Below are 55,906 nucleotides of genomic sequence, written 5' to 3'. Positions count from 1 at the left end.
CTGTCGCTGCTGCTCGGCAGGTTCGTGCACGCGGGGGCGGCGGTGGAGGCGCTCCCGGAGGACGTGCGCGCCGCACTGGCCGAGGAGCTCGCGGGAGTCGACCCGGTGCAGCTGCTGCTGCGGGAGCTGCCGGGGGGTGCGGAGCGGGCCGAGGTCGAAGGGCGTCTCGCGGCCGGGGAGCCCACATCGACGTACCGGGTCGCGGGGATGCCGGTGACGGACGCGCTCCTGGTGCAGGAGACGGTGAACTGCCGGGTGGGCCTGGCACAGCTGATCGCCCGGTTGGGGAAGGGGGACGACGCGGCCCCGGAAGAGACCGTGGCGAAGGACGTCCCGCTGCCCGAGCGGGGGGTGGGGAAGCTGTGCGTCGACCTGGTCGCCTGGTCGCGGGCGCAGGAAGTCCCGCTGTGGGACGGGGACGTGATGGAGCCCGGCGTGCGGTCGCCGGTCACGACGGTCGCCCTCGGGAACCTGTTCTCCCTGCACGCCTACGCCTCCCGGCACGTGCTGATGCACGGGTCGCGGTGGTGGCGGCAGGACAACACGCGACCGGAGGAGTTCGCCGGGTACGCGAGGTTGCCCTTCCTCACCGGGGCCTCCGCGACGGCCGGGGGCGGTGCTCCGGGGGAGTGGCGGACCGTACGGACGGACTGGGCGGGGCAGCGGGGTGCGGCTCCCGGCTGGGTGTACCGGACGCGGACCTCCGTCGCGGTCGTCCTGGACGCGTCGCCGACGCACCGACTGCTCCTGGAGTACGCGCCGGAGGGGAAGTTCGCGGAGGGCGGGCCGCTGGCCGCCGCCGGGGTGGCGGTGGTCGAAACGCGCGAAGCGACTCCGCAGCGGCCGCCCGCGTGGTACGCCCGGTACGCCCGGCTGCTGGAGGAGCGCGGCAGCCGTCCCGCCCGGCCCGGCCTCGCCACCGCGTTCGGCGAGGCGACGGGGCTCTCGGCGGCCGCCGCGACGGCGCTGCTCGTCGGGCAGTTGGAGTGTGCGCCGCAGCCTGGGTTCGGCGCGCCGAATCCGCCGACCGCGAAGCTTGCCCTGCCGGACGGGTGGGAGGTGCGGGAGGAGGACGTGGCGGCGGAGGCCGGGGTGTGGGGCGCCCTGGTGGACGCGGAGGACATCGCGACGCTGTACGACCTGCTGCTCCCGGACGACCCCGAACTCCTGTGGACCGAGGGCCCGGACGTGGCCCGGGCGGCGCGCTGGTGGCGGGAGCGCTTCGGGGAGCCGATCCCCGTACCCGCCCCACTCCTCCCGCTGGCGCGCAAGGAGTGGGTGCGGCCCACCGGCGAGGGCGTGTTCTGGCGGGCCCGGCCGAGCGGGCGGCAGAACTGGTGGCCGGTGTTCCGGTTCGACGCGGTGGCGGCGCGGGTCGCGACCGGGGCGGGGGTGCTGGACGAGGGGCTGCCGTTGCACGCGGGGCCGCCGGATCTGCTGGGCGCGGTGCGGGTGGCGGCGTGGCTCGCGTACCGCACACCGCTCGGGGACCCGCTGCGGCCCGCGATCGGGGCGGCGATAGGCCGGCTGCGGGCGGAGGTGGAGGGGAGGGCGCCGGGCCGTCCGCTCACGGTGTTCGCCACCCAGTCCAACTACCTGATGGGGGCACCCGATCCGCTGGAGACACGGGGGCCGACACGGCATCCGGCGGTGACGGTCGAGAACGACGCCACGTACGTCATGGACACCGTACGGATCGATCCGGCGCTGCTCAGCGGCCCGCAGGACCCGGTGCTGGAGGAGCTGGACGCCTACCTGGACGGGGTCCTGCCCTCCCAGTGGGTTCCGGCGGCGAACGGGCTGCCCGGGCTGGCGGACCTGAAGGTGCTGCTGTCACCTGAATTCGGCGAGCTGGGGCGGGCGTTGGAGGCGGAGGCGGAGGCGGCATCGGTGGCGGGCTCGGCGTCGGGGTGGGCGCAGTACCCGGCGCGGTCGGCGCCGCACGTGGTGGAGGCGTGCGCGCAGGGGTACGGGCTGGGCGCCGACGCGGCGGCGTACTTCCTGATGCTGGCCGTGCTGCCCGATCCGACGGACCGGATGGTCAGGCAGTGGACGGCCTGGAAGCCCGCCCGCTTCAAGGCCGCCAAGGAGGAACTGGCCGCCTCCGGGCGGGTGGTGGAGGCATCCAGGACACGGGCGGGACGCTCGCTGTTCGTGCCGGGGCCGTGGGCGGGCCGCAAGAGGCCGAGGCTGCCGCTGGAGGCGGGGAAGGTGCGCCTGCTGGGGCCGCTGGCCGCCGACCACCGGTCCACGGCACACGTGGTGGCGGTGCCGAGTGGGCCGGTGGCGGGCCTGTTCGAGAAGTGGGCGGCAGAGAGAGGGCTGCCGTTGGGGGCCTGAGACCGGGCCGGGCCGGGGAACCCGGAACCCGGGGTGGATGTGGGCGGACGGCTGGGGAGCCCAGGGGGATTAAGGGGCGCAGCTGCGGGCGGTCTCGCTGAGGCGCTGTCCGGCCTCACGCAGTTCCTCCAGGCGCGCGGCCAGGGTTGCTTCCGTCGCCTGGGCGGCGCAGGGCAGGGCGTGCAGGTCGTCGCCCGCCAGGTCGTCGGCGACGGTCGCCGCGAGCATCTGCTCGTACGTCGTGTTGCGGGCGCGCAGCTCTTCGTAGGAGCGGAGGTCCTCGTGGGCGGCGAGGGCGCGGGTCAGGTGGGTCGCGTACTCCTCGATCGCGGCGATGCGACGCTCGGTGGAGTCCGTCACCACGGCGAGGGCCTGCCGCTGGGCCGCAAGGAGTTCCCGCACCTGCGGCCCCGGATCCTTCCCGAACGCCTCGGCCAACTCGGTGCGGCGCGCGGTCTGTTCGGACAGGCTCTTGGCGATCTGCCACCGGTGGTGCGGAAACGCGGTGCCGGCCTGGAGGGTGTCCACGGCGTCCCCGAGCAGGGCGGTGGACCGGACGACGGTCTCCTGCGCGTCGTCCACACGGGACAGTTGGCCGGTCGCGATGTCGTCCAGTTCGCAGGCGATTACGTAGCTGCCGTGGTGCGTGGCGAGCGTACGGTTCAGGGCGAGGCGGCGACGCAGCCACACCAGCCAGCCCGCGCCCCCGAGGGCGGCGGCCGTCGCGAGGAAACCGCGCATGGCGGTGGAGCCGATCGCCTCCGCCACCCCGTGGCAGAGCATGCCGGTGAAGATTCCGCCGCCCAGTGCCGCGAGAGGTCCGTACTCCCAGTCCCGCATGAGAGTGCAGAGGCCGGCCAGAGCGCCGAGCCCGGCCAGTACGCACAGCAGGACGATCAGGGCCGGCGCCAGCAGTGCCACCAGCGCGGTGCCTGCGACGACCGCCGCGACCGCCCCGATCAGGCGGCTTTTGACGCCGTCCGCATCGAGCAGTCGGGGAGCGGGCCGGGTGGAGGCGATGAGCCGGTCGGGCCGCGCGAGCAGTGCGGCACGGTCGGCCTCTGGTATCTCGGGATCGAGGACAGGGGCGGAGCCTGGGGAGTGCTTCTTCATGGTGAGTTCCGGTAGAGCGACGAGGGTCAGTGCCAGCGGAGGCGGTCGCCGGGGGCGGCGTAGCAGGAGATGCGGGTGCCGCTGTCGTCCACCGTGCTCACGCCCCTCAGGCGCTTCGGGCAGAACTGGCCCGCCCGGTAGTGCTTGCCGCTCGGGGAGAGGATCGCCCCGCCCGCCGGGGCCTGGGTGCGCTGAGGCGGCTTCGGGGCGTGGGTCTTGGGGGCGCTCGTCTTGGGGGCGGACTGGCGGGGGGTGTGCGTCCGCTGGGGGGCGGTCGTGCGCGGGGGCGCGGCAGGCTTCGGGGTCGTGGCCGACGGGGTCGGGGTCGTGGGGGTCGGCACTGCTGTGGGGGTGCTCGTGGCGGTCGGGGTGGGCGTCGGCGAGGGGGTGGCCGATGCGGTGGCCGTCGCGGACGGGGACGCGGAGATCGAGGGCGCTGCCGCCTTCGTGGTGTCCTGACAGCCGCTCACCAGCAGCGTGGCGAGGATCGCCGTGCCGGGCAGGGCGAGGCGGCGGACGAGGGCGGAGGTGCGCGGAGACATGCGGGGGCCGATCCTGGGCGGGGAGGGGGGTGTGCTCAGGTTCGTATGGGGGAGGTAGGGAAACACGTGCCGTTCGGCCCGGTTTGGGCTGCCGAAGGCCCCGGATCGACGGGGCTTTCGGTGAGGTGGGGCGGGACGTTCGGGTCTGGGGCGGGGCGGGGGTGGCGGGTCAGAGGCTGGTGACGTCGTCCAGGGAGGACTGCCAGTAGGAGACCCGGATGTCGGCGTCGATGTAGACGCCCTTGGCGGGGAGGCGGACCGGGGCGAAGCGGTCGAGGTTGTGGTGCTGGGCGTCGTAGAAACCGAGCGAGAGGGTCTTCGCGGTGTAGCCGGGGTCGGGGGTGTCCGTGGGGGAGGAGAGCTTCACTGCGGCGTAACCGCTCTCGCCGGGGTTCAGGCTGACGACCGCCTGCGGCTGGGTGTCCTCCATGGTCGGGGGGACGGACTGCGCGCCCTCGAAGCGGACGACCGGGGAGTAGAAGAGGTCGCAGAGCTTCGGGCCCGTGTTGGTGGCGGTGAGGATCATCGTGTTGAGGGGGCGGTTGACGACCTGCGCGGTGACCTTGATGCGGGAGGCGTCGCAGACGGGGCGCTTGGCGGGGGCGTTCGGGGTGGTGTGCCGGGGGGGCGTGCGGGGCTTGGTGCCGGACCCGGACCCGGTGCCGGTGCCGGTGCCGGTGTGTGTGCCGGAGGTGGCCTTGTTGTCCGTGCCGGTCTGGGTGTCCGGGTGGGGGGTGGTGACGGGGGCGGAGGTGCGGGCGGGGCCCGCGTCCTTGGTGCCCGAGCCGTTGTCGCAGGCGGTCAGCGAGAGGGCGGCCAGGGCGGCGGCGGAGGTGGCGACGAAGAGGCGGGTACGGGCGCTGCGGGACATGAGGAACCTCGTTCCGGTGGTGGGTGGTGCGTGACGGGCCGCGAGTGCGGGGGCCGCTCGACCGGGGGCCGGGAGCGGCGTGTTTTGATGCCAGAACCTTGCAGGAACATCCGTCCCAGCCGCCATGATTGACGGGCAATCAGGGACGCTGGAACGCTGACACCGGCTGTGACCTGTGAATACGTCGTTGCCCTGGAATGCCGGGGTGGAACGGAGGACCGGTGGGCAGGGACGGGGACATCGCCGCTTTCGCGGAAACGCTGCGGGAGTGGAAGGCCCGTTCGGGACTGAGCTACGGCGTGCTGGCCAAGCGGCTGCACATGAGTACGTCGACGCTCCACCGGTACTGCAACGGGGACGCGGTGCCGACGGAGTTCGCACCGGTGGAGCGGCTGGCACGGGTGTGCGGGGCGGCACCGGCGGAGAAGGTGGAGGCCCACCGGCTGTGGATCGTGGCCGACGCGGCGCGCAGGCGGAGGGGTGGGGGCGGGGACACTTCGGCGGCCGACGCGGGGCCGGGGCGTATCGGTGAGGTAGGTGCGGGTGCGGGTGCGGGTGCGGGGGCCGGTGCTGGTGCTGCCACCGCAGGCGTGGACGCTGCTGCCACCGCAGGCGGCGACACAGGTGCGGGCACAGGTGTGAGCGCCCGTACGGGAGGCACGGACGCGAGCACCGGCACGGTGGGCGGGAACGCGACCACCGGTACTGGAGGCGCGGATGCCGGTGCCGGGCGGGCCGCTGTCGGCGCTGGCCGGGCGGGCACCGGCACCGGTGGCGCGGGCATCAGTGCCGGGGACGCGGGCGCGAGTGTCGGGGGCGCAGGCACCAGTGCCGGACGGGCGGGCATCGGTACCGGGAGCACGGGCACCGGCATCGGCACGGGGGCGGCGAGTACCGGCACTGGAGAGGCGGGCCCCACCGAGGACGAGGACGCCCGTCCCGGACGGGCGGGCATCGGCACCGGGAGCACGGGCACGGGCATCGGTACGGGGGCGGCGAGTACCGGCACTGGAGAGGCGGGCACCTCCGAGGACGAGGACGCCCGTCCCGGACGGGCAGGTACCAGCACCGGGGTTGTCGACACCGGGCACGCGGCCACCAGCGCCGGGGACGCGAGCACCAGCGCCGGGGACGCGAGCACCAGCGCCGGGGACGCGAGCACCAGGCACGCGGACACCAGCGCCGGGGCCGCGGCCACCGACACCAGGCACGTGGGCACCGGGCACGCGGCTACCAGGCACGCCGGCACCGGGCACGCGGCCACCAGGCACGCCGGCACCGGTGCCGGAGAGGTGAGTGCCGGGACCGGGCGCCCCCGCCCCGGCGCCCCTGCCGGCGGGGCGGACCCCCTCGTGTCGTTCCGCGGTGGGGAGGTCCGGGGGCGTGCGCGGCGGAGGCGGGGGGTGCTGGTCGGGGGAGGTGTGGTGGTGGCCGTGGCGGTCGCTGCCGCCCTCGCCGTGAATCTGCGGGGCGGTGCGTCCGGCAGCGACGATTCCGCCCGGCGGCCCGGTGCGGACGCCGTCGCCTCCTCCTCGGCGCGGCCGGACGCCGTTCCGGGTGCGGCCACGCCCGGCAGCGGGACGGCGCGCCCGAAGTCTCCCTCCGCCACCGGCACGCCCCGGGAGAAGGAGAAGGAGCGGGAGAGGGAGCGGGATTCCGCATCGACCGGTGGTGGAGCGGCTGCCCGGAACGAGGTTCCCTTCGGCGTCGCGGTACGGCCGTTCGTCTTCGAGACCCCGTGCGGCCCGCACTTCCTCGTCGACAGCCCGCCGGACAAGGTCGCCCCGCCGCCCGGCGAGCAGGACGCCCCCGGCTGGGCCGCCTCCAACGGTGCGGTCCCCGCCGACGAGCAGCTCGTGGCGCTCACGCTCCAGGGCAGGTCGCAGCAGACCGTCGTCCTGGAGGCACTGCACGTACGCGTCGTACGCACCGGCCCCCCGCTCGCCTGGAACCGCTACGACGGCACCTCCGCGTGCGGCGGCGACGTCGAGACGAAGGCCTTCGCGGTGGATCTCGACGCGGTGCGCCCCGACGCCGTTCCGGGCGCCGGGCAGCGCGACTTCCCGTACAAGATCAGTGAGACCGATCCCGAGGTCTTCTACGTCAAGGTGAAGGCCCGCGCGCACGACGTGAGGTGGTACCTGGAGCTGGAGTGGTCCAGCGGCGGGCAGCGCGGCGTCCGGCGCATCGACGACCGGGGCAAGCCGTTCCGTACCAGCGGAGGAGCGGGCCGACCCGCCTACCTGCACATGCTGGGCGGCACCGCGTGGGAGAGGGCGACGGACGAGGGGGACACCCCGTACGCCCCGGACGCCCCGTAGGACTTCGGAGGTCAGGTACGGGTACGGCCCGGCGGAAGGAGAGCTTCCGCCGGGCCGTACGCGTTCGGAGCGCGCAGGGGTCAGAGGCGCTCGGGGGTGCGGATGCCCAGCAGCCCCATCGCCTTGTGGATGGTGCGGGCCGTCAGGTCGCAGAGGAAGAGGCGGTTCTCGGCGACTTCGAGGGCCGGGGCCGGCTTGATGACCGGGCACTCGGAGTAGAACGTGGTGAAGAGGGAGGAGAGGCGGTAGACGTACGCGGCCAGCTTGTGCGGCTCGTACGAGGCGGCCGCCTCGGCGACGACCTCGCCGAACTGGTCCAGGTGCAGGCCCAGCGCCCGCTCCGCGGCGGCGAGTTCCAGCTCCGGGTGGGCCACCGGCTTGCGGTCGCCCGCGTCCCGCAGGATGGACCGGGCCCGGGCGTACGCGTACTGGCTGTACACGCTGGTGTCGCCGTTGAGCGAGACCATCTGGTCGAGGTCGAACTTGTAGTCGCGGGCGGCCGACGTCGACAGGTCGGCGTACTTCACGGCGCCGATGCCGATGTCCGCACCGTTGGCGACGATCTCGGCCTCGGACAGGCTCACCTTCTCGTTGTTCTTCTCCCGCACGACCGTCGTCGCCCGCTCGATCGCCTCGTCGAGGAGGTCCTCCAGGCGCACCGTCTCGCCCGCCCGCGTCTTGAACGGCTTGCCGTCCGCGCCCAGCACCGTGCCGTAGCCCATGTTGTGCGCGGTGACGTCGTCGTTCAGCCAGCCCATCCGGCGGGCCGCCTCGAAGACCATCTTGAAGTGCAGGGACTGCCGCACGTCCACGACGTACAGGAGGGTCGACGCGTTCAGGTCCAGGACCCGGTTGCGGATCGCGGACAGGTCGGAGGCCGCGTAGCCGAAGCCGCCGTCGGCCTTCTGCACGATCAGCGGGACCGGCTGGTCGTCCTTGCCGCGGATCTCGTCGAAGAAGACGACCAGCGCGCCCTCGGAGCGGACGGCCACGCCCGACTCCTCCAGCAGCCGCGCCGTCTCCGGCATCAGGTCGTTGTACGCGGACTCGCCGACGATCTCCTCGTCCCGGACCTGCATGTCCAGCTTCTCGAAGACCGAGTAGAAGTAGACCTTCGACTCGTCCACGAACCGCTGCCACAGGTCGAGCGTCTCCTTGTCGCCGGACTGCAGGGCGACGACCCGCTTGCGGGCCCGCTCCTTGAACTCCTCGTCCGCGTCGAAGACCGCCCGCGACGCCTTGTAGACGCGGTTGAGGCTGCTCATCGCCTGCTGGCCGTCGACCTCGTCGGCCGGGGCCAGCTGGTCGGGGTGCTCGATCAGGTACTGGATGAGCATGCCGAACTGGGTGCCCCAGTCGCCGATGTGGTGGCGGCCGATCGTCTTCTCGCCGGTGAAGTCCAGCATGTTGCGCAGGGCGTCGCCGATCACGGCGGAGCGCAGGTGGCCGACGTGCATCTCCTTGGCCACGTTCGGCTGGGCGTAGTCGATGACGGTCGTGCCGGCGTTCTCGTTGTACGGAACGCCCAGGCGCGCGTCGGCGGCCCGCGCGGCGAGGGTCTCGGTGATGGCGCGGTCGGTGACGGTGACGTTCAGGAAGCCGGGGCCGGAGACCTCGACGTCGGCCAGCACGTCACCGGTGGTGAGGTGCGAGACGACCTGGGTCGCCAGCTCCCTCGGGTTCGCCTTCGCCTTCTTGGCCAGCGCCAGGATGCCGTTGGCCTGGAAGTCGGCCCGGTCGCTTCGGCGCAGCAGCGGGTCCGCGGGGGCGGCGTCCGGCAGGGCAGCCGAGAGCGCGTCCGCGAGGCGCTGGTTGACGGTCGAAGCGAGCGAGGGGACCGAGGCCATGGGGTGCCGTTCCTGTTGGTGATGGGGTTGAGTGGACAACCCCAGTATTTCACGCGGGTGCGCGTCGCCTTCTCGGATATAAAGCAACCCCGGGCGGACTCCTCCCGTCTGGGAGAATGGCCCCTGCCAGCTTTCACACCATCCGGAGAGCTTCCGGGGAATCAAGGACGTGCCGACCGTGTCCCAGAGCAGCACCCCCGAGACCGACTGGGTCTCCCGTTTCGCGGACGATGTCATCGCCGAGTCGGAGCGACGTGCGCCTGGCAAACCGGTCGTCGTCGCGTCCGGCCTCTCCCCCTCCGGCCCGATCCACCTCGGCAACCTCCGCGAGGTCATGACCCCGCACCTGGTCGCCGACGAGATCCGCCGCCGCGGGTACGAGGTCCGCCACCTCATCTCCTGGGACGACTACGACCGCTACCGCAAGGTTCCGAACGGCGTCCCGGGCATCGACGAGTCCTGGGCCGAGCACATCGGCAAGCCGCTGACCTCGGTCCCCGCCCCGGCCGGTTCCTCGTACCCGAACTGGGCCGAGCACTTCAAGGCGCCCATGGTGGCGGCCCTGGCCGAGCTCGGCGTGGAGTTCGACGGCATCAGCCAGACCGAGCAGTACACCGCGGGCACCTACCGCGAGCAGGTCCTGCACGCGATGAAGCACCGCGCGGACATCGACGCCGTACTCGACCGCTACCGCACCAAGAAGGACCCGGCGGCGGGCAAGAAGTCCCAGAAGCCGGTCGACGAGGCCGAGCTGGAGGCCGCCGAGGGCTCCGGCGCGGCGTCCGAGGACGACGGCACGAGCGGCGGCGCGTACTACCCGTACAAGCCCTACTGCGGGCAGTGCGAGCGCGACCTGACGACAGTGACGGCGTACGACGACGAGTCGACCGAGCTGACCTACACCTGCGTGTGCGGCTTCACCGAGACCGTCTTCCTGAACGACTTCAACCGCGGCAAGCTGGTCTGGAAGGTCGACTGGCCGATGCGGTGGGCGTACGAGGGCGTGATCTTCGAGCCCAGCGGCGTCGACCACTCCTCGCCGGGTTCGTCCTTCGTCGTCGGCGGGCAGATCGTGCGCGAGGTCTTCGACGGCGTGCAGCCGATCGGCCCGATGTACGCGTTCGTGGGCATCTCCGGCATGGCCAAGATGTCGTCCTCCAAGGGCGGCGTGCCGACGCCCGGCGACGCGCTGAAGATCATGGAAGCGCCGCTGCTGCGGTGGCTGTACGCGCGCCGCAAGCCCAACCAGTCGTTCAAGATCGCCTTCGACCAGGAGATCCAGCGGCTGTACGACGAGTGGGACAAGCTCTCGCTGAAGGTGGCCGACGGGTCGGTCCTCCCGGCGGACGCGGCCGCCTACTCCCGCGCGGTCGGTACGGCCGCGGGCGAACTCCCGCGCACCCCGCGCCCGCTCTCCTACCGGACGCTGGCCTCGGTCGCGGACATCACGGCCGGTGCCGAGGACCAGACGCTGCGCATCCTGAGCGAACTGGACCCCTCCGACCCGATCGGCTCGCTCGACGAGGTACGGCCGCGGCTGGACCGGGCGGAGTCGTGGATCACGTCGTACGTGCCGGCCGACCAGCGGACGCTGGTGCGGGACGAGCCGGACGCGGCCGCGCTGGCCGCGCTGGGCGACGCGGACCGTGAGTCGCTGCGTCTGCTGGTCGAGGGCCTCGACTCGCACTGGTCGCTGGACGGGCTGACGACGCTCGTCTACGGCGTGCCGAAGATCCAGGCCGGGCTGGCGGCGGACGCCAAGCCGACGCCGGAGCTGAAGGTGGCGCAGCGGACCTTCTTCGCGCTGCTGTACCAGCTGCTGGTGGGCCGGGACACGGGCCCGCGGCTGCCTACGCTGCTGCTGGCGGTGGGGGCGGAGAGGGTGCGGAAGCTGTTGGGCGCGTAGCTTTCGGCGCGGCGGTTTTACGTCGCTGGGGCGGCCACCTTTGTGGGGTGGCCGCCCCTTTGCGTGCGCGGGGGCCCCATGGGACGTGCGTCCGGTGCGGGGCTGGGGCTCCCGGGCGGGGCCGGTAGCGGGAGGGGCCGCCCCCTTGCCCGCCCGTTCCGCCCCCGGGGGGCGGCCCCGCCGCCCAAGGGGGCTGGGGGAGGAGGGGGAGGGCGGCCCCGCCGCCCAAGGGGGCTCGGGGGAGGGTGGGGAAGGGGGCGGCCCCGGCGCCCAAGGGGGGGGCTGGGGGGGGGAAGGGAGGGGGCGGCTTCGCCGCCCGGTGGGGGATGGTGCCCGGAGGGCATCCATCCAGGGGCGCGGGGAACTGCGCGACCAGCCACGACGCACCCGCACGGACCCGTGCAATCGCCGCGCGGCGAGCGCTTTAGGTGAAGGGGCGGGACAGGGGCACCCATCGGGGGTCCGGGGGCGGAGCCCCCGGGGTTGAGCCCCGGGCTGGGGTCCGGGGGTAGAGCCCCCGGGGTGGCGCCCCGAGGGTGGGGGAACCGGGGTGGAGCCCCGAGGGTGGGGGAACCGGTGGAGCGGGGGGCGGACTGCATACTTCGGGGGAGGGCGGGGACGGAGGCTCCACCCCCGGCAGGATGCCCCCGGCATCCCCCACACGCGAGGCTGAACGTATGAAGAACGAACTCCTCGCCGCCCTCGGCTGGATCATCGGCATCCAAGGCGCCCTCGGCTTCATCGGCCGCACCTGGTCCGACGGCGACTGGGGCCTCCTCCACCTCTGGTTCACCCCGCCCACCGCCCTCTACATCGTGATGGCGGTCGCGGGCCTCGCCTTCGGCATCGCCGTCGACGTACGCCGCAAGCAGGAGAAGAGGGCCGCCGGCCGCTAGGGCGTGTGCTCGTCCAGCTCCAGCTGGTACTGCTCCTCGTACCGCTTCGCGTACATCTCCAGGTCCTCGACCGGCAGCTCCTGCCCGTACAGATCGACCAGGTACGAACCGAACTGGAGCGGCGTCGGGAACGACCCGTTCTCGATCGCGCACCGCCGGAACGCCGCGTAGTACGCGTCGTCGTCCAGGACGAAGTCCGCCTCCGCACCGGGCTCGTCCGCCGTGAAGTCCGGGTCGTACCCCCCGAGCGGGCGGCTGCGACCGGGTCCGGCGGGCACCATCACCTGCTGCGCGCCCTCGGGGTCGTAATCGCCCGTGTACTGCTTCTGCTGCGCCGGGAGCGGCGCGTCGAACCACTGGCTCGGGTGCGTCGGGGGCGTCTGCTCGGGCACCGGGGCGACCGGGGCCTCCGGAGCGGGGGCGGGAGCGGGAGCGGCCGCGACGGGCTCGGCCGCCGGGACGTCCTCCCGCACAACGCCGGCCCCCGCCTCGTCCTTCTCCAGCCGTACCCGGCCGCCCTCGGCTATCGCACCCGCCTCGTCCTGCGCCTCCCGCGCGGCCGGCAGCGCCGGAGCCGCACCCGACGGAGACGGCGCAGGCGCGGGCGGCAGCAGCACCGGCTCGATGCCCGCCGCCGCCAGCCCCGCCGGACCCGTGTCCGCGAGTGGGATGCCGTACTTCGCCAGCCGCAGCGGCATCAGCGCCTCCACCGGCGCCTTCCGCTTCCAGGAGCGGCCGAAGCGGGCCTGCAGCCGGGCCTGGTAGATCAGCCGGTCCTGCTCCAGCTTGATGACCTGCTCGTACGAACGCAGCTCCCACAGCTTCATCCGCCGCCACAGCTTGAAGGTCGGCAACGGCGACAGCAGCCAGCGCGTCAGCCGCACGCCCTCCATGTGCTTGTCGGCGGTGATGTCCGCGATCCGGCCCACCGCGTGCCGCGCCGCCTCGACCGACACCACGAACAGAACCGGAATCACCGCGTGCATGCCGACCCCCAGCGGGTCCGGCCACGACGCAGCGCCGTTGAAAGCGATCGTCGCCGCCGTCAGCAGCCACGCGGTCTGCCGCAGCAGCGGAAACGGAATCCGCATCCAGGTCAGCAACAGGTCCAGCGCGAGCAGCACGCAGATGCCCGCGTCGATACCGATCGGGAAGACCAGCGAAAAGTTCCCGAAGCCCTTCTCGACGGCGAGTTCGCGCACCGCCGCGTACGAACCGGCGAAGCCGATCCCCGCGATGATCACCGCACCGGCGACCACCACACCGATCAGTATTCGGTGCGTGCGTGTCAGCTGCATCGCGGCCACCTGCGAACCCCTTCCGTGCGTCCCCGCGCGGTCTGTACCTTCCGTGCCTGGCGGCCACAGCCTGGCACACCGAAACGGGGGCCCGGCCCTCCGGGTGAGGACCGAACCCCCGCAAAAACCTCTAAAGCGGACCGACTTGTACTCAACTCGTTGGCTACGAGCCGATCCGGAGCGCCTACTGCTTGTTCGCCGCCGCGATCGACGCCACGACCTCCTGCGCCGCCTTCTGCGCACCCTTCAACAGGTCCGCCGGGTCCGGCGCCTTCGTGCCCGCGTAGCCCGCGCCGTTGTAGTCCAGCGTCACCACGACGTTGCCGGTACGGGTCACCACCACCGCGTGGTTGAAGTCCGTGCCCGCCTCGCGCGCGCCGTAGCCGACCGTCGAGGCCTGGTCGCCGATGCCCTCGGCCGGATTGGCGCGCACGTCCTTCGCGCCCTCCTTGCCCTGCACCTTGTTGACCTGCTTGGACACGTACTCCGTGGCGCGCTTCTCACCGCTGCCCAGCGCCTGGTTCGACTCGAAGAGCTGGAGCGAGTACGTCAGGTAGTGGTACTGCGAACCCTTCACGCCCTTGTCGTCCAGACCGCCCCAGGAGCAGCCCCGCCGCGTCTGCGGGTTCGACGACTCGTCCGCCGTGCCCTCCGCCTTGTCGGCCTTCGGCACCAGGTCCTCGACCGTGTCCTTCTTCAGCGCCTTGCACGCGTCCGGCAGTGAGGCGAACTTCGCCGGAGCCACGGTCGGCGGCGCCGACGGCTTCTTCTGCTGCTCCTGCGCCGCGCCCGAGTCCTTCTTGCCGCCGTCCGCACCGGAACCAGAACCGGAGTCCGACGAACAGCCGGCCACGACGAGCAGTGCCGGGGCGGCCACCGCGCAGGTCAGTATGCGGGCGATACGGGGAGCTTTTCGGTACATGGTTCGTTGAGTTCCTTAACGTCGGATCACTGTCGCTGCTGTTCGCTGTGACGCGCTGCTGTGCGCCGCTATTCGCTGTTGGAGAACTGCTCGGCGAGCTTACGGGCCAGGACCTGCGCCCGGTCCTGGAGCGCCCGGCCGTCCGGAAGCTGATCGGGTCGGCCCGGCTGCTCGCCGTACGTGACGCTCACGATCACGTTGGACGTCCGGAAGACGACCGAGACCGTCCGGTCCTTGGCCGTCGTCGAGCCGCCCGGCGCGCTCACGTCGTCGAGGAAGGCATCGTCCCCGAGACCGTCGAGGGTACGCGGCTGCAGCGCGACCGCGTCGGGAGTGCCCGGCGAACCGGAGGTCCCGGCGGACTGCCCGGGGGGCGTGCTCGGCGGGGGCGAGGAGGTCGGCGGGGCGCTGGACGCGGGCGGCGGGTTCACCGGCGCGGGCAGGTCCGCGGCCTTCAACTGCTCGTCGTACACGGCCTGGGCGCGGTCGTCGTCGCTCACCGCGTCGTCGTACGAGACCACCCGCTCGAAGTCCACCGTGAGCAGGTGCGTGGCGTCCGGCGACTCCGCCTTCCAGTGGCAGCCGACCCGCCGGTCCGTGTCGTACGTCACCGCGGGCTCGCCCGCGAACAGCTTCTGCTGCTGCTCCTCGGGCAGCTTCTCCGCGCCGGGCAGCATGGCCTTCAGGGTGCCGCGGTCGATGATCCGGCAGGGCTCGGGGAGGGTGCGGTACTTGCCGGGGGGTGCGGCCGGGGCGGCTGACTCGCCGGACTTTGAATCGCTTGCGCCGTCGGGCCCGGCGTCCGTGCCGGAGCAACCGGTGACGCCGGCGGCCAGGGCCGCGAGGAGCGCGATGCCGGGCGCGGAGGCCTTCGCGCGAGCCTTCGCGTAAGCCGTGACGCCCGCCTTGCCGCCCGTGAGTCGTGGCACGGTCCAGGCCCCCTTCGAAGGAAAAGTGTTTGCCGCCCTGCGGTGGCCGATGACCACAATGTGTATCGCACGCACTGGTGTGGATGCCGGTCCGCTGTCCCTTTCGCGGCCATTCCCACCCATTTTTGCGCTCTGCCCGCATTCATTCCTATTTCTTGCCATTCCGGGGGACCGAGAACTCATGTCATACGTAGAAGTGCCGGGGGCGAAGGTCCCGATCCGGATGTGGACCGACCCGACGACGGTCGAGGAGGGCGCGATGCAGCAGCTCCGCAACGTCGCCACGCTCCCCTGGATCAAGGGCCTGGCGGTGATGCCGGACGTCCACTACGGCAAGGGCGCGACGGTGGGCTCGGTCATCGCGATGAAGGGTGCGGTGTGCCCGGCGGCGGTGGGCGTGGACATCGGCTGCGGAATGTCCGCCGTCAAGACCTCCCTCACCGCGAACGACCTCCCGGGCGACCTCTCCCGCCTCCGCTCCAAGATCGAACAGGCCATCCCGGTGGGCCGCGGCATGCACGACGACCCGGTCGACCCGGGCCGCCTGCACGGCTTCCCGACGGCGGGGTGGGACGACTTCTGGGGGAGGTTCGAGGGGGTCGCGGATGCGGTCAAATTCCGTCAAGAACGTGCCACAAAGCAGATGGGAACGCTCGGATCCGGCAACCACTTCATCGAGTTCTGTCTTGATGAAACAGGATCGGTCTGGTTGATGCTGCACTCCGGTTCCCGGAACATCGGCAAGGAACTGGCCGACCACCACATCGGGCAGGCCCAGACGCTCCCGCACAACCAGGGCCTGGTTGACCGTGACCTGGCGGTCTTCATCGCCGACACCCCGCAGATGGCGGCGTACCGCAATGACCTCTTCTGGGCGCAGGAGTACGCGAAGCACAACCGGGCCATCATGATGGGCCTCTTCATGGACGTGGTCCGCCGTGAGTTCAAGAAGGCCAAGGTGACCTTCGAACCGGTCATTTCCGCTCACCACAACTACGTCGCCGAAGAGCGCTACGACGGCATGGACCTCCTGGTCACCCGGAAGGGCGCGATCCGCGCCGGGTCCGGGGAGTTCGGGATCATCCCGGGTTCGATGGGCACGGGCTCGTACATCGTGAAGGGCCTCGGCAATGTGGCCTCCTTCAACTCCGCCTCGCACGGGGCGGGACGTCGGATGAGCCGGACCGCCGCCAAGCGGCGCTTCTCCACCAAGGACCTCGCCGAACAGACGCAGGGCGTGGAGTGCCGCAAGGACTCCGGGGTGGTGGACGAGATCCCGGGCGCGTACAAGCCGATCGAGAAGGTCATCGACCAGCAGCGTGACCTGGTGGAGGTCGTCGCGAAGCTGAAGCAGGTCATCTGCGTGAAGGGCTGAACGGGCCCTGCGCAGGAGCCCCCGGCTAAGGTGCCGGGGGCTCTTTTGTTGTCCCGACTGCCGTGCCCGTACCGCATTCCCGACCGTATTTCCGCAATCGCACCAGTGGAGTTCGACCCATGTCCGAGGCCGAGGCCGTGATGACGTCCGATCTGCGTTCCGATTGTGGGAGTTGCTTCGGGTTGTGCTGTGTGGCGTTGACGTTGACGAAGTCGTCGGACTTCGCCATCGACAAGCCGGCGGGGAAGCCGTGCCCGAATTTGGGGGAGGACTTCGGGTGTGGGATTCACGCGAAGTTGCGGGGGGAGGGGTTTTCCGGGTGCACGGTCTATGACTGTTTCGGGGCGGGGCAGAAGCTGTCGCAGGTCACCTTTGGTGGGGTGGGGTGGCGGGAGGAGCCCGGGAGTGCGGAGTTGATGTTTCCGCTGTTGCCGGTGATGAAGCAGTTGCACGAGCTGCTCTGGTACGTGGGGGATGCGTTGGGGCGGGATGCCGCGCGGCCCGTGTGGGGGGAGCTGCGGGTGCTGCGGGAGGAGACCGAGGAGCTCACGCGGGGGAGTGCGGAGGAACTCGTCGCGCTGGATGTGGAGGGGCATCGGTTGAGGGTGAACGCGGTGCTGGTGAGGGCCGGGGAGCTGGTGCGGGGGGAGTGGGCGGCCCGGGTGCCCGCGCCGAAGAAGAAGGGGAAGAAGCGGAGGGTTGATTTCCGGGGGGCGGACCTGATGGGGGCGCGGCGGGCGGGGGCCGATCTGCGGGGGATGAATTTCCGGGGGGCTTATTTGATTGCCGCGGATTTGAGTGGGGCGGATCTGCGGGGGGCGGAGGTCATCGGGGCGGACTTCCGGGATGCGGATGTGCGGGGGGCGGATTTGAGCGAGGCGTTGTATCTGACGCAGTCGCAGGTGAGTGCGGGGACCGGGGATGCGGGGACGCGGCTTCCGGTGGGGGTGGAGCGGCCCGGGCACTGGAAGTAGGGGGAGGGGCCGGGGTCACGCTGCCGTGCGGGTGATTCGGAGGGGTTGAGAGCGGGCAATCCGGGGCAAAGCGGTGGGTGGCCGATTGGATCAAGGGTTGTCTGCCCGGGTCGGTCGGTGTGCGTGGCCGTCGGGCGCTTCCTGTCCCCCACGCCTCTCCCGGAAGGCGGCCTCGTGACCGTCCTTGATCTGTCGCCCGAACCCCAACAGCGGGAAGGAGGGCAGCCGTCCGGTGCGAGCGCGCTCGGTGCGCGGCTGCCCCGGATTCCCGTGTGGCTGGCCCGTACCGTTTTTGGTGTTTCGCTCGTGGGCCTGGTGGGGCTCATGGGGTGGATGGCGTTCTGGCTGTGCCGGTTCACCGTGGACGACGCCTTCATCACCTGGCGGTACGGGAAGTCGTTCGTGGAGAGCGGGGTGTGGGACTGGAACCCGTTCGTGGCGGGGTCCGGGCTGCCGAGGGTCGAGGCGTACACGAATCCGCTGTACGCGTTCGTGTCGATCGTTCCCGCGGTGGCCGGTTGGCCGGTGGAGGCGTTCTTCAAGGCGCTGGGGCTGTTGCTGCTGGGCGGCGGGGTCGTGGTCGCGGCGTTGCTGCGGGACGTGCCGCGCTACCAGCGGGTCGCGCTCGTCGCGGTGATGGCGGCCAATCCTCTGTTCGTCTCGCACTTCTTCCACGGGCTGGAGAGCGGGAGCTTCGCGCTCTTCATCGCGTTGCTGTACGGGGTGCTGTACCGGCGCGGGAAGCTCGGCGCGCTGGGCTGGGCGGCGGCCGTGCTGGTCGCGCTGTCGCGGCCCGAGGGCATGGGGTACGCGTTCGTGGCCGTCGCCTGGGCCGCGCTGGTCAACCGCAAGGACCGCCGCGAGGTGCGCGGCGCGCTGGCGGTCGCGGGCGGTCTGGTCGGGTACTGGGTGCTGCGGGCCTGGTGGTTCGGGCATCCGATGCCCAACACGTACCTGGTGAAGTCCGGTTCGGTGGACTCGTTCGGCATCATGCAGCAGCTCACCTACCCGGTCGTGCCGGTGGTCGGGATGCTGGTCGGCGGTGCCGTGCTGTGCGAGATCCTCTGGCGGCGGGCGGACGCCCGCAAGGAGCGGAAGAACGGCGAGGGTTCGGGTGCCGCCGCCGTGCGCGTGCCCGGGCAGGGGGAGCGGCCCGCGACGCACACCCCGCTGCCGTTGCAGGACCTCACCCCGACCGTGCTGGCCGCGTTGACCGTCGCCGTCACGCTGGTCTTCTATCCGCTGTCGGTCCTGCACATGGACGTCAACAACCGTTTCTTCTGGCAGCTCACCGCCCCGGTGGCGCTGGTGCTGCTGTGCCGTCCGCTCAAGGGGCGCAGGCTGCCGGGCGGGGCGCGGGCGGCCGACGGGGCCGCACCGAAGTGGGCCGCGCTGGCGCTCGCGCTGACGGGTCTCGCGGCCATGTACTTCAAGGAGTTGCCGGGGATCGACCCGAAGGCCGTCGTCGCGGGCGGTGCCGTCGCGGTGGCGGTGGCCGTGGTGCTGTGGGGGCGGACGGTGACGCCGTTGCTGGTGGTCGGGGCGGCGGGTGTGATGTTCGCGGTGTCGGCGACGCCGCTGGAGACGATGGTGGGCGGGATGACGTACCGCTTCCATCTGCGGGAGGCGCACGAGGAGTTGGGCCGGCTCATGGCCCGGGACAAGAGCATCAAGGGCCTGGTGGGGATGGGGGACGCGGGAGTCTTCCCGTACGCGCTCAACAAGGACCAGCAGGCGATCGACCTCGGAGGGCTCGCGGACCCGTACATGGCGGACCCGAAGGGGATTCCGCGTGAGGTGTTCGCGAGGAACGGGGCGGCGGTGGTGGTGCTGGCGGGGGAGCCGGACTACGGGAAGAACTGGTTCGGGATGGCGTCGTCGTACACGATGGTCGACTACGTCAAGAAGGAGAAGTGGACGTATTCGGCGGGGCTGCCCTTCGGCGGGTCGTACTGGCTGAACGTCTTTGTGAAGCCGGGGACGGGGGAGCAGTTCCTGCGGGAGGTGAAGGCGCGGAGGCCGGTGGCGGAGAGGGCGAACATGTCGCCGGAGCCGATTGGGTGGGCGTATGCGGAGGCGCACACGTGGGACTTTCCGTTCTTGGATGATCCGGTGAGGTGAGGGTCGGGGGTACGGGGGTGGGGTGGGCCTCTTGTGGGGTTCGCCCGGTACGGGGGCGGGGCCAGGGGCGGCACCCGGGTGGGCCGGGAGCGGGAGGGGCCGCCCCCTTGCCCGCCCGTTCCGCCCCCGGGGGGCGGCCCCGCCGCCCAAGGGGGCTGGGGGGAGGAGGGGGGAGGGCGGCCCCGTCGCCCGAGGGGGCTAAGGGGGCTGGGGCTGGGGGAAATTGTGTAACGCGGGGTGGGGGGCGGTGGCATGGTGGGGGCGTGAATGGACCCCGTATAGACATTGCGTTCGCGTCGGAGCTGCATCTCTTCGTCGCGGCTGACCGGCGGGCCGGGCGGACCGAGGCCGAGACCGACGGGGTGTCCACGCTCGGGCACGTCGTCGAGTCGCTCGGTGTGCCGCTCACCGAGGTGGGCGTGCTGAGCGTGGACGGGCGGCCGGTCGGCGTCGGGCACGTGCCCCGGCAGGGGGAGCGGATCGACGTGGCGGCGGTGACGCGGCCGCAGCAGGTGGCGGGTGCGCCGCTGCGGTTCCTGCTCGACGTGCATCTGGGGACCCTGGCGCGCCGGATGCGGCTGCTGGGCATCGACGTCGCGTACTTCAGCGAGGACATCGGTGACCCCGCGCTGGCCACGTACTCCGCCCGCGACCGGCGAGTCCTGCTGTCCAGGGACCGGGGGCTGCTGCGCCGGCGCGAGCTGCACGCGGGGGCGTACGTCTACAGCGACAAGCCGGACGAGCAACTGCGGGACGTGCTGGGCCGGTTCGCGCCGGTCCTTGCGCCCTGGACGCGCTGCACCGCGTGCAACGGGGAGCTGAAGGAGGCGACGAAGGAGTCGGTGGCGGGGCTGCTGGAGGGCGGTACGGAGCGTTCGTACGACGTTTTCGCGCAGTGCACGGCGTGCGAGCGCCCGTACTGGCGCGGGGCGCACCACGCGCGGCTGGCCCAGGTGGTGGACGCGGCGCTGGCCGAGTTCGGCTGAGCGTCCCGCCGGTACCTCCTACCCCCGTACGGTCGTGGTCTCCGACGCGACCACCACCGCGTCCGCGGGCGGCTGCGCGGCATCGGCGGCCGTGTCGGCCCGCACGGCGGCCCGTACCGCCCGCCAGCGGCGCAGGAACTGCACGGTCTCGCCGACCACCGAGATGCCGCCCGCCAGGGCCAGGATCACGCCGAGGGCCCGGACCATGCCGGTGGCCCCCTCCAGGACCTCGCCGTTGGTGACGGCGTACAGGGCCTTGTAGATCAGGGTTCCGGGCAGCAGCGGGGCCGCCGCCGGGATGACCCAGGGGAGGGCAGAGGTGCGGGCGCGGCGGGAGAGGAAGTGGCCGCCGACGGCGACGGCGACGGCGGCGATGCCGGTGGCGGTGATCGGGGAGAAGCCCAGTTCGCGGAGTTCGGCGTAGACGAGGACGCCCGCGAGGCCGAGCAGGCCGACGGCGGCCCATTTGCGCGGGGCGACCTTGTAGCGGGCGGCGATGCCGACGGCGAAGAGGGCGGCGGCGACCAGCCGCCAGTCGAGGTAGGCGCCGGAGGTGGCGCGTACGGACGGCAGGGTCGGTACGTCGAGCCCGAGCCGGGTGGCGAGGCCCAGCACCAGGCCGGTGCCGAGCACCACCGAGGCGAAGATCGTCAAGGTTTCCAGCAGGCGGGCGACGGCGGTGAGGTAGTGCCCGGCGAGGGAGTCCTGGACGGCGCTGGTGGCGGCCATGGTGGGCAGCAGGACGAGGACCCCGGCGATGATGATCGACTGGCTGGCGACGCCGGGCCAGAGCGCGTGCACGACGAGGGCGACGGCGGCGGCCGGTATGGCGGCGAGCGTGAAGCGGTAGAAGGCGGGGACGCCGTACCGGGCCAGCGAGGAGCTGATCCAGTTGCCGGTGACCGCCGCGAGGAGCGCGCAGAGCGCGACGCCGAGTTTGGCGCCGGTCAGGACACTGGCGGCGGCGGCGATGAGGCCGACCAGGGCGTGTCCGGTGTAGCGGCGCTTCCAGGGGCGCAGGGCGCCGGGCCGTTCGGGTTCGGGGATCAGCTCGGCGGCGGCCTTGCGGGCTTCGGCCAGGGAGAGGGTGCCGTCGTGGATGGCCTGGACGAGGAGCTGGGTGTTCTCCAGGGTCGCGAAGTCGGTCGTGTGGTGCTGGATGATGCGTTTGCCCATGAGGGGTACGGCGTCGCCCGCGGCGTGCCCGGTGAGTTCGACGGCGTTGAGGGTGACGTCGGACTCGCAGCCTTCGAGGCCGTAGGCGTCGGCGATGACCAGGATCGCGGCGACGGTCTCCTCGGCGGAGGCCCCGTTGCCCGCGATGAGCTCGCCGATGCACAGGGCGAGGTCGAGGGCGTCGGCGGCGCGCTGCCGGGCGTTGTCCGCCTGGCGTTCCGCGCGCAGTTTCCGTGATCCGTACCGGCTCGTGTCGAGGCCGCGCACGTGCGGGAGCGTGTGGTGGAGCCAGGGGAGGGAGATGCTCGGCATGCGGGGGGAACCTTGCGGGGCCTCGGGGGCGGGGGGACTCACCCCTCCTCCCCCTGACTGCACCTTTTAAACACAAATGTCCGAATGGTCGAACGACTGCCCGCACCCTTGTGCGCGGGGCCGACCCCGACTTGCGCCCGCCCGGTGTACACCCCGCGCCCGGCGGGGAGGGAGCGGACATGCCGACCCCCAAGGACGCCCAGGACAGCACGCCCCACCACACGGCCCCCGACGTGATCGTCGTCGGCGCGGGCCCCGCCGGTCTCCTCCTCGCGGGCGATCTCGCCGCCGCGGGACTGAAGGTCACCGTGGTCGAACGCCGCGCGCACACCGCCGGGAACCTCACCCGTGCGTTCGCCGTGCACGCGCGCACGCTGGAGGTCCTGGACGCGCGGGGCCTCGCCGACGACCTCCTGAAGACCGGCCAGAAGCTCACCCGGCTGAACCTCTTCGGTTCTTTCGCCCTGGACCTCTCCCGGCTCCGGTCGCGCTTCCCCTTTGTGCTGATCACTCCGCAGTACGAGGTGGAACGCGTCCTGGAGCGCCGGGCGCGGGCCGTCGGCGTCGACTTCCGGTACGACACGGAGCTGGTCGGCGTCGAGCCGCGCACCACGGGCGTCACGGCCCGGCTGCGGACCGCCGACGGGGACCCCTTCGAGCTGGGTGCGCCGTACCTGGCGGGGGCGGACGGGGTGCGCAGCCGGGTGCGGGAGTCGCTGGGGCTGCCGTTCCCGGGGGAGTCGGTGATCACCTCGATGGTGCTGTCGGACGTACGCCTGGCCCAGGAGCCGGAGTCGGTCCTGACCGTGGGCGGCAAGGGCGATGCCTTCGCCTTCGTGGTGCCGTTCGGGGACGGGTACTACCGGGTGATGGGCTGGTCGAGGGGCCGGGAGGCGGCGGAGTCGGACCCGGTGGAGCTGTCCGAGATCCAGGAGATCGCCCGGACGGCGCTCGGGGTGGACCACGGGCTGCACGACCCGCGCTTCCTCTCCCGCTTCCACAGCGACGAACGCCAGGTCCCGTCCTACCGGGTCGGCCGGGTCTTCCTCGTCGGCGACGCCGCGCACGTGCACTCGCCGGCCGGCGGCATGGGCATGAACACCGGCATCCAGGACGCCGCGAACCTCTCCTGGAAGCTGGCGGCGGTGCTGCGCGGGCGGGCCGAGGACGAACTCCTCGACACCTACCACGCCGAACGGCACCCGGTCGGGGCGATGGTGCTGCGGGTCAGCGGGGCCATGGTGCGGGGCGCGATGGCGGGCGGCCCGCTGACCCGGGCGGGACGGGCGGTGGCCGCCCGGCTCGCGGGGAGCGTGCGGCCGCTGTCCGGGCGGGCGATGCGGATGATCTCGGGGATCGGGATCTCGTACGGGGCGGAGCGGGGGGAGCATCCGCTGGTGGGGCGGCGGGTCCCGGACCTGGCGCTCGCGGAGGGCCGCCTGTACGAGCTGCTGCGGAAGGGTGAACACGTGCTGGTCGCTTCCGCCGACGGGCCGGTGCCGGTGGCGGTGCCGCCGCATACGGTGCGGGCGCACTGGGCGAGGGGGTCGTCGTTGCTGGTGCGGCCGGACGGGTATGCGGCGTGGGCGGCGTACGAGCCGAGTGGGAGGCAGCGGCGGAGGGCGGGCCGCTGACCGCTGGGGCGCGGGGCGGGCGGGGGTTTACGGGCATCCCGTGCGGGCCGCTGGGGCGCGGGGCGGGGCGGGGTCGGGTCAGCTCCCGGTGCCGGGGTGGGGTGCTGCGCGGGGCCGGGGTCGGGGCGGCACCCGGTGCCGGGGTGGGTTTGCTCCCCTACCCGCCCCTTCCCGTAACCCTGCGGGGCTGTGAAGGGTTCTGTGCGGGTGGGGTGTGGCTGGCGTTTTTGCGCAGTTCCCCGCGCCCCTTGAGGGGCGGGAGTTGTGGTTGGGCGCGCCCGCGCGGCGGAGCCGCAAATTGGCACAGTCCCGCGCCCCTGAAAGGGGCGCGGGGAACTGCGCGAGCAGCCGACCACGAGCCGCGCGGCTGAGCGCTTTAGGTGAAGGGGCGGGGCTGGGGCGGAAAGCTTGGCCCGGTGCCGGGTGGGGGTCAGAAGTAGTAGGGGTCCCCCGTGGACAGGGCCAGGACGTGCTGGTGGTCGTTGGCCGGGTTCAGATCGCGGGTGGCCGTGGGGCGGGCGGTCTGGATGTCGAGCCAGAGTTCGTCCGGGGTGTTCGGGACGCGCAGGGTCAGGTGGAGAGGGGTGGGGGACGGGGTCCCGGCACGCAGGGGGCCCGTCTCGCAGAGGAGGACCGTGGGGGTGCGGCGCGCGCACGCGGTGGGGAGCGGGCCGGTCACCGCGGTGGAGAAGGTGAGCTGGACCGTCCCCGAGGCCAGACTCGCCGGGCCGTGGTTCCAGGTGCGGAGGTGGAGGTCGAGCCGCCCGTCGTCCTCGTACACGACACGTCCGTGGTGGGCGAGGTCCGATTCCACGCCGGAGGAGGCAGAGGCCGGGCCGGTTGCGGAGAGGGTCGCGGCGGTCAGCAGGAGGGCCAGCAGTCTCAGGGGCTTCGTCATGTGCGCCTACGTACCCGCCCGGTTCACGGAGCGCTCCCGCCCCACCCCCATGCCACCCTTATGACCATGATCGTCGCCCGCTCAGCAGCACTCTTCCTCGTCGCCGCCCTCTTCGAGATCGGGGGCGCGTGGCTGGTCTGGCAGGGGGTGCGGGAGCACAAGGGATGGGTGTGGATCGGGGCGGGGGTGATCGCGCTCGGGCTGTACGGGTTCGTCGCGACGCTCCAGGCCGACGGCAATTTCGGGCGGATCCTCGCCGCGTACGGCGGGGTCTTCGTCGCCGGTTCGATCGCCTGGGGGATGGTCGCCGACGGCTACCGCCCCGACCGGTGGGACGTGCTCGGCGCGCTGGTCTGCCTCGCCGGTATGGCGTTGATCATGTACGCCCCAAGAGGGCGCTGAGCCCGCCTATCCTCGTACGCAGGCCATCCGTCGTCACGTCCGAGGAGCACCCCGCATGCCCAGCGCCCCCATCGCCGTCGTCACCGGAGCGAGCAGCGGAATCGGCGCGGCCACGGCCCGGCAGCTGGCCGCGGCCGGTTACCGGGTGGTCCTCACGGCCCGCCGCAAGGACCGTATCGAGGCCGTCGCGGAGGAGCTCGTCGCCGCCGGTCACCAGGCCGTTCCGTACGCCCTGGACGTGACCGACCGGGCCGCCGTCGACGAGTTCGCGACCGCCTTCAAGACGATCGCCGTGCTGGTGAACAACGCGGGCGGCGCCCTCGGCGCGGACTCGATCGCCACCTCGGACCCCGCCGACTGGCGGCAGATGTACGAGACGAACGTGCTGGGGACCCTCAACCTCACCCAGGCGCTGCTGCCCGCCCTCACCGCCTCCGGCGACGGCACCGTCGTGATCCTCTCCTCGACCGCCGGGCACGGCACGTACGAGGGCGGCGGCGGTTACGTGGCCGCCAAGCACGGCGCGCACGTCCTCGCGGAGACCCTCCGGCTGGAGATCGTCGGCACCCCGGTCCGCGTGATCGAGGTCGCGCCCGGCATGGTCAAGACGGACGAGTTCGCGCTGACCCGTTTCGACGGCGACCAGGAGAAGGCCGCCAAGGTCTACGCGGGTGTCGCCGAGCCGCTCACCGCCGACGACGTCGCCGAGACGATCACCTGGGCGGTCTCGCGCCCCAGCCACGTCAACATCGACCTGCTGGTGGTCCGCCCGCGCGCCCAGGCCTCCAACACCAAGGTGCACCGGGAGCTGTAGGAGCCCTACAGCCACCCGTTCCGGCGGAAGGCGCGGTGGACGGTGAAGCACGCCGCGGCCATCACGGACACGGCCAGCGGATAGCCGTACGTCCATTCCAGTTCCGGCATGTGCTCGAAGTTCATGCCCCACAACCCGCAGCCCATGGTGGGTACGGCGACGATCGCCGCCCAGGCGGTGATCTTCCGCATGTCCTCGTTCTGGGCGACGGTCACCTGGGCCAGGTGCGCCTGGAGTATCGAGTCGAGCAGGGCGTCGTACGAGGCGAGCTGTTCGACGGTACGGGCGAGGTGGTCGGCGACGTCCCGGAAGTACGGCTGGAGGTCGGGCCCGACGGGCGGCAGCGGCTTCAGCGGGTCGGCGAGGGCCAGCAGCGGGCGGGCCAGCGGGGCCACCGCCCGTTTCAGCTCCAGGAGTTCGCGCTTGAGCTGGTAGATGTGGCCGGCGTCGACGCGGCCCGAGTCGGGGCTGAAGACCATGGACTCGACGGAGTCGATGTCGTCCTGGACGGCGTCGGTGACCCGCTCGTACTCGTCCACGACGAAGTCCGCGAGGGCGTGCAGGACGGCCGCCGGGCCCATCTTCAGCTGCTCCGGCATGTCTTCGAGGGACTCGCGGATGGGGCCGAGCGAGCCGGAGCCGCCGTGCCGGACGGTGATGACGAAGTCGGGGCCCGCGAAGGCGACCAGCTCACCGGTGTCCACGACCTCGCTGGTGGCGGTGAGTTGCTCGTGCTCGACGTAGCGGACGGTCTTGAAGACCGCGCAGAGCGTGTCGTCGTACCGCATCAGGCGCGGGCGGCGGTGTGGGCCCGAGGCGTCCGCCAGGGCGAGCGGATGCAGGCCGAAGAGGGTGCCCAGCGCGTCGAGTTCGGCCTGTTCGGGTTCGTGCAGGCCGATCCAGACGAAGGCCTTGCCGTCGCCCTTGCGGACCCGCTCCAGCGCCTCGGCGGCCGAGCAGTCGCGCGGGGTGCGCACGCCGTCCTCGAAGACCACGCAGTTCTCGACCGCGCTGCCCAGCGGGGAGCGGGCGGGATGGCTGAGATCCACCGCCGCGCGGACGGCCCGAAGGCGTCGGCGGGCGGCACTGCGGAGGCGGTGCATGAGCGGCATGCGGGGGAGTCTGCCCCGCCCTCGGTCGAACAGGCCAGGTCCTTACCGAGCCTTGACCAGCGGTTAGCGCTGCGCGGTCGCCGTCAGGCGGCTTTCACCAGGGCCTCGCGGACGGCGGCGGCCCACTCCACGAGCAGCTCCTGGTAGCGCGCCTCGTCGGCCGGTGACAACGCGCCGTCCGTGCGCGACCAGAGCGCGCGGATCTCGGCGTTGACGACGGCGGCGGAACGGACGGAACGCGCGGAACCAGGGCTCGAAGAAGTGGAGGACATGTGTACAAGCGTAGGGGCTGCCACTGACAGTCGGCATTCCGGGCGGCTGAGAATGGCCTGAAAACTCGCCGGGCGTGAGCCGGAGTGCGTAACGGCGTACGTACCGGCGTGCAGACCGGCGCGAGTGAGGGTGGGCGAGAGGCTACGGCCAGACCAGGCAGTACGCCTGATGTCCCGCCTCGTGCAGCCGGTGCGAGAAGTCCTGCCACTCGTGGAGGAGTTGGTAGACGTTGAACGCGTCGCTCGGGCCGCCCCGGTCGGGGACCGTCGACCAGATGAAGGCCGCGGCGCCCACCGACTCCTCGCCGATGCCGCGCAGCGGGTCGACCACCGTCATGGGGAGCTTCACCACGGCGTAGTCGGGGTGCAGGACGACCAGTTCCAGCGGGGGGACCTTGTGCAGGGGTATGCCCTGGATGCCGGTGAGGACCATCGCGGCCATCGTCTCCGGCTTGATCTTGGTGAACATGCCGCCCATGCCCAGCTCGTCGCCGCCCAGTTCCTCCGGGCGCATCGAGATCGGCACGCGGGCGGCCGTCGCCCCGTTCGGAGCGCCGAAGTACTTGTAGGTCACCCCCACCCGGCCAGCCCTGCTTCCCGTACCCGACGATTTTGATCCCGTGCTCAATCCTGCCAGGGAATCGTGACCCGTCCGGGGGCCGTGCGCCAAGCCGTCGGCGCTGTGCGCCAGACCGTCTGCGCTGTGTGCCGGACCGTCGACACTGTGTGCCAGGCCGTCGACACTGTGTGCCAGGCCGTCGGCCCTGCGGGCACCGCTGCCCGGGGCATCGGCGACCGAGGCGGCGTCCGGGGCCTCGCTCGCCTCCGTACGCGCCGCACGTTCTCGTCGCCGGTGCCGTCCGCGCCGGGCCCGCTCGGGACCCAGGTCGTCGGTCCCCTCGCCCAGTCCGCCACCGCGATGCATATCTCTCACCCGACTGTGCTGTGTCAGCGCTTGTTGCCGTGTCCCGCCCCCGGGCCCTGCCCCGGCCGCGCGGCCCGATCATCGTCTTGGTTCAGTGACCAGTGACCTCCCCAGCACCCGTGCGGTGAAACACCTGTCCGCAAGACCGGGCGGGCCTCTGACACCATTGCAGTGTGAGCCTCCCCTATGACGCCCCAGTTTCGCAGACGCTTTTCGACCGCGCGTCCCTCGTGACGCCCGGCGGCGTGAACTCCCCGGTCCGGGCCTTCAAGGCCGTGGGCGGTACGCCCCGGTTCATGGTGTCCGGTACGGGTCCGTACCTCACCGACGCCGACGGCCGTGAGTACGTCGACCTCGTGTGCTCGTGGGGCCCGATGATCCTCGGGCACGCGCACCCGGAGGTCGTCGCGGCCGTCCAGGAGGCGGTCGCCCGCGGTACGTCCTTCGGTACGCCCGGCGAGGGCGAGGTCGCGCTCGCCGAGGAGATCGTCGCCCGCATCGCCCCCGTCGAGCAGGTGCGCCTGGTGTCCTCCGGCACCGAGGCGACCATGTCGGCGATCCGGCTGGCCCGTGGATTCACCGGGCGCGCGAAGGTCGTCAAGTTCGCGGGCTGCTACCACGGGCACGTGGACGCGCTGCTCGCGGCGGCCGGTTCGGGCCTCGCCACCTTCGCGCTGCCGGACACCCCGGGTGTCACCGGCGCCCAGGCGGGCGACACGATCGTGCTCCCGTACAACGATCTGGACGCGGTCCGCGCCGCCTTCGCCGCGCACCCCGGCGAGATCGCCTGCGTGATCACCGAGGCCTCGCCCGGCAACATGGGCGTCGTCCCGCCGCACGAGGGCTTCAACGCCGGTCTGAAGGCGGCCTGCGCCGAGAACGGCGCGCTGTACATCTCCGACGAGGTGATGACCGGCTTCCGTACCAGCAAGGCCGGTTGGTACGGCGTCGACGGCGTCGCGCCCGACCTGATGACCTTCGGCAAGGTCATGGGCGGCGGCTTCCCGGCCGCGGCCTTCGGCGGCCGCAAGGACGTCATGGAGCACCTCGCCCCGGTCGGCCCGGTCTACCAGGCGGGCACCCTCTCCGGTAACCCGGTCGCCACGGCCGCCGGTCTCGCGCAGCTGCGGCTGCTCGGCGACGCGGCGTACGCCAAGGTCAACGCGGTGTCGTCGGAGATTCAGGGCCTCTTCACCGAGGCGCTGACCAAGGAGGGCGTCGCCCACCGCCTCCAGACGGCGTCCAACATGTTCTCCGTCTTCTTCACCCCCGACGAGGTGCGCAACTACGAGGAGGCGCGGCGGCAGGAGTCCTTCCGCTTCACCGCGTTCTTCCACTCGATGCTGTCGCAGGGCGTCTACCTGCCGCCCTCGGCCTTCGAGTCGTACTTCGTCTCCACCGCCCACGACGCGCAGGCCGTCGAGCGCATCGCCGCCGCCCTGCCCGCCGCCGCCCGAGCCGCAGCAGAGGCCACCGCATGAGCAACACGAGCGATCTCACCGTCGTCCACCTGATGCGGCACGGCGAGGTCCACAACCCCGAAGGCGTCCTCTACGGCCGCCGCCCGGGCTACCACCTCTCCGACCTCGGCCGGCAGATGGCCGACCGGGTCGCCGAGCACCTCGCGGACCGCGACATCACGCACGTCGTCGCCTCCCCGCTGGAGCGCGCCCAGGAGACCGCCACCCCGATCGCCAAGGCGCACGGCCTGGACCTGGCCACCGACGCCTCGCTGATCGAGGCGGGCAACGTCTTCGAGGGCAAGACCTTCGGCGTCGGCGACGGCGCGCTGCGCCGCCCGGAGAACTGGAAGCACCTCACCAACCCGTTCCGCCCGTCCTGGGGCGAGCCGTACATCGAGCAGGTCGTACGGATGATGGGCGCCCTGAACGCGGCGCGCGACGCCGCGCGCGGGCACGAGGCGGTGTGCGTCAGCCACCAGCTGCCGATCTGGATCGTGCGCAGCTTCGTGGAGCGCCGCCGCCTGTGGCACGACCCGCGCAAGCGGCAGTGCACGCTGGCCTCGCTGACGACGTTCACCTATCAGGGCGACAAGATCGTCTCGGTCGGCTACACGGAGCCCGCGCGGGACCTCGTACCGGCGCATCTGCTGGCGGGTGCCAAGCCGGTGAAGGGCAAGGACAAGGCGTTCGGCGCCTGATCCGTAATGGAACCCCCGTAGAGATGCCATGAAACGGGCATTTCGGCGGGGGTTTCGGCATGTCCGAGACCGGACGTTCCGCGTCCGCCCGGTTCGGGTAGCAGTCGCGGGACCACGCCCATTGCGCATGATCGCTTCGTGTCTTCACGAACACTCAGCGAAATATGCGCAATGTGCCGGAACCTGAACGTTCGTCGGGCCCTCTCAGTACGTGTCCATCTGATGGGCCGAAGGCGCGACGAATGCGGATGGGGAGTTATGCGCGACATCACCCGAAGGGGACTGCTGGGAGCCGGGGCCGGAGCCGCGGCCGCGATAGGCCTGGCCGCCTGCAAGGGCGGCGACGACCCGGCGCCGGCGGGCAAGGGGCAGAGCACGAAGCAGCCCGGGAAGGGCGGCACCCCCTCGCCCACCTCCGAGGCCAGGCCGATCGGCGACGGCTCGACCGCCGACACCGGCAAGCAGCCGAACCAGCCGGACAAGCCCGTCCCGCTCCAGCCGGGCGAGACCCCGCCGCAGTTCGTGATCTTCTCCTGGGACGGCGCGGGCGAGGTCGGCAACGGCCTCTTCCCCCGCTTCCTGAAGCTCGCCAAGGAACACGACGCGGCGATGACCTTCTTCCTCTCCGGGCTCTACCTCCTCCCGGAGACCAAGGCGAAGCTCTACAAGCCCCCGAACAACCGCGTCGGCGCCTCCGACATCGGCTACCTCACCGACGAGCACATCAAGATGACGCTGCAGTACGTGCGTCAGGCCTGGCTGGAAGGCCATGAGATCGGCACCCACTTCAACGGGCACTTCTGCGCCGGTCACGGCTCGGTCGCCAAGTGGACGCCCGCCCAGTGGGAGAGCGAGATCGAGCAGGCCGTGAAGTTCGTCACCGAGTGGAAGACGAACACCGGCTGGTCCGACCTCGACCCGCTGCCCTTCGACTACTCGAAGGAACTGGTCGGCGGCCGCACCCCGTGCCTGCTCGGCCAGGACAACCTGCTGCCGATCGCCAAGAAGCTGGGCTGGCGCTACGACGCCTCCTCGCCCGGCGGCCGTCAGATGTGGCCGGTCAAGCGCAAGGGCGTCTGGGACCTGCCGCTCCAGCAGATCCCCTTCCCCGGGCGCGGCTTCGAGGTCCTCTCGATGGACTACAACATGCTCGCCAACCAGTCCAAGAACTCCACCAAGGGCATGACCTCGCGCTACCCGGAGTGGAAGAAGCAGTCCACCGGCGCCTACATCAAGGGCTTCCAGCGCGCGCACTCCACCAACCGCGCCCCCTTCTACGTCGGCAACCACTTCGAGCAGTGGAACGGCGGCATCTACATGGACGCCGTCGAGGAGGCGATCAAGCACATCGCCGGTACGAAGGAGACCCGCCTGGTCTCCTTCAAGCAGTACGTCGACTGGCTCGACGTGCAGGACCCGCAGGTCCTCGCCAAGCTGCGCACCCTGGAGGTCGGGCAGAAGCCGGCGGGCGGCTGGAAGAGTTTCCTGACCCCGGGCTCGAAGACCGCGCCGCCGACCGGCGCAGCGTCGTAAGACCACCGCAAAGCCCCTTATGTGCCCTTGACAAGGGGCTTTGCAGGCACGTAGGGGGGCGGGCAAGATCGTGGGAACTGCCATGCGAAACTTTTCACATGAGTCCTGCCCGAGCCCCCCGCCGTCGCCCGGCCCGCGCCTCCCGCACCGCCCTCGCGGTGACGGCCGCGGCCGTCGGAGCCCTCGTCCTGTCGGCCTGCGGCGGTGACGGCAGTACGTCGTCGGGCGGGGGCGGCGGCACCAACTTCGTCGCCGGCAAGGACAACCTCGACACGGTCCCCAAGGCGGACCGCGTCGCCGCCCCGAAGCTCGACGGCAAGACCCTCCAGGACGAGGACTTCGACTCCACCTCGCTCAAGGGCAAGGTCGTCGTCGTGAACGTCTGGGGCTCCTGGTGCCCGCCCTGCCGGGCCGAGGCGCCGACCTTCGCGAAGGTCTCCAAGGAGCTCAAGAGCAAGGGCGTGGAGTTCCTGGGCATCGACGCCCGCGACCCGCAGAAGGACCAGGCCCTCGCCTTCGAGAAGGACGCGGGCATCGAGTACCCCAGCCTGTACGACCCGGACGGCAAGCTGATGCTGCGCTTCCCCAAGGGCAGCCTCAACCCGCAGGCCATCCCCTCCACGATCGTCCTCGACAAGGACGGGAAGATCGCGGGCCGCTCGCTGGCGGCACTCAGCGAGAAGAAGCTGCGCAAGCTGATCGACCCCCTGATCAACGAGAAGTGACGGAAGTGAACGTCGTCTCCCTCGCCGACGCCGCAGGGACGGTGCAGTCGGGTGCGCTGATGCTCGCCGTGCCGATCGCCCTCCTGGCGGGCCTCGTCTCCTTCTTCTCTCCGTGCGTGCTCCCGCTGGTCCCCGGCTACCTGAGTTACGTCACGGGCTCCAGCGGCACCGACCTCGCGGAGCAGCGCCGGGGGCGGATGGCACTCGGCGCATCGCTCTTCGTGCTCGGTTTCAGCGCGGTGTTCGTCTCGGGCGGTGCGCTCTTCAGCTACTTCGGGCGGACCCTCCAGGAGTACAAGAGCACCACGAACATCGTCCTCGGCGCCCTCATGGTGCTGATGGGCCTCTTCTTCATGGGCGCCTTCCCCTTCCTCACCCAGCGGGAGTTCCGCCTCCACAAGAAGCCGGTCGCCGGGCTGGTCGGTGCGCCGCTGCTCGGCGCGCTCTTCGGGATCGGCTGGACACCATGTCTGGGCCCCACGCTCGGCGTGATCATGGGGCTCTCGATGCGGGAGGCGGACCCGGCGCGCGGCACGGTACTGATGGCCGTGTACTGCATCGGCCTCGGACTCCCCTTCATCCTGGCGGCCGTCGCCTTCCGCAAGGCGCTCGGCGCGTTCGGCTGGGTGAAGAAGCACTACGTCTGGGTCATGCGCATCGGCGGCATCATGATGATCGCGACCGGTCTGCTGCTCCTCACGGGCCTCTGGGAGACCGCTGTGCTGAACATGCAAAGCTGGACCAACAGCTTCCAGGTGGGGATCTAGTTCCATGAGCAAGACCGAAGAACCGGCCGCGACGACCGGCGGGCCCGGCGTCGATGCCGCCGCCCGAGCCGACGAGCAGACCGCCTCCGACCGTCTCTCCACGGCCCCCAAGGACGACCGCGAGAGCGACCCCCAGGGGAGCGGGCCCGCTCCCGCCGCCTTCGGGATCGTCGGCTGGGCCCGCTGGTTCTGGCGGCAGCTGACCTCGATGCGGGTCGCGCTGATCCTGCTGTTCATGCTGTCGATCGCCTCGATCCCCGGCTCGCTGGTCCCGCAGCGCAGCGTGGACCAGACGAAGGTCGACGACTTCTTCAAGGCGCACGAGACGCTCGCACCGCTCTACGACAAGGTGCAGCTCTTCGACGTCTACAGCTCGGTGTGGTTCTCCGCGATCTACATCCTGCTGTTCGTCTCCCTCATCGGCTGCATCGTGCCCCGCACCTGGCAGTTCGTCGGCCAGCTCCGCAGCCGCCCGCCGGGCGCGCCCGGCCGCCTGACGCGCATGCCCGCGTACACGACCTGGCGTACGGACTCCTCGCCCGACGAGGTCCGCGCCCTCGCGCTCGCGATGCTGAAGAAGAAGCGCTTCCGGTCGCACGTCGACGGCACCGCCGTCGCCGCCGAGAAGGGCTACCTCCGCGAAGCCGGAAACCTGATCTTCCACATCGCCCTGATCGTGCTGCTCCTCGCCTTCGCGACCGGCCAGCTCTTCAAGTCCGAGGGCGGCAAGCTGATCACCGAGGGCAGCGGCTTCTCCAACACGCTCACCCAGTACGACGACTTCAAGTCGGGCTCGCTCTTCGACCGCGACACCGACCTGGAGCCGTTCAGCTTCCACCTCGACAATTTCGTCGGCACGTACGAGCGGACGGGCCCCCAGCGCGGCACCCCCCGCGTCTACGAGGCCCACATCACGTACTCCGAGGGCGCCGACGGCAAGCCGAAGAAGGGCGTCATCGAGGTCAACACCCCGCTGACGGTCGGCGGCTCCAAGGTCCACCTCATCGGCCACGGCTACGCCCCGACGATCACCATCCGCGACGGCAGGGGCAAGGTCGTCTTCAAGGGCCCCGCGCCCCTCCTGCCCACCGACTCCAACGTCACCTCGACCGGTGCGATCAAGGTGATGGACGGCTACCGCGACAAGAACGGCAAGCGCACCCAGCTCGGCTTCACCGCCGTGTTCGTGCCGACCTTCGGCGGCGCGGGCAAGGGCAGCATGTTCTCCAAGTACCCGGGCCTGGACTACCCGGCGCTCGCACTGACCGGCTACCACGGCAGCCTCGGCGTCGATGCGGGCCTGCCGCAGAACGTGTACCAGCTCGACACCCGCAAGATGACCCAGTTCAAGAAGCCCGACGGCAGCCCCTTCGCGAAGATGCTGCTGCCCGGCGAGAAGATGGACCTCCCCGACGGGGCCGGGTCGGTCACCTTCGAGAAGGACATCAAGGAGTGGGCGACCTTCCAGGTCTCCCAGCAGCCCGGAAACATGTGGGCCCTCACGGGCGCCATCGCCGCGATCCTGGGCCTCGCCGCCTCCCTCTTCATCCAGCGCCGCCGCATCTGGGTCCGTGCCGTACGGTCCGACGACGGCACCACCCTCGTCGAGATGGCGGGCCTCGGCCGCAGCGAGTCCAATCGCCTCCCCGAGGAACTGGCCGCCCTGGCCGAAACCCTGCACACCCAGGCGCCGACGACCGCGACGCCCCCTCCCGCCGAAGAATCCCCTGCCGAAGGAGCGCGCGCGTGATCCTCGCAGCCGCCGCAGTCACCGAAACCAACGAGAATCTCGCGCAGATCAGCAACGTCCTGATCTACTCCGCGATGGCCGTCTACACCCTGGCCTTCCTCGCGCACATCGCCGAGTGGACCTTCGGCAGCCGCAGCAAGGTCGGCCGCACGGCCGCCGCGCTGACCCGCCCGGCCGCCCCCGCGGTCACCGTCCGCGCCAAGGGCGGCACCGCCGTCCTCGACAAGCCGAAGGTCGTCACCCGCGCCGCCGCCGGAACGCGCGACGCCGAGGACGGCGCGGGCGCCGCGGGCGGCACCGAGAAGGGCGACCTCTACGGCCGGATCGCCATCTCCCTCACGGTCCTGGCGTTCCTGGTCGCCGCGGGCGGCGTCGCCACCCGAGCGCTCTCCGTGCAGCGTGCCCCCTGGGGCAACATGTACGAGTTCTCCATCACCTTCTCCACGGTCGCGGTCGGCATCTACCTCGCCCTGCTCCCGACGAAGATGAACGTCCGCTGGATCGGCCTGCCCCTGGTCACCACGGTCCTCCTGGACCTCGGCATCGCCACCAAGTGGCTCTACACCGACAGCGACCAGCTGGTCCCCGCCCTGGACTCCTACTGGCTGTGGATCCACGTCTCCACCGCCATCTTCTGCGGCGCCGTCTTCTACGTGGGCGCCGTCGGCACCATCGGCTACCTGCTCCGCGACCGCTACGAGGTCCGCGCCGAGCTGGGCGAGACCGCCGACACCCTCAAGGCCCACCTGGCCACCCTCCCGAAGTCCAACCCCTTCGTGATGGCCGTGCGCGCCGCCCGCGTCCCCTTCCGCCGGGTCATGGACAGCTCGGTCTCCCGCCTCCCCTCGGCGGCGTCGCTCGACAAGTTCTCGTACCGCATCAACGCGGGCGTCTTCCCGCTGTGGACCTTCACGATCGTCGCGGGCGCCATCTGGGCGGGCGACGCGTGGGGCCGTTTCTGGGGCTGGGACCCCAAGGAGGTCTGGTCCTTCGTCACGTGGATCGCGTACGCCTGCTACCTGCACGCCCGCGCCACGGCAGGCTGGAAGGGCCGCAAGGCCGCCTACCTGGCCCTCTTCGCCTTCGCGACCTGGCTCTGGAACTACTACGGCGTCAACATCTTCCTGACCGGCAAGCACTCGTACGCGGGCGTCTGACCCCCGATTGCTCCGTCCAGACCGGCCCGGTCGCGTCCCGTACGCGGCCGGGCCAGGCTGTTTCCCATGACCGCCGCCACGACTTCCGTCCCGTACGGCACGGCCGAACCGCGCCCGGGAAACACCTGCTTCCTCCGCTACGAGCTCCGCCTGCCGCACCCCCTGGACCACGTCTGGGCGGCGGTCGCGACCCCGGCGGGCCTCAGCCAGTGGCTCGCACTGCCGGACCCCTGGGAGCCGAAACTCGGCGCCCCCACGACCCTCCACTGGCAGTACGAGGGCTCCCCCTTCACGGAGGACGGCCGCATCACCGCCTGGGACCCGGGCCGCGTCGCCGAGTACACGACCTCCGTCAACGGCCGCGCCCGCTTCCACCTGGAGCCCAACGGGCCCGACGCGACGATCCTGCGCTTCACCAATGAACTCCGCGACCTGCCCCCGGCGGACCTCCCGGCCCGCCTGGCGGGCTGGCACGTCCACTTCGAGTTCCTCACCCGGGCCCTCGCGGGCACCCCGTACGACTGGTCCGCCTGGTCCCTGACCCGCTTCCACGAACTCCTCGCGGAGTACGAGACCCGCTGACGGCCCGCTGACGGGCCGCCGGTCAGAGCCCGCGCGGGACGAGCCGGGTCCCCGGGGGCATCGGGTACGGGGACTCGACGGGCATGAGCAGGGCCGCCGTCTCCGCGCTGCCGCCCATGGTCCGGGCGAGCGGGGTCACGTCCCGGATGCCCACGATCCACTCGTCGGCGTACCGCCGGGCCGCCTCCCCGCTCAGCCCGAGCTGGAGCGCGCGGTACGGCAGCGGATTGAGCCGCACGTCCCGCTCGGGGTCCCACTGGGCCCGTACCGGCGAGGTCTTCAGCTGCTGCTTCCAGGCGGCCTTGTCGGGGTGCACCTGCCGCTCGTAGTGCGACAGCACCGCGTTGCGAAGCGCCCAGTCGAAGCCCTCGCGCCGGATCTCGACGGCGAGGACGGTCTCCTGGCCCTCCTTCGTCGCCCAGCCGGAGCGGTACATCATCCACAGGAACGACGGCTTGATCCACGTCATCCGGTCCCGGCTCCAGTTCCACGGGAACTTCCCGTCCCGCGCGGCGGGCAGCCCGATCTCGGGCCGGTACGCCTGGTAGACGGTGACGGTCTCGTCGGTGAGCAGGGCCCGTATCTGCCGCTGGGGGACTTCCTCGGATGACATGCGGCTCAGGGTGGCGCACGGCCGGGCCGGGGGCCAGGGGTTTTGCGGGCTACTTGGCCGAGTCCTCCGGGCCTCCGCCCGGCTCGCCGCCCTCGCGGCGCTTCAGCTCTTCCTCGCGGCGGCGGAGGTCGGCCTCCCAGTCCTTGAGGAGGGACTCGTCCTTCTTGTTCTCGTCCTTGATGGACTTCAGGAAGTCGGGGTTGTCGTCGGGGGCGACCCAGGTGCTGCGCTGGTTGCGGTGCCACTCGGAGGGGGTGCGGCCGCCCTGCGGCGGGCGGCGGTCCTTGCCCGCGGCGAGCCAGACGATCGGGCCGACGACCCAGAAGAGCAGGATGATGAAGACCCAGGCGACCTTCGGGAGGTGCTTGGCCTCGTCCTCGGGGGTGTTCAGGCAGTCGATGAACGCGTAGATCGTCAGCGCCAGCGGCAGGATGAACATCAGTGCCCTGAGCATGGAGTGCTTCCCCCTGGGGACGTCAGACGGGCCGTACGACCGGCCCCGGTGAGGGCCCCAGGGTAGTCGGTGTCCGATACTGGACGACATGGCTTACGACGATCTTCGCTCGTTCCTCCGTGCCCTGGACCGCGAGGGCGACCTCAAGCGCATCACGGCCGAAGTCGACCCCCACCTGGAAGTCGGGGAGATCGTCGACCGGGTGAACAAGGCCGGGGGCCCGGCGCTGCTCTTCGAGAACGTCAAGGGCTCGGCGATGCCGCTGGCCATGAACGTCTTCGGGACCGACCGGCGCCTGCTGAAGGCGCTCGGCCTGAAGTCGTACGACGAGATCAGCGAGCAGATCGGCGGGCTGCTGAAGCCCGAGCTGCCGCAGGGTTTCGTGGGCGTACGGGACGCCTTCGGCAAGCTGGGGGCGATGGCCCACGTACCGCCGAAGAAGGTCAAGGACGCGCCCGTGCAGGAGGTCGTGCTGCGGGGCGACGAGGTGGACCTGGAGAAGCTGCCGGCCCTCTTCACCTGGCCGGAGGACGGCGGGTCGTTCTTCAACCTGGGGCTCACCCACACCAAGCACCCCGAGACCGGCATCCGGAATCTGGGGCTCTACCGCCTCCAGCGCCACGACAAGCGCACCATCGGCATGCACTGGCAGATCCACAAGGACAGCCGCAACCACTACCAGGTGGCCGCCAAGCGCGGCGAGAAGCTGCCGATCGCGATCGCCTTCGGCGCGCCGCCCGCCGTGACGTACGCGTCCACCGCCCCGCTGCCGGGGGACATCGACGAGTACCTCTTCGCCGGGTTCCTCCAGGGGAAGCGGGTGGAGATGGTCGACTGCAAGACCGTGCCGCTCCAGGTGCCGGCGCACGCCGAGGTCGTGCTGGAGGGGTGGCTGGAGCCGGGCCGGATGCTGCCGGAGGGTCCCTTCGGCGACCACACCGGGTTCTACACGCCGCAGGAGGACTTCCCGGCGCTGACGATCGACACCATCACGATGCGCAAGCGGCCTCTGTTGCAGTCGATCGTCGTGGGGCGGCCGCCGACCGAGGACGGGCCGCTGGGGCGGGCGACGGAGAGTTTCTTCCTGCCGCTGCTGAAGATCATCGTGCCGGACATCGTGGACTACCACCTCCCCGAGGCGGGCGGCTTCCACAACTGCATCATCGTGTCGATCGACAAGAAGTACCCGAAGCACGCGCAGAAGGTCATGTCGGCGATCTGGGGCGCGCACATGCTGTCCCTGGAGAAGCTGATCGTGGTCGTGGACTCCGACTGCGACGTGCGGAACTACCACGAGGTGGCATGGCGGGCCTTCGGGAACGTCGACTACTCCCGCGACCTGACCGTGGTCGAGGGCCCGGTCGACCACCTCGACCACGCCTCGTACCAGCAGTTCTGGGGCGGCAAGGCGGGCGTCGACGCCACGAAGAAGCTTCCCGAAGAGGGATACGTACGCGACGGTGGCTGGCCGAACATGGTCGAGTCGGACCCGGCGACGGCCTCCAAGGTCGACCGCCGCTGGAAGGAATACGGCCTGTGAGCAGCGCCGCAGCAGCAGTCCCGCAGCCTCAGCAGGGCCCCCGGCCGGGGAAGGTCCGCGCGTTCCTGAACCTGGTGCTCATCGAGCACTCGGTCTTCGCGCTGCCCTTCGCGTACATCGCCGCCCTGACGGCCATGTTCCAGCTGGACAAGAACATCCACTGGGGGCGGCTGCTCCTGGTGACCGTCGCCATGGTCGGTCTGCGCACCTTCGCCATGGCGGCGAACCGCATCATCGACCGCGAGATCGACGCCCGTAACCCGCGCACCGCGAACCGGGAGATCGTCACGGGCGCGGTCAGCGTCACGTCCGCGTGGACGGGGGCCGGGATCGCCCTGGTCTTCTTCCTCGGGGCGGCGGCGCTGCTGAATCCCCTGTGCCTGGCGCTCGCGCCCGTCGCGGTCATCCCGATGGTGGTCTACCCGTACGGCAAGCGCTTCACGAACTTCCCGCACGCGATCCTGGGTCTCGCCCAGGCGATGGGGCCGGTCGGCGCGTGGATCGCGATCACGGGGGAGTGGTCGGGCGACGCGGTCGTCCTCGGCCTCGCGGTCGGCATCTGGATCGGCGGCTTCGACCTGATCTTCGGCTCCCAGGACGTCCAGGCGGACCGCGCCCACGGTGTGAAGTCGGTCCCGGCCCGCTTCGGCATCCCGGCCGCCCTGCACGGCGCCCGGGTCTGCCACGTGATCACCACGGCGCTGCTGGTCTGGTACGGCCTGCGCACCGACGCCGGGATCTTCTTCTGGATCGGCATGGTGATCGTCGCCGTGGCCTTCGTGTACGAGCACACGATCGTTCGCCCGCACGACCTGTCCCGCCTGAACCGGGCCTTCTTCACCGTCAACGGCTTCATCGGCATCGCCCTGTTCGCGTGCGCGCTGCTGGACCTTCTGCTGCGGGGGCTGACGGTCTGACCCAGGTGCGCCGGCACCTCGGTTGCCTGCGGCGCTCGCCCCGGTCCCGCCCCTTCACCTCAACCCGCGGGGCATGGGGTGGCTGGTGTCTTTGCGCAGTTCCCCGCGCCCCTTGAGGGGCGCGGGGAACTGCGCGAGCAACCACAACTCAAGCCGCGCGGCGAGCGCTTTAGGTGAAGGGGCGGGGCCGGGGCGAAAACCGGGGGTCCGGGGACGGAGCCCCCGGCAGGAGCCGCAACCACCCGCTGCCCGCGCCAAGCGCCAAGCGCTACGCCACCCTCCGCCGGAAGGCGAACGCCGCCAGTACCCCACCCACCAGGCCGAAGAGGTGGCCCTGCCAGCTCACCGCCGTGTTGGTCGGCAGGACGCCCCACAGGATCGAGCCGTAGACCACGGCGACGACCAGGCCGATCACCACGTCCCACGGCCGGCGGTCCACGAAGCCCCGTACCACCAGGTAGCCGAAGAGGCCGAAGACCACGCCGGACGCACCGGCGGTGTTGGAGTAGGCCGGGGCCGTCAGCCACACGCCCAGGCCGCCGACCAGCAGGATCGTGAGGACGACGGCCGCGAATCGGCGTATCCCGCTCAGGGCGGCGAGGAAGCCGAGGACCAGCAGGGGCAGCGTGTTCGAGGCGACGTGGGCGAAGCCGTGGTGCAGGAAGGCCATGGGCAGGACGTCCCGCAGCTCCGGCAGGGAGCGGGGGGACAGGCCGAAGGTGTCCAGGGCCCCGGTCGCGGAGTCGACGGCTTCCAGGACCCAGAGCAGGGCGACCCAGGTCAGCATCACCGCGGCGGCGGTCTTCGCGCGAGCGCCCCGGGAAGCCGGTCGTGGCCCGGTCTGCGGCGGACAGGTCATCTCGGTCACCCCCTGTTGTCACTGAAGAACGTCTCGGCACCGTGCCCGGTTCCCGCGAACCGGCCCCCGATAAGCTCCGCCCATGACTGAGCCCGCCGCGCACCACCCCCGTACCCCCTGGGTAGTAGGGGTCTCGGGCGCCTCCGGAACCCCGTACGCCGCCGCCGTCCTGCGCGGGCTGCTCGACGCGGGCGAGGCCGTCGACCTCGTCGTCAGCCGGGCGTCCCGGCTGACGATCCTCGACGAGACGGGGATCTCCTACCGGGACAGCCACTGGCGGGAGGATCTCGCGACCTGGCTGGGGCGGGGTGCGGACGGCAAGCCGGACACGTTCACCGGGCTCGACCTGTCGGACGTACGGCACTGGAGTGCGGGGGATCTCGCGGCGGGGCCGTCGTCCGGGTCGTACGCCGTGAAGGGGATGCTCATCGTCCCGGCCTCGACGGCGAGTGTCGCCGGAGTCGCGCTGGGACTGTCGAAGGACCTGCTGCAGCGGGCCGCGAGCGTCACGCTCAAGGAGCGGCGGAAGCTGGTGGTGGCGGTCAGGGAGACGCCGTTGAACGGGCAGACGCTGAAGCATCTGGTGGCGCTGGACGAGGCGGGCGCCGTGGTGCTGCCCGCCTCCCCCGCGTTCTACGCCGGTGCGACGCACATCCAGGATCTGGTGGACTTCGTCGCGGGGCGGGTGCTCGATGCGGCAGGTGTGCCGCACGGCCTCTACCGCCGGTGGGAAGGAGAGCTCGGGGGAGCGTCCCGCAACCCGTAGGAAGGGGTGTGTCAGCCCTGCTTGGAGCGCTTCAGGCGAGCCTTGAGGCTGCGCACGGAGCCGGTCGCGGAAGCGGGCTTGTGGGCACGCGAGCGGTTGGCCAGTTCCTGAAGCTCGCGCATGCGGACGTAGGCCATCTCGGTCGTGTACACGGTGGGTCACTCTCCATTGAGTATCGGCAGATCAGGACGATCTGAAAGAAAAGCTTGGATCTGGTGAAAGATCCGCAGGGGATTCGGTCCCTGTGCCTTAGATTCTATACGTAAACTCGCGGTATCGCTGAACAATGGAAGGCTTCAGGCATATGGACGCCGTGGACAGGCAGCTCATCCAGGCACTTCGGGAGAACGGCAGGGCCTCGTACGCCGAGCTCGGACGCCTCGTCGGCCTCTCCGGCCCGAGCGTCACCGACCGCATCAACCGCCTCGAATCGGCGGGTGTCATCACCGGCTACCGCGCCACCGTCGACGCCAAGTCGCTCGGCCTCGGCGTCACGGCCCTCATCGGCATCTCGCTGTCCGACGCCGCCGACCACGAGGACGTGGCCCGCCGGCTGAAGGACCTGGAGGAGATCGAGGACTGCTGGTTCATCGCGGGCGACGACTCGTTCATGCTCAAGATCCGCGCCGGGGACGTGGACGGTCTGGAGCGCACGATCCGCCGCCTGAGCGGCACGAAGGGGGTCTCCCGGACCCGTACCACCATCGTGCTCTCCACCAAGTGGGAGAACCGGGTCGGGGAACTGCCGGAAGAGGGTTAGGCGTACGGTTGGGATGAGCTTGGTTGACGTACACACATAGGAGGCGGCCGGGTATGGACGCGGGACTCAAGCGCGAGCTGGAGCAGAAGGTCCGGGCCGGGGAGCGGCTCAGCCGCGAGGACGGCATCGCGCTGTACGCGTCGGACGACCTGGCCTGGCTGGGCGGTCTCGCGCACGAGGTGCGGACGAGGAAGAACGGCGACGTCGTCCACTTCAACGTCAACCGTCACCTCAACATGACGAACGTGTGCACCGCGTCCTGCGCCTACTGCTCGTTCCAGCGCAAGCCGGGCGAGAAGGACGCGTACACGATGCGCATCGAGGAGGCCGTCCGCCTCGCCAAGGCGATGGAGAACGAGAACCTCACCGAGCTGCACATCGTCAACGGTCTGCACCCGACGCTCCCGTGGCGCTACTACCCGCGCTCGCTCTCCGCGCTGAAGGAGGCCCTCCCGCAGGTGTCGCTGAAGGCGTTCACGGCGACCGAGATCCACCACTTCGAGACGATCTCGGGGCTGTCGGCCTCGGAGATCCTCGACGAGCTGATCGAGGCCGGTCTCGAATCCCTCACCGGCGGCGGCGCCGAGATCTTCGACTGGGAGGTGAGGCAGCACATCGTGGACCACAACACCCACTGGGAGGACTGGTCGCGCATCCACCGCCTCGCCCACGAGAAGGGCCTCAAGACCCCGGCCACCATGCTCTACGGCCACATCGAGGAGCCCCGCCACCGCGTCGACCACGTGCTGCGGCTGCGGGAGATGCAGGACGAGACCGGCGGTTTCCAGGTCTTCATCCCGCTGCGCTACCAGCACGACTTCGTGGACATGAAGGACGGCAAGGTCCGCAACAAGCTCCAGGCGCGGACCACGATGGCGACGGGCGCCGAGGCGCTGAAGACCTTTGCGGTCTCCCGGCTGCTCTTCGACAACGTTCCGCACGTCAAGGTCTTCTGGGTCATGCACGGCGTCCAGACCGCCCAGCTCGCGCTCCAGCACGGCGCGGACGACATGGACGGCTCGGTGGTCGAGTACAAGATCACGCACGACGCGGACGACTACGGCACCCCGAACAAGCTCGGCCGTGACGACCTCCTCGAACTGATCCGTGACGCCGGGTTCCGCCCGGTCGAGCGCAACACGCGCTACGAGATCATCAAGGAGTACGACGGCCCGGACGCCTCGCGTCGCGAGAGCCCGCAGGCGATGCGCGTCTGACCTGCGGTTCTGTCGTTACGAGCGGTACTTCTGGCAGTACGAGAGCCCCGGCCACCCACCTGGCCGGGGCTCTTCGCGTCTCGGTTACCGTGCCGCCATGTCTCTCACCTTCGTCCTCGACCCGCCCGTCGACGCCGCCCTCCGCGACGGCCTCATCGCCCTGTGGGCGGACGTCACGGACGCGGGCGGCGCGGTCGGCTTCGTGCCGCCGGCCGATCCGGAGGAGATCCGGCCCGAGCTCGTACGCCACTTCGTCGCCATGGCGGAGGGGCGCACGCGGCTGCTGGTCGGGTACGACGCGGGCGGCGAGGTCGCCGCGACCGCGTACCTGAATCTCAACGAGCACCGGCTGATGACCCACTGGGTCTGGCTGTACACGGTGATGGTCCACCCCAAGCACCAGGGGCGGGGGTACGGGCGCGACCTCATGGCCGCCGCGGCCGACGCGGCGCGCACGCTCCCCGGCATCGAGGCGATCCGGCTGACCTGCCGGGGCGGGACGGGCGCGGACGCGTTCTACACGGCGTGCGGGTACCGGGAGGTCGGGCGGGTGCCGGGGGCGATACGGGTGGGGCCGGGGGACGATCGGGACGACGTCATCATGCTGCTGGAGCTGGGGCGAGCGGGGACTGCCGAGCTGGGCTGACGGGTCCTCAGGACGTACGTCCCGGGCGGTCGGGACCTTTGCGGCTGCTGACGCGTATCCGACAGGCGTAGCTTGTGAATGTATTCACAAGAGCTCGACGCAGAGAAACCAGACGCAGAGACCAGGTGAGCGCAGTGGCCACGATCCACATGCCCCGCACGACCGCCCGTACCGCCCACGCCGCCCCCGGCAGCCAGGACGAGGTGATCGTCCGCAGCCGTGCCGCCCGCGGTGTCCTCGCCGGACTCCGGGTGCTGGTCGCCTGGACCTTCCTGTGGCCTTTCCTGGACAAGATGTTCGGCCTCGGCTTCGCCACCAAGACGGAGGCCGCGGTGATCCACGGCGGCTCGCCGACCGCCGGGTTCCTGCTGCACGGCACCCAGGGCCCCTTCGCCCACGCCTTCGACGGCGTCGCCGGTGCGCCCTGGCTCGACGCGCTCTTCATGCTCGGCCTGCTCGGCATCGGCCTGGCGTTCCTGCTGGGCATCGGCACCCGGATCGCCGCCGTGTCGTGCACCGCGATGATGGCCTTCATGTACCTGGTCACGCTCCAGCCCGCGAGCAACCCGATCACCGACGACCACTGGATGATCGCGCTGGCCGCCATCGCGGTCGCCGTCACCGGGGCGGGCAGCTACGCCGGGCTCGGCCGGTGGTGGCGGGACCTGCCGCTGGTGCGCCGCTTCCGGTGGCTGGTCTGACCAGGGGCTTTGCAGCCCGTACGCACGGAGTGCGGTCCGTGCGTACCGCGAAGCACAGGGGCCCGGCTCCCTCGCCGGGCCCCTGTGCTGTACTGGTAGCGCCCTATTTTTCCGCCGCCACGAAGAAGGTCACGCCGTGAGCACCAAGCACGCCACGCTCCGCTACACCGCCATGCGCCTCGGAGTCTTCGCCGCCTGCTTCGCGGTCGTCTGGGTGCTGGTGAGCCTGCGTGTCCTGCCGTCCAGCCTCGGCGGCATGTCGAACGTGCTGTGGGTGCTGCTGCTCGCGATCGTGGTCTCCGCGCCGCTGAGCTTCGTACTCCTGCGCAAGCAGCGGGACGCGATGTCGGAGCACATCGTGTCCAAGGTCGACCAGACCAAGGCCCGCCTGGAGTCCAACCGCAGCCAGGAGGACCTGGCATAGCACGCGCGGGTCGTCCCACCTGCTGGGACCCGACGTAAGCGCGACGTAAGCTGCGTCACACTCGACGGCGCCCCGGAAGCTGAGCCCACGGCTCAACTCCCGGGGCGCCGCCCGTTTTTCACCACTTCCGCGCCACTTCCGCACCACCCGCACCCCAGGCTTCCCCAAAGAAGACCTTTGATGTTCTCAAAGTGCTGGTGTTAACGTGTTCGACATGACGACATCCGCCGCGCCCCAGAACCCCATGAGCGTTCCGCTCGTGGCGCGCCTGCATGTCGATCTCTGCCGCCGCGTCTCGGCCGCCTGTCGCCGCTCCGTCTGAAGTTCTCAGCGCGACCCTTTTCTCCACCCCCTCCTGCCTTACGCAGCTTCCTTCACCGGAGTGTGTCCGTGTCCGCGTCTCCCGCGCAGAAGGCCGAGCAGGCCGAGCAGCCTGCAGAGCCCAAGAAGAAGAACCCCATATCCAGGATTCCGTTCTGGGTGCAGATCGTCGCCGGTCTCGTGCTCGGTGTCGTGTTCGGCTGGCTGGCCCGTCAGTACGACGTGGACTGGCTGAAGACGACCCTGGAGACCATCGGCACGATCTTCGTCGGGCTGCTGAAGCTGGCCGTCGCGCCGCTGGTGTTCTTCGCCATCCTCGTCTCGATCACCAACCTCCGCCAGGTCAACAACGCGGCCCGCCTCGCGTCCCGCACCCTGCTCTGGTTCATGATCACCTCGCTGATCGCCGTCGCCATCGGCATGGCGCTCGGCCTGCTCACCAACCCGGGCGAGGGCACCGGGCTCTCCCGGGCCGACGGTGCGAAGCCGGAGAGCGCGGGCACCTGGCTCGACTTCCTCAAGGGCATCATCCCGAAGGACATCATCACGCCCTTCCAGGACCTCGAAGTCCTCCAGATCGTCTTCATGGCGGTCGTCGCCGGTATCGCCGCCCTGGCCATCGGCGAGAAGGCCAAGCCGATCCTGACGCTGTCCTCCTCGGTGCTGGAGCTGCTCCAGAAGGCCCTGTGGTGGGTCATCCTGCTCGCCCCGATCGGCACCATCGGTCTCATCGGCAAGGCGGTCTTCAAGTACGGCTGGGACCTGCTGGCCCCGTACGCGACCTTCACGATCGACATCTACGTCGGTTGCGCCCTGGTCCTCTTCGGCGTCTACCCGCTGCTCCTGGCCACGGTCGCCAAGGTCAGCCCGCTGAAGTTCTTCAAGGGCGCCTGGCCGGCCATCCAGCTGGCCTTCGTCTCCCGCTCCTCGGTCGGCACCATGCCGGTCACCCAGCGGGTCACCGAGCGCCTGGGCGTTCCGAAGGAGTACGCGTCCTTCGCGGTTCCCTTCGGCGCCACCACCAAGATGGACGGCTGCGCCGCGATCTACCCGGCGCTTGCCGCGATCTTCATCGCGCAGATCTTCGGCGTCCAGCTCGGCGTCAAGGAGTACCTGCTGATCGCGTTCGTCTCGGTCATCGGCTCCGCGGCCACCGCGGGTCTGACCGGTGCGACGGTCATGCTGACCCTGACCCTCTCCACCCTGGGCCTGCCCCTGGAGGGCGTCGGTCTGCTGATGGCGATCGACCCGATCCTGGACATGATGCGTACGGCGACGAACGTGGCCGGACAGGCGCTGGTTCCGGTGATCGTGGCGGCACGCGAGAAGATCCTCGACCACGACGCGTACAACTCGGCGTCGGCGGACCCGGTCGAGGAGTACGAGGCGACGGCGTCGGAGTCTGCGGCGTCCGAGTCCGAGTCGAAGGAGCGGGTGCCGGTCCCCGCGTGACCGCAGCCTTTCCGTACGTACGGGAGCCCCCCTGCCCCCTTTGGGCCGGGGGGCTCCCGTGCGTGGTGTTCCGGGCCGGGGGCGGGGAGTGCGGCCCCGGCTGGGCGGGGCAAGGGGGCCCCAGCCCCGCCCCTTCACCTAAAGCGCTTGGCCGCGCGGCTTGTGTGTGTGGGGGGGGCTCGCGCAGTTCCCCGCGCCCCTTTCAGGGCGCAGGGGACCTTCGGCCCGGAGGGGCGGGACTTCTGGCCCGTGGGGGGCGGGCGGTGCGCTGCTAGCGTGGAGGAGCCGCGCGGACCGGTTCGACGCTCCGCGCGCAGCATCCGCGTGCACGCCTGACGACCCGGCAGCACGACGTACCGGCCGAGAGGAGGCGACCGTCCCATGGATCACAGTCCGAGTTGCGCTGACCGCACCGCACTCCGCGTCGCCTCCGTCGCTTTCGCGCGCTGAATCCCAGCCGCTTCAGCCCCCGGTAGCGGGCATGCCCGGGCTCTTCGCCCCGGCGTGACCCCGGCGAGTCGAGTGCACTCAACTCCTCGCTGACATCACCGCATCACTGCATCACCACCGCATCCGCGCGCCCGCGCGGCCCCGCCGCGGCGTGCTTCCGCATGCCCCGGTGGCGTCGCCGCGTCCCGTGCGCTCCGGGTGCCCGCACAGAGGGAGCTCTGTCATGCTCACGATCTTCCGACTGGCCGCCCTGCGCCGCCGCCTGGCCAGGGCACCGCTCGACAACGCGGTCTGCCTGGCGCTCTCGCGGCGTACGGGACGGCACTAGCCCCCGAAATCAATCCCCGTTTCACCCATCAGGAGAACCTCATGAACACGAACACCACCCACGCCACCCACACCACCCTTGCCGGGTGCGAGAACCACCCCGAGACCGTCGAGCTGCTGCGCGAAATCCGTGACGAGCTGCGGGACTTCAACAAGGACATGGACCGGCTCAACCAGCTGACGGAGGAGCAGGTCGTGTCCACCGTGCAGAACCGCAAGGTCGCGGCGATCACCCTGATGTTCGTGATCCCGTCGACGTTCGCGGCCATCCCGGGCGCGAACTTCGAGCACCTCAACGAGTACGGCTTCGACAACTTCTTCGCCCTGCCGGTCCTGGTGGGGTCGGTGGTGCTGTCGGCGCTGGCCACCTTCGGCCTCGTGAAGAAGAAGGGGTGGCTGTAGGGCCCTCCGGCTCCGCGGGGGCCGGGCCGACGCCGGGCGGCCCCGTGGTTCACACGGTCAGCATCGCCAGGGGGGCGGAGTGGGTGACCTCCCTGATCCGCCCGGGTGTCAGTCCGGCCTGCCGGAACGCCGTCCGGCTCCAGTCGAGCCAGGGGCCGATGTCCATCTGGGAGGGCTGGCCGAGGTCGGAGCTGTAGACGGTCCTCGGGAGGAGGGACAGGACGTCGTCGAAGTCGGTCCGGTCCTGGTACCCGAGGAGGAGGGTGAGGGCGGTCTGCTCGGTCCACACCTGTTCGGCCGCGGCCACCTCCACCAGGTCCTTGCAGGTCAGCCCGGTCATGGGATTGGCGGGCTGGTTGAGCATGAGGCGCGGCAGGTCCAGGCGTACGGCCTCCTCCACCAGCAGCCGCACCTCGTGGCCGTCGGCGTGGCCGGTGGAGATGACGACCGGCAGGTCCCGGGCGGCGCGCAGGAGTTCGCGCACCTCGGGGCGGAGTGCGCCGCTGTCGTCGGTGACGGTGAGCGGGCGTTGTCCGTCGGCGAGGAGCGGATGGGAGGGGGTGCGGGCCAGACGGCTGCGGTGGGTACGCCCGGTGACGGTGGGGAGGTGGACGATCAGCCGCAGACCGCTGTCGTCGCCGTGCTGGATGACGGCCTGCTCGACGGCGCGCGGGTCCATGCCGCCCGCCAGGTCGTTGAGGACGATCGAGCCGGAGACGGGCAGCCCCTGCTGCCGCGCCTCCCAGGCCTGGGCCGCGGTGGAACCGAGGTGGTTCTTCAGGACGACCCAGCCGGAGTGTGCGGCGTAGACCGACCCCGCACCGGTCGCGGTGTGCCGGCGGACGTAAGCGTCCGGGCCGACATGGTGGTGCACGTCGATGAAGCGGGCGTCCCGCGGGGACGGCGCGGCGGGTTCAGCGGCGGTCATCTTCGCCCCCGTCCTCCCACGGGCGGGCGTAGCCGAAGCGGGCCCGGGCCTCGTCGAGACGGCTGCCGCCGAGCGCGGCCTCCCGGATGCGGGACTCGGTGCGCTCCACCGCTTCGGCGCGGCGCACGACCTCCTCGACCAGAGCGGCCGGGATGCGCAGCGCGCCGTTGTCGTCGGCCAGGATCCAGTCGCCCGGGGCGACCGACGTACCGGCGATGTCGACCTCGACACCGGTGCGGTCGAGCATCACCCGGTTCTTGCCGCTGACCATCGTCACGTTGGTGCTGAACAGCGGGTATCCGGCGCTGCGGCTCTCCCGTACGTCCCGTGCCGAGCCGTGCACGACCGTGCCGGAGACGCCTCGGTCCAGGGCGACGGAGCTCAGCAGGGAGCCCCAGGTGGTGCAGGTGCGGCTTCCCCCGTTGTCCACGACGACGACCGATCCGGCCGGTACGTCGTCGAGGTAGTCGGCGGCGCCGCGGAACACGGTGTCGTCGTCGACGGCCCGGTAGCGGACGGTGAAGGCGGGTCCGCAGGCGACGGCGTCCGGGGTGCGGGCCGCGATGCCCGGCAGCACCCCGGCCGGGATGCGCAGACCGTCCATGGCGTCGGCCACGGCGGCGGTGTCCAGGCGGAGCAGGCGCTCGCGCAGCGCCGCGACCTCGACCTCGCCGAGGGCGGGGGCGGGGGCAGGGGCTTGGGCGGCGGCTTGGGCGGTGGTCATGCGGATTCCTCCGTACGAAGAGTGAGGTGCCGGGCGGCGGACCAGGCCGCGAACTCGGTGAAGTACGTGGTGACTTCGGCGCCCCGGTTGGGGATGCTCAGGGTGTCGGTGCGCCGGCCGGTTTCGTCGCTGACGGTGCAGGTGAGGGCGACCGTTCCGGTGTACGTCGTGCGGTTGCCGCCCTCCCGGACGCCCGACAGGGAGACCTGGAGCGTGCCCGTGCCCGTGCCCGTGCCGTCGCCGGTCGGGCGGTCGCGCTCGCGTGCCAGCTCGCTCGCGAGGGCGCCGTCGGTGAGCCGGTCGTCGAGGTCCAGGGCGAGGCCGTGCCGGTCCAGGAGCAGCGCGAGCTCCTGGACCGCGGTGCGGTCCCGGTCGGTGACGACGTACGGCGCGAGGGCCGTGTCGAGGCGCTCGGCCAGGTCGTCGGCGGCGTCGGGCGGGCAGTCGAGCCGCACGTCGACGTACGGGTAGTGCCAGCGGTACGCGGGCCTGACCGCCACGCCGCTGTCCTTGACGAGGGCGTCGACCAGGGCCGCCGCGTCCGCCTCGACGAGGCCGAGCGTGCGGCGGAAGACGGTGGTCGTCGCGGCCGGTTCGGGCAGGTCGGGCAGGCCGTCGCGCAGGACGGCCGCCAGCATCGGCAGGCACTCCTTCGGCGGGCCGGGCAGCATGATCACCGTGCTGCCCCGGGACACGGCGGAACAGCCCCAGGCGGTGCCGCCCGGGTTCGGCAGCAGGCCGGCGCCCTCGGCGAACAGCGCCTGGCGGCGGTTGTCGTCGTGGACGGCCACCCCGAACCGGGTGAGGCGTTCCACCACCCCCTGCCAGGCCTCCTCGCGGTGCTCCAGCGGGCGGTCGAGGGCGCGGGCCACGGCGCTGCGGGTGACGTCGTCGGAGGTGGGGCCGAGCCCGCCCATGACCACGATCACGTCGTCGCGGCCGAGGGAGGGCCGGACGGCGTCGTCGATGTCGGCCTCGTCGTCGCCGACGGTGTGGCGCACGCGCACCGCGATGCCGCGTTCGGCGAGCATCCGGGCGGCGTCGGCGGCGTTGGTGTCCGCCAGGTCGCCGCGCAGGAGTTCGTCGCCGATCGTGACGACGGCGGCGGTGGGGGTGGCGCGGTGCCCGGCCGGCCGGGCCGCGTCGATGACGGCCCGGGCCATGTCGGTGGTGGTGGCGGTGCCGCCGAGGTCGTAGGTGACCCGGTCGCGGCGGCGGACGACATGGCGGACGGCGTCGTGGACGGTGTCCGCCGCGTCCGGGAAGCCGAGGTGTTCCAGCATCAGGCCGATGGTGAGGAACGCCGCGGCGGGGTTGGCGCGGCCGCGTCCGGCCATCGCCGGTGCGCTGCCGTGCACCGGCTCGAAGTAGTTCCCCCGCGCGCCGATGTTGGCGCTGGGCGCGAGGCCCAGGCCGCCCATCACGCCGCCGCCGAGGTCGGAGAGGATGTCGCCGAACATGTTCTCGGCGACGATCACGCCGAAGCGCTCCGGGCGGCGGGCCATCCACAGGGCGACGGCGTCCACGTTCAGGACCTCGAAGGGAATCTCCGGGTAGTCGGCGGCGATCGCCTCCAGCCGTTCCCGTACGTACGCGCTGCTGTGGCGCAGGACGTTGGGCTTGTCGGCCAGGGTGACCCGGTCGTGGCCGTGCCGACGGGCGGTCTCGAAGGCGAACCGCAGGATGCGGTCCAGTCCGTACGAGGTCTGGAGCCGGACGGCGGCGGTGGCACCGTCGCGCCCGCTGCGGCGTGCGTTGGGGTGCTCGGCGACGAGCGGCCACAGGGCGTCCGGCACGCGGCTGAAGTCCAGGCCCGCGTACAGGCCCTCGGTGTTCTCCCGTACGACGCAGAAACGGTACGGGGTGCCGCCGCCGAGATGGTTCTCCACCGGGCGCAGATTGGCGAACAGGTCGAGCCGCTGGCGGAGTTGGATGATGGGGGAGATGTACTGCGGGGCGCTCTCGCGCAGTTCCGGGGCGAGTTCGGCCAGTGCCTCGCGGCGCGGCTTGCTGGTGGTGGCACCGAGCAGGACGGCGTCGCTGCGGGCGATCAGGTCCCAGGTGCGGTCGGGCACGGGGTTGCCCCCGGTGCGCCAGCAGTCCCAGCCGATCTCGCCGAACTCCAGGTCGACGGGGAGGGCGAGGTCCGCGAGCACCGGCAGTGCGGCGTCCAGGACCTCGGGTCCGATTCCGTCGCCGGGCAGTACCGCGACGGTCTTGCGGTTCATGAGTCTTCAGCTCCGAGGAATCGGGTGACGGCGGCGTCGGTGAGGTCGGGCCGGTCGGCGTGCGGGCGCATTCCGGCCCGTGGGACGCCCACGAGCCGGTGCTGCGGGCCGGGGCCGGTGGCCAGGTGCCTTCGCCGTACGAGCAGGGACTGTTCGCCGTAGAGGTGCAGCAGCGGGCCGGGGAAGTCGTGTACGGGGGCCCGGGCGTCGGCGTCGAGCAGCAGCCGCAGCCCGGCGGCGAGCCGATGTCCTGCCAACTCGTCGTCGGGGGAGGGGGGATGGTCGGGTGCGGGTGCGGGTGCGGTGGCGGCCGGTCGGTCGGGACCGCGGACGGCCTCGTCGAGGAGGCGCAGGGCGGCGGGCAGTCCCTGGTTGGCGACGGCGGACGCGATCCGCTCCAGCGTGGTGTTCAGCTCGTCGTCGGCGACGGTGGGGCCGGAGAGCAGCAGCACCCTGGCCCGACGGGTCCACTCCTGGGCGAGCAGGGCCTGGACGACGGCGCCGCCGAGGGCGTTGCCCGCCAGCAGGTCGGGGGCCGCCGCCGCGAGGTACGGCGCCCAGCGGTTCACGAGGGCCTTGAGGTCGTCGCCGTCGTGCAGCAGCGACAGGGTGTCGTAGACGGTGACCCGGTGCCCCGAGGCGAGCAGCGGCCCGGCCGCCCGCCGTAAGAAGGCGCCGTGGTCCCAGCGGGGCAGTACGGGGGCGAGGACGACCGCGTGGCGCGGTGCGCCGGGATCGCCCAGAACGGTGTGGACCGGTTCCGGGTGAGGGGAACTCACCGGGCACCCGCCGCGGTCAGCTCCCGGGCCGCCGAGAAGGCGTCGCCGATCCGGTCGACGGGGAGCTTGGCGCGCTCCTCGACCGACAGGTCGAAGTGCCCGAGGACCAGGTCGGGCAGCGGCAGGGACGGCGTGGCCTGCTCGATCTCGGACTCCATGCGGTGGGCGAGGCCCAGGATCCGGCCGAGGTCGTACGTGTCGCCGCCGGTGCCCCGGCCGAGGTAGGCCAGCCACTGCTCGGTGACCAGGTTGCCCGGGCCCTTGCCCATGCCGAGGATGGAGGAGTCGATCCAGGTGGCGCCCGCGTCCACGGCCGCGATGGCGTTGGCCAGTGCCAGGCCGAGGTTGTTGTGGGCGTGCAGGCCGACGGCGGTGTGGGTCACCGACCGGACCAGGGTGACCAGTTGGGACACCTCTTCGGGCAGCATGCTGCCGTTGGAGTCGGCGAGGTAGACCACGTCCGCACCGGCGTCGCCGGACATCCCGGCGAGTTCGACCAGTCTGCGGCGGTCGAGTTGGCTGACCCGGGTGATGTTGACGGTGGTGGTGAACCCCAGCTCGGCGGCGCGGGAGAGCAGGGCGAGCCCCGGCTCGGGTGCACCGGAGGGGAGGCAGAACCGTACGAGCCGGACCCCCGCCTCGTACATCCCCGAGAGGTCCTCCTCGGTGATGTTCTTCGGGTGCAGGATCATGCAGAGGCGGTCGGGGGAGACGACTTCGGCGACCGCGCGTATGTAGTCGTCCGCGCCGACGCCGGTGCGGCCGATGCCGGGCTTGGTCATGAACGAGCCGTTGCGGTAGCCGATCTCGACCCACTCCAGGCCCGCCGCGACGCTCTCCCGGGCGTGGTGCAGCGCGTAGTCGAGCGGGAAGTCGAAGTTGTTGCGGTAGCCGCCGTCACGCAGCGTCACATCAAGGTTGACGATCATTACCCCTCCATAGCTGGCGCACTCAGTGGGCGGGGTGGTTCTCGGCGTACGGAATCCGTTAAGAATCGACGCATCGGCCGGAAAATGATCATTAATATCGGCGGGATTTCTCCAGATGAATCCCGCACCACCCCGTTGTCGCGCTTCCGGTTCACTTCAATACTCCTCGGCCGAGAGAAAACGTCGGCGAGTGGAACGCCGGAAGCGCGCTGTCCAAAATCTATCGCATGCAATCCAAAGAATCGTAAGGCCGAGGCAAAGAGTCAGTCATGCGGGGACGTGTGTTTCTCTGCCGCCACCTTTCGGCGAACTTGTGCGCTGGTGGCCTCAAGCAACTCCAATCGCTTGGGAGCGACGTTTTCCGGGAGTGCGAGAAACATACGGATGGTGATGGGCTCCCCCCTGAGCGGAAGCAGCGCAATCCGCCGGGAGGAGACCGTCTCGGCGGCCGCCGGGTACACCAGCGTCCAGCCGGCGCCGCCCGCGCCGATCTCGGCGAGGGTGTTCTGCAGCCCGGCGAAGGGCGGGCCCAGCGACGGCTCGAAACCGGCCCTGCGGCAGGCGGCGGCGACGGTGTCGAAGAGGACCGGGTTCGCGTCCCGGGAGGTGATGCGCAGCGGCAGCCCGGCCAGCTCGGCCAGGTCCAGGCACGCGCGGTCGGCCAGCGGGTGCGCGGCCGGCAGCGCGACCACGAGCGGGTCGTGCCAGAGGGTAAGAAGATGCAGGCCAGGGGCGCTTTCGACACCTCGCACAAAGGCGGCGTCCAACCGTCCGGCACGTACCTGCGCCAAGCGCGTGGGGGCGTCCAGGGTCTGGAACTCGAAGCGGGTGCCCGCGCCGGACGCGGGCAGTGCGTCCAGGAAGTCGTCGAGGCGTCGCCCCAGGGCGGAGCTGATGCCGACCCGGAAGGTGGACTCGTCCTGCGTGGCCAGTCGCTCGGCCTTCACCGTCAGCGCGTCCAGGGCCTTCAGCAGCTCTCGCCCCTCCGGCAGCAGGGCCTCACCGGACGGGGTGAGGGTGACGGCGCGACCGGACCGGTCGAACAGCTCGACGCCCAGCTCCCGCTCCAGCCGGCGCACCTGCTGGCTGACCGCGGGCTGGCCGATGTGCAGCCGCTCCGCCGCCCGGCCGAAATGCAGCTCTTCGGAGACAGCGATGAAGTACTGGATCTGGCGCAGTTCCACGGGATCCCCCAACCCCTCCGGGCGGCCCCGTCGTTGAATGGCGAATCATTTCACCTGCAGGGTCGCTGCGGCCGGAATCATCGCACACCGCGGAGCGGCACCCAACGGGTGGGTGCCGCCTACAAGTAGTTTGTTCCGCTAATTAATGGGGGTTCCTTGCAAGTCCTTTACCCGGACGTCGTTTCCCCGAATTGATTCGGCCCGCTCCTTTACGGTCCGCTCTTTTCGGGCGGCCAGGGAAAGGAACAAAGCAAAGGCGGCGACACCGATTGTCGCCGCGGCCACGACGAACCAGCCGAGGGCGAACAGATCGCCCGAGGGCAACCGGCTGGAAAGGAAAATGCCCAGCGATGCGCCCAGCAATTGGAGCGCTCCCATCAGTCCGGAGGCGGAGCCCGCCGTCGACCGGAAGGTCGTCACCCCCGCGCTCATGGACAGCGGCAGCAGGAATCCGTTGCCGAAGGTCATCACCGGCATGAAGACCAGCACCAGCAGGCCCCAGTCCGCCCCCGCGCCGCTCAGCCCCAGGCCCAGCATCATCAGCGCCCCGAGCAGGAAGAACCCGTGGCCCGCCCAGAGGAGCTGATGGATGTGCCGCGTGCGGACCAGTGCCCGGGAGGTGAG

At 71.2% G+C, this 55,906-nt stretch carries 52 protein-coding genes (2 of these 52 cut by a window edge); 29 read left to right on the top strand and 23 right to left on the bottom strand.

Annotation, left to right across the window (positions count from 1 at the left end):
* Window positions 1-2,340: the 3' portion of a hypothetical protein gene (locus ACIO3O_RS33140; RefSeq protein WP_401752359.1), read on the top strand. Its footprint begins 1,800 nt before the window's first position; the window shows 2,340 of its 4,140 coding nt (coding positions 1,801-4,140); its start codon lies beyond the left edge, outside the window; its stop codon occupies window positions 2,338-2,340.
* 69 nt (window positions 2,341-2,409) lie between these two features.
* Here ACIO3O_RS33140 and ACIO3O_RS33135 read toward each other — a convergent pair whose 3' ends face one another.
* From ACIO3O_RS33135 to ACIO3O_RS33125, 3 genes are all read right to left on the bottom strand, one after another.
* A complete protein-coding gene (locus ACIO3O_RS33135) occupies window positions 2,410-3,453 on the bottom strand; it encodes a hypothetical protein (protein WP_401752357.1) in 1,044 nt (347 codons plus the stop codon).
* 26 nt (window positions 3,454-3,479) lie between these two features.
* Window positions 3,480-3,995, bottom strand: a complete 516-nt coding sequence (locus ACIO3O_RS33130) for a hypothetical protein (RefSeq protein WP_401752356.1) — start codon at window positions 3,993-3,995, stop codon at window positions 3,480-3,482.
* A 169-nt stretch (window positions 3,996-4,164) separates the two neighbouring features.
* On the bottom strand, window positions 4,165-4,866 hold the full coding sequence (locus ACIO3O_RS33125) for a DUF4232 domain-containing protein (RefSeq protein ID WP_401752354.1): 702 nt from the start codon (window positions 4,864-4,866) through the stop codon (window positions 4,165-4,167).
* Between the two features lie 221 nt (window positions 4,867-5,087).
* On the opposite strand from ACIO3O_RS33125, the gene ACIO3O_RS33120 reads away from it, so the two are divergent.
* Window positions 5,088-7,187 carry a helix-turn-helix domain-containing protein gene (locus tag ACIO3O_RS33120; RefSeq protein ID WP_401752352.1) on the top strand — a complete coding sequence of 700 codons (2,100 nt, stop codon included), beginning with the start codon at window positions 5,088-5,090 and terminating at the stop codon, window positions 7,185-7,187.
* A gap of 80 nt (window positions 7,188-7,267) precedes the next feature.
* On the opposite strand, the gene argS is transcribed toward ACIO3O_RS33120, so the two are convergent.
* Window positions 7,268-9,034, bottom strand: coding sequence for an arginine--tRNA ligase (argS, locus tag ACIO3O_RS33115; protein ID WP_401752350.1), 1,767 nt, complete (start codon window positions 9,032-9,034; stop codon window positions 7,268-7,270).
* 169 nt (window positions 9,035-9,203) lie between these two features.
* On the opposite strand from argS, the gene lysS reads away from it, so the two are divergent.
* Window positions 9,204-10,940, top strand: a complete 1,737-nt coding sequence (gene lysS, locus ACIO3O_RS33110) for a lysine--tRNA ligase (protein ID WP_401752348.1) — start codon at window positions 9,204-9,206, stop codon at window positions 10,938-10,940.
* A 677-nt stretch (window positions 10,941-11,617) separates the two neighbouring features.
* The gene (locus ACIO3O_RS33105) at window positions 11,618-11,836 is read left to right on the top strand and encodes a hypothetical protein (protein WP_401752347.1); all 219 of its coding nucleotides are present in this window, start codon (window positions 11,618-11,620) and stop codon (window positions 11,834-11,836) included.
* Here ACIO3O_RS33105 and ACIO3O_RS33100 read toward each other — a convergent pair.
* The 3 genes from ACIO3O_RS33100 to ACIO3O_RS33090 all read right to left on the bottom strand — a co-directional run bounded on the left by ACIO3O_RS33100 (window position 11,833) and on the right by ACIO3O_RS33090 (window position 14,985).
* Window positions 11,833-13,134 carry a DUF2637 domain-containing protein gene (locus tag ACIO3O_RS33100; protein WP_401752346.1) on the bottom strand — a complete coding sequence of 434 codons (1,302 nt, stop codon included), beginning with the start codon at window positions 13,132-13,134 and terminating at the stop codon, window positions 11,833-11,835. The genes ACIO3O_RS33105 and ACIO3O_RS33100 overlap by 4 nt on opposite strands.
* A gap of 184 nt (window positions 13,135-13,318) precedes the next feature.
* Window positions 13,319-14,056: a DUF3558 domain-containing protein gene (locus ACIO3O_RS33095; protein WP_401752344.1), complete on the bottom strand. Its 738-nt coding sequence runs from the start codon at window positions 14,054-14,056 to the stop codon at window positions 13,319-13,321.
* Between the two features lie 68 nt (window positions 14,057-14,124).
* Window positions 14,125-14,985: a DUF3558 domain-containing protein gene (locus ACIO3O_RS33090; protein ID WP_401752342.1), complete on the bottom strand. Its 861-nt coding sequence runs from the start codon at window positions 14,983-14,985 to the stop codon at window positions 14,125-14,127.
* A 181-nt stretch (window positions 14,986-15,166) separates the two neighbouring features.
* Here ACIO3O_RS33090 and ACIO3O_RS33085 point away from each other — a divergent pair, with 181 nt between their 5' ends.
* The 4 genes from ACIO3O_RS33085 (at window position 15,167) to ACIO3O_RS33070 (ending at window position 20,441) form a co-directional block, all read left to right on the top strand.
* Window positions 15,167-16,360, top strand: a complete 1,194-nt coding sequence (locus ACIO3O_RS33085; protein WP_401752340.1) for an RtcB family protein — start codon at window positions 15,167-15,169, stop codon at window positions 16,358-16,360.
* 119 nt (window positions 16,361-16,479) lie between these two features.
* Complete coding sequence (locus ACIO3O_RS33080) at window positions 16,480-17,334, top strand: pentapeptide repeat-containing protein (protein ID WP_401752338.1); 855 nt, start codon at window positions 16,480-16,482, stop codon at window positions 17,332-17,334.
* Between the two features lie 174 nt (window positions 17,335-17,508).
* A complete protein-coding gene (locus ACIO3O_RS33075) occupies window positions 17,509-19,455 on the top strand; it encodes a hypothetical protein (RefSeq protein WP_401752336.1) in 1,947 nt (648 codons plus the stop codon).
* A 263-nt stretch (window positions 19,456-19,718) separates the two neighbouring features.
* A complete protein-coding gene (locus ACIO3O_RS33070; RefSeq protein ID WP_401752334.1) occupies window positions 19,719-20,441 on the top strand; it encodes a Mut7-C RNAse domain-containing protein in 723 nt (240 codons plus the stop codon).
* Window positions 20,442-20,459: 18 nt separating this feature from the next.
* Here the strand turns inward: ACIO3O_RS33070 and ACIO3O_RS33065 are convergent, their stop codons facing one another.
* Window positions 20,460-21,929: a threonine/serine exporter ThrE family protein gene (locus tag ACIO3O_RS33065; protein WP_401752333.1), complete on the bottom strand. Its 1,470-nt coding sequence runs from the start codon at window positions 21,927-21,929 to the stop codon at window positions 20,460-20,462.
* Between the two features lie 179 nt (window positions 21,930-22,108).
* On the opposite strand from ACIO3O_RS33065, the gene ACIO3O_RS33060 reads away from it, so the two are divergent.
* Window positions 22,109-23,563: an FAD-dependent oxidoreductase gene (locus tag ACIO3O_RS33060; protein WP_401752331.1), complete on the top strand. Its 1,455-nt coding sequence runs from the start codon at window positions 22,109-22,111 to the stop codon at window positions 23,561-23,563.
* 430 nt (window positions 23,564-23,993) lie between these two features.
* On the opposite strand, the gene ACIO3O_RS33055 is transcribed toward ACIO3O_RS33060, so the two are convergent.
* The gene (locus tag ACIO3O_RS33055; protein WP_401752329.1) at window positions 23,994-24,461 is read right to left on the bottom strand and encodes a hypothetical protein; all 468 of its coding nucleotides are present in this window, start codon (window positions 24,459-24,461) and stop codon (window positions 23,994-23,996) included.
* Window positions 24,462-24,527: 66 nt separating this feature from the next.
* Between ACIO3O_RS33055 and ACIO3O_RS33050 the strand changes: the two genes are divergently transcribed.
* Both ACIO3O_RS33050 and ACIO3O_RS33045 read left to right on the top strand, forming a co-directional pair.
* The gene (locus ACIO3O_RS33050; protein ID WP_401752327.1) at window positions 24,528-24,863 is read left to right on the top strand and encodes a YnfA family protein; all 336 of its coding nucleotides are present in this window, start codon (window positions 24,528-24,530) and stop codon (window positions 24,861-24,863) included.
* Window positions 24,864-24,918: 55 nt separating this feature from the next.
* Window positions 24,919-25,677: an SDR family NAD(P)-dependent oxidoreductase gene (locus ACIO3O_RS33045; RefSeq protein ID WP_401752325.1), complete on the top strand. Its 759-nt coding sequence runs from the start codon at window positions 24,919-24,921 to the stop codon at window positions 25,675-25,677.
* A 5-nt stretch (window positions 25,678-25,682) separates the two neighbouring features.
* On the opposite strand, the gene ACIO3O_RS33040 is transcribed toward ACIO3O_RS33045, so the two are convergent.
* The 3 genes from ACIO3O_RS33040 to ACIO3O_RS33030 form a co-directional block, all read right to left on the bottom strand.
* The gene (locus ACIO3O_RS33040; protein ID WP_401752323.1) at window positions 25,683-26,789 is read right to left on the bottom strand and encodes a magnesium and cobalt transport protein CorA; all 1,107 of its coding nucleotides are present in this window, start codon (window positions 26,787-26,789) and stop codon (window positions 25,683-25,685) included.
* Window positions 26,790-26,872: 83 nt separating this feature from the next.
* Entirely contained in the window at window positions 26,873-27,061 is a 189-nt protein-coding gene (locus ACIO3O_RS33035) for a hypothetical protein (protein ID WP_401752321.1), read from the bottom strand.
* Window positions 27,062-27,203: 142 nt separating this feature from the next.
* Window positions 27,204-27,986, bottom strand: a complete 783-nt coding sequence (locus ACIO3O_RS33030) for a hypothetical protein (protein ID WP_401752398.1) — start codon at window positions 27,984-27,986, stop codon at window positions 27,204-27,206.
* Window positions 27,987-28,159: 173 nt separating this feature from the next.
* On the opposite strand from ACIO3O_RS33030, the gene hemL reads away from it, so the two are divergent.
* From hemL to ACIO3O_RS32990, 8 genes are all read left to right on the top strand, one after another.
* Entirely contained in the window at window positions 28,160-29,467 is a 1,308-nt protein-coding gene (hemL, locus tag ACIO3O_RS33025; RefSeq protein ID WP_401752319.1) for a glutamate-1-semialdehyde 2,1-aminomutase, read from the top strand.
* Window positions 29,464-30,147 (top strand): histidine phosphatase family protein, encoded by a 684-nt coding sequence (locus tag ACIO3O_RS33020; RefSeq protein ID WP_401752317.1) that lies wholly within the window; start codon window positions 29,464-29,466, stop codon window positions 30,145-30,147. The genes hemL and ACIO3O_RS33020 overlap by 4 nt, the downstream gene beginning before the upstream one ends.
* A 258-nt stretch (window positions 30,148-30,405) precedes the next feature.
* The gene (locus ACIO3O_RS33015) at window positions 30,406-31,680 is read left to right on the top strand and encodes a hypothetical protein (RefSeq protein WP_401752315.1); all 1,275 of its coding nucleotides are present in this window, start codon (window positions 30,406-30,408) and stop codon (window positions 31,678-31,680) included.
* 98 nt (window positions 31,681-31,778) lie between these two features.
* Window positions 31,779-32,405 (top strand): TlpA family protein disulfide reductase, encoded by a 627-nt coding sequence (locus tag ACIO3O_RS33010; RefSeq protein WP_401752313.1) that lies wholly within the window; start codon window positions 31,779-31,781, stop codon window positions 32,403-32,405.
* On the top strand, window positions 32,402-33,172 hold the full coding sequence (locus tag ACIO3O_RS33005) for a cytochrome c biogenesis CcdA family protein (protein WP_401752311.1): 771 nt from the start codon (window positions 32,402-32,404) through the stop codon (window positions 33,170-33,172). The genes ACIO3O_RS33010 and ACIO3O_RS33005 overlap by 4 nt, the downstream gene beginning before the upstream one ends.
* 4 nt (window positions 33,173-33,176) lie before the next feature.
* Window positions 33,177-34,922 (top strand): cytochrome c biogenesis protein ResB, encoded by a 1,746-nt coding sequence (locus ACIO3O_RS33000; RefSeq protein WP_401752309.1) that lies wholly within the window; start codon window positions 33,177-33,179, stop codon window positions 34,920-34,922.
* Window positions 34,919-36,079: a c-type cytochrome biogenesis protein CcsB gene (gene ccsB, locus ACIO3O_RS32995; protein ID WP_401752307.1), complete on the top strand. Its 1,161-nt coding sequence runs from the start codon at window positions 34,919-34,921 to the stop codon at window positions 36,077-36,079. Before ACIO3O_RS33000 ends, ccsB begins: the two co-directional genes overlap by 4 nt.
* Window positions 36,080-36,145: 66 nt before the next feature.
* The gene (locus tag ACIO3O_RS32990; RefSeq protein WP_401752305.1) at window positions 36,146-36,661 is read left to right on the top strand and encodes an SRPBCC domain-containing protein; all 516 of its coding nucleotides are present in this window, start codon (window positions 36,146-36,148) and stop codon (window positions 36,659-36,661) included.
* Window positions 36,662-36,683: 22 nt separating this feature from the next.
* Here ACIO3O_RS32990 and ACIO3O_RS32985 read toward each other — a convergent pair whose 3' ends face one another.
* Window positions 36,684-37,274 (bottom strand): DUF4291 domain-containing protein, encoded by a 591-nt coding sequence (locus tag ACIO3O_RS32985; RefSeq protein ID WP_401752303.1) that lies wholly within the window; start codon window positions 37,272-37,274, stop codon window positions 36,684-36,686.
* 49 nt (window positions 37,275-37,323) lie between these two features.
* Window positions 37,324-37,728, bottom strand: coding sequence for a PLD nuclease N-terminal domain-containing protein (locus ACIO3O_RS32980; RefSeq protein ID WP_401752301.1), 405 nt, complete (start codon window positions 37,726-37,728; stop codon window positions 37,324-37,326).
* Window positions 37,729-37,816: 88 nt separating this feature from the next.
* On the opposite strand from ACIO3O_RS32980, the gene ACIO3O_RS32975 reads away from it, so the two are divergent.
* Both ACIO3O_RS32975 and mqnP read left to right on the top strand, forming a co-directional pair.
* A complete protein-coding gene (locus ACIO3O_RS32975) occupies window positions 37,817-39,268 on the top strand; it encodes a menaquinone biosynthesis decarboxylase (RefSeq protein ID WP_401752299.1) in 1,452 nt (483 codons plus the stop codon).
* A complete protein-coding gene (gene mqnP / locus ACIO3O_RS32970; RefSeq protein ID WP_401752297.1) occupies window positions 39,265-40,185 on the top strand; it encodes a menaquinone biosynthesis prenyltransferase MqnP in 921 nt (306 codons plus the stop codon). Before ACIO3O_RS32975 ends, mqnP begins: the two co-directional genes overlap by 4 nt.
* A gap of 268 nt (window positions 40,186-40,453) precedes the next feature.
* On the opposite strand, the gene ACIO3O_RS32965 is transcribed toward mqnP, so the two are convergent.
* Window positions 40,454-41,044, bottom strand: a complete 591-nt coding sequence (locus tag ACIO3O_RS32965) for a rhomboid family intramembrane serine protease (RefSeq protein WP_401752295.1) — start codon at window positions 41,042-41,044, stop codon at window positions 40,454-40,456.
* An 82-nt stretch (window positions 41,045-41,126) separates the two neighbouring features.
* Between ACIO3O_RS32965 and ACIO3O_RS32960 the strand changes: the two genes are divergently transcribed.
* Entirely contained in the window at window positions 41,127-41,810 is a 684-nt protein-coding gene (locus ACIO3O_RS32960) for a UbiX family flavin prenyltransferase (RefSeq protein WP_401752293.1), read from the top strand.
* 11 nt (window positions 41,811-41,821) lie between these two features.
* Here the strand turns inward: ACIO3O_RS32960 and ACIO3O_RS32955 are convergent, their stop codons facing one another.
* On the bottom strand, window positions 41,822-41,962 hold the full coding sequence (locus ACIO3O_RS32955) for a hypothetical protein (protein WP_401752402.1): 141 nt from the start codon (window positions 41,960-41,962) through the stop codon (window positions 41,822-41,824).
* Window positions 41,963-42,114: 152 nt separating this feature from the next.
* Between ACIO3O_RS32955 and ACIO3O_RS32950 the strand changes: the two genes are divergently transcribed.
* From ACIO3O_RS32950 to ACIO3O_RS32920, 7 genes are all read left to right on the top strand, one after another.
* Window positions 42,115-42,570 carry an Lrp/AsnC family transcriptional regulator gene (locus ACIO3O_RS32950; protein WP_189821245.1) on the top strand — a complete coding sequence of 152 codons (456 nt, stop codon included), beginning with the start codon at window positions 42,115-42,117 and terminating at the stop codon, window positions 42,568-42,570.
* A 53-nt stretch (window positions 42,571-42,623) separates the two neighbouring features.
* Complete coding sequence (mqnE, locus tag ACIO3O_RS32945) at window positions 42,624-43,787, top strand: aminofutalosine synthase MqnE (RefSeq protein ID WP_401752291.1); 1,164 nt, start codon at window positions 42,624-42,626, stop codon at window positions 43,785-43,787.
* A 97-nt stretch (window positions 43,788-43,884) separates the two neighbouring features.
* Window positions 43,885-44,433 carry a GNAT family N-acetyltransferase gene (locus ACIO3O_RS32940; RefSeq protein ID WP_401752290.1) on the top strand — a complete coding sequence of 183 codons (549 nt, stop codon included), beginning with the start codon at window positions 43,885-43,887 and terminating at the stop codon, window positions 44,431-44,433.
* A gap of 149 nt (window positions 44,434-44,582) precedes the next feature.
* A complete protein-coding gene (locus ACIO3O_RS32935; RefSeq protein WP_401752289.1) occupies window positions 44,583-45,134 on the top strand; it encodes a hypothetical protein in 552 nt (183 codons plus the stop codon).
* 136 nt (window positions 45,135-45,270) lie between these two features.
* Window positions 45,271-45,558: a DUF4229 domain-containing protein gene (locus ACIO3O_RS32930; RefSeq protein ID WP_401752287.1), complete on the top strand. Its 288-nt coding sequence runs from the start codon at window positions 45,271-45,273 to the stop codon at window positions 45,556-45,558.
* A gap of 390 nt (window positions 45,559-45,948) precedes the next feature.
* A complete protein-coding gene (locus tag ACIO3O_RS32925; protein ID WP_401752286.1) occupies window positions 45,949-47,331 on the top strand; it encodes a dicarboxylate/amino acid:cation symporter in 1,383 nt (460 codons plus the stop codon).
* Between the two features lie 819 nt (window positions 47,332-48,150).
* A complete protein-coding gene (locus ACIO3O_RS32920) occupies window positions 48,151-48,510 on the top strand; it encodes a hypothetical protein (RefSeq protein ID WP_401752284.1) in 360 nt (119 codons plus the stop codon).
* 49 nt (window positions 48,511-48,559) lie between these two features.
* On the opposite strand, the gene ACIO3O_RS32915 is transcribed toward ACIO3O_RS32920, so the two are convergent.
* The 7 genes from ACIO3O_RS32915 to ACIO3O_RS32885 all read right to left on the bottom strand — a co-directional run.
* Window positions 48,560-49,438, bottom strand: coding sequence for a DUF6282 family protein (locus ACIO3O_RS32915; RefSeq protein WP_401752282.1), 879 nt, complete (start codon window positions 49,436-49,438; stop codon window positions 48,560-48,562).
* The gene (locus ACIO3O_RS32910) at window positions 49,425-50,162 is read right to left on the bottom strand and encodes an RraA family protein (protein ID WP_401752280.1); all 738 of its coding nucleotides are present in this window, start codon (window positions 50,160-50,162) and stop codon (window positions 49,425-49,427) included. Before ACIO3O_RS32910 ends, ACIO3O_RS32915 begins: the two co-directional genes overlap by 14 nt.
* Window positions 50,159-52,390, bottom strand: a complete 2,232-nt coding sequence (locus ACIO3O_RS32905; RefSeq protein ID WP_401752279.1) for an isocitrate/isopropylmalate family dehydrogenase — start codon at window positions 52,388-52,390, stop codon at window positions 50,159-50,161. The genes ACIO3O_RS32910 and ACIO3O_RS32905 overlap by 4 nt, the downstream gene beginning before the upstream one ends.
* Entirely contained in the window at window positions 52,387-53,169 is a 783-nt protein-coding gene (locus tag ACIO3O_RS32900) for a hypothetical protein (RefSeq protein WP_401752277.1), read from the bottom strand. The genes ACIO3O_RS32905 and ACIO3O_RS32900 overlap by 4 nt, the downstream gene beginning before the upstream one ends.
* The gene (locus ACIO3O_RS32895; protein WP_401752276.1) at window positions 53,166-54,098 is read right to left on the bottom strand and encodes a hypothetical protein; all 933 of its coding nucleotides are present in this window, start codon (window positions 54,096-54,098) and stop codon (window positions 53,166-53,168) included. Before ACIO3O_RS32895 ends, ACIO3O_RS32900 begins: the two co-directional genes overlap by 4 nt.
* Before the next feature lie 263 nt (window positions 54,099-54,361).
* A complete protein-coding gene (locus tag ACIO3O_RS32890) occupies window positions 54,362-55,282 on the bottom strand; it encodes a LysR family transcriptional regulator (RefSeq protein WP_401752274.1) in 921 nt (306 codons plus the stop codon).
* 138 nt (window positions 55,283-55,420) lie between these two features.
* Window positions 55,421-55,906, bottom strand: the final stretch of a protein-coding gene (locus tag ACIO3O_RS32885; protein ID WP_401752272.1) for a multidrug effflux MFS transporter. 798 nt of this gene lie beyond the right edge of the window; the window shows 486 of its 1,284 coding nt (coding positions 799-1,284); the start codon falls outside the window, past its right edge; its stop codon occupies window positions 55,421-55,423.

Source organism: Streptomyces sp. NPDC087440 (assembly GCF_044744005.1).
GTDB lineage: Bacteria > Actinomycetota > Actinomycetes > Streptomycetales > Streptomycetaceae > Streptomyces.
The sequence above is the reverse complement of the archived record's forward strand: the minus strand, read 5'-3'. Positions and strand labels throughout refer to the sequence as shown.

Coding starts and splice junctions, on each gene's coding strand:
- ACIO3O_RS33135 (WP_401752357.1), bottom strand. CDS start 3,453: ATGAAGAAGCACTCCCCAGGCTCCGCCCCTGTCCTCGATCCCGAGATA.
- ACIO3O_RS33130 (WP_401752356.1), bottom strand. CDS start 3,995: ATGTCTCCGCGCACCTCCGCCCTCGTCCGCCGCCTCGCCCTGCCCGGC.
- ACIO3O_RS33125 (WP_401752354.1), bottom strand. CDS start 4,866: ATGTCCCGCAGCGCCCGTACCCGCCTCTTCGTCGCCACCTCCGCCGCC.
- argS (WP_401752350.1), bottom strand. CDS start 9,034: ATGGCCTCGGTCCCCTCGCTCGCTTCGACCGTCAACCAGCGCCTCGCG.
- ACIO3O_RS33105 (WP_401752347.1), top strand. CDS start 11,618: ATGAAGAACGAACTCCTCGCCGCCCTCGGCTGGATCATCGGCATCCAA.
- ACIO3O_RS33100 (WP_401752346.1), bottom strand. CDS start 13,134: ATGCAGCTGACACGCACGCACCGAATACTGATCGGTGTGGTGGTCGCC.
- ACIO3O_RS33095 (WP_401752344.1), bottom strand. CDS start 14,056: ATGTACCGAAAAGCTCCCCGTATCGCCCGCATACTGACCTGCGCGGTG.
- ACIO3O_RS33085 (WP_401752340.1), top strand. CDS start 15,167: ATGTCATACGTAGAAGTGCCGGGGGCGAAGGTCCCGATCCGGATGTGG.
- ACIO3O_RS33080 (WP_401752338.1), top strand. CDS start 16,480: ATGTCCGAGGCCGAGGCCGTGATGACGTCCGATCTGCGTTCCGATTGT.
- ACIO3O_RS33065 (WP_401752333.1), bottom strand. CDS start 21,929: ATGCCGAGCATCTCCCTCCCCTGGCTCCACCACACGCTCCCGCACGTG.
- ACIO3O_RS33060 (WP_401752331.1), top strand. CDS start 22,109: ATGCCGACCCCCAAGGACGCCCAGGACAGCACGCCCCACCACACGGCC.
- ACIO3O_RS33055 (WP_401752329.1), bottom strand. CDS start 24,461: ATGACGAAGCCCCTGAGACTGCTGGCCCTCCTGCTGACCGCCGCGACC.
- ACIO3O_RS33050 (WP_401752327.1), top strand. CDS start 24,528: ATGATCGTCGCCCGCTCAGCAGCACTCTTCCTCGTCGCCGCCCTCTTC.
- ACIO3O_RS33045 (WP_401752325.1), top strand. CDS start 24,919: ATGCCCAGCGCCCCCATCGCCGTCGTCACCGGAGCGAGCAGCGGAATC.
- ACIO3O_RS33040 (WP_401752323.1), bottom strand. CDS start 26,789: ATGCCGCTCATGCACCGCCTCCGCAGTGCCGCCCGCCGACGCCTTCGG.
- ACIO3O_RS33035 (WP_401752321.1), bottom strand. CDS start 27,061: ATGTCCTCCACTTCTTCGAGCCCTGGTTCCGCGCGTTCCGTCCGTTCC.
- ACIO3O_RS33030 (WP_401752398.1), bottom strand. CDS start 27,986: ATGCATCGCGGTGGCGGACTGGGCGAGGGGACCGACGACCTGGGTCCC.
- ACIO3O_RS33020 (WP_401752317.1), top strand. CDS start 29,464: ATGAGCAACACGAGCGATCTCACCGTCGTCCACCTGATGCGGCACGGC.
- ACIO3O_RS33015 (WP_401752315.1), top strand. CDS start 30,406: ATGCGCGACATCACCCGAAGGGGACTGCTGGGAGCCGGGGCCGGAGCC.
- ACIO3O_RS33010 (WP_401752313.1), top strand. CDS start 31,779: ATGAGTCCTGCCCGAGCCCCCCGCCGTCGCCCGGCCCGCGCCTCCCGC.
- ACIO3O_RS33000 (WP_401752309.1), top strand. CDS start 33,177: ATGAGCAAGACCGAAGAACCGGCCGCGACGACCGGCGGGCCCGGCGTC.
- ACIO3O_RS32990 (WP_401752305.1), top strand. CDS start 36,146: ATGACCGCCGCCACGACTTCCGTCCCGTACGGCACGGCCGAACCGCGC.
- ACIO3O_RS32985 (WP_401752303.1), bottom strand. CDS start 37,274: ATGTCATCCGAGGAAGTCCCCCAGCGGCAGATACGGGCCCTGCTCACC.
- ACIO3O_RS32980 (WP_401752301.1), bottom strand. CDS start 37,728: ATGCTCAGGGCACTGATGTTCATCCTGCCGCTGGCGCTGACGATCTAC.
- ACIO3O_RS32975 (WP_401752299.1), top strand. CDS start 37,817: ATGGCTTACGACGATCTTCGCTCGTTCCTCCGTGCCCTGGACCGCGAG.
- ACIO3O_RS32965 (WP_401752295.1), bottom strand. CDS start 41,044: ATGACCTGTCCGCCGCAGACCGGGCCACGACCGGCTTCCCGGGGCGCT.
- ACIO3O_RS32960 (WP_401752293.1), top strand. CDS start 41,127: ATGACTGAGCCCGCCGCGCACCACCCCCGTACCCCCTGGGTAGTAGGG.
- ACIO3O_RS32950 (WP_189821245.1), top strand. CDS start 42,115: ATGGACGCCGTGGACAGGCAGCTCATCCAGGCACTTCGGGAGAACGGC.
- mqnE (WP_401752291.1), top strand. CDS start 42,624: ATGGACGCGGGACTCAAGCGCGAGCTGGAGCAGAAGGTCCGGGCCGGG.
- ACIO3O_RS32940 (WP_401752290.1), top strand. CDS start 43,885: ATGTCTCTCACCTTCGTCCTCGACCCGCCCGTCGACGCCGCCCTCCGC.
- ACIO3O_RS32935 (WP_401752289.1), top strand. CDS start 44,583: ATGCCCCGCACGACCGCCCGTACCGCCCACGCCGCCCCCGGCAGCCAG.
- ACIO3O_RS32920 (WP_401752284.1), top strand. CDS start 48,151: ATGAACACGAACACCACCCACGCCACCCACACCACCCTTGCCGGGTGC.
- ACIO3O_RS32915 (WP_401752282.1), bottom strand. CDS start 49,438: ATGACCGCCGCTGAACCCGCCGCGCCGTCCCCGCGGGACGCCCGCTTC.
- ACIO3O_RS32910 (WP_401752280.1), bottom strand. CDS start 50,162: ATGACCACCGCCCAAGCCGCCGCCCAAGCCCCTGCCCCCGCCCCCGCC.
- ACIO3O_RS32905 (WP_401752279.1), bottom strand. CDS start 52,390: ATGAACCGCAAGACCGTCGCGGTACTGCCCGGCGACGGAATCGGACCC.
- ACIO3O_RS32895 (WP_401752276.1), bottom strand. CDS start 54,098: ATGATCGTCAACCTTGATGTGACGCTGCGTGACGGCGGCTACCGCAAC.